43 protein-coding genes (1 of these 43 running past the window's edge) are annotated in these 57,671 nt (G+C 35.3%); 38 read left to right on the top strand and 5 right to left on the bottom strand.

Annotated elements, in window-relative coordinates; all coding sequences use genetic code 11:
- From J5J05_RS01570 to J5J05_RS01560, 3 genes are all read left to right on the top strand, one after another.
- Positions 1 to 715: the 3' portion of a PTS sugar transporter subunit IIC gene (locus tag J5J05_RS01570; RefSeq protein WP_208558933.1), read on the top strand. Its footprint begins 623 nt before the window's first position; only the last 715 of its 1,338 coding nucleotides appear in the window; the start codon falls outside the window, past its left edge; it ends in the stop codon at positions 713 to 715.
- Between the two features lie 18 nt (positions 716 to 733).
- Entirely contained in the window at positions 734 to 2,149 is a 1,416-nt protein-coding gene (locus J5J05_RS01565) for a glycoside hydrolase family 1 protein (RefSeq protein WP_208558932.1), read from the top strand.
- Positions 2,150 to 2,313: 164 nt separating this feature from the next.
- Entirely contained in the window at positions 2,314 to 2,628 is a 315-nt protein-coding gene (locus tag J5J05_RS01560; RefSeq protein WP_208558931.1) for an ArsR/SmtB family transcription factor, read from the top strand.
- A gap of 34 nt (positions 2,629 to 2,662) precedes the next feature.
- Here the strand turns inward: J5J05_RS01560 and J5J05_RS01555 are convergent, their stop codons facing one another.
- Positions 2,663 to 4,618, bottom strand: coding sequence for a heavy metal translocating P-type ATPase (locus J5J05_RS01555; RefSeq protein ID WP_208558930.1), 1,956 nt, complete (start codon positions 4,616 to 4,618; stop codon positions 2,663 to 2,665).
- A gap of 426 nt (positions 4,619 to 5,044) precedes the next feature.
- On the opposite strand from J5J05_RS01555, the gene J5J05_RS01550 reads away from it, so the two are divergent.
- The 10 genes from J5J05_RS01550 (at position 5,045) to J5J05_RS01505 (ending at position 17,246) form a co-directional block, all read left to right on the top strand.
- The gene (locus tag J5J05_RS01550) at positions 5,045 to 5,902 is read left to right on the top strand and encodes a PRD domain-containing protein (protein WP_208558929.1); all 858 of its coding nucleotides are present in this window, start codon (positions 5,045 to 5,047) and stop codon (positions 5,900 to 5,902) included.
- Between the two features lie 146 nt (positions 5,903 to 6,048).
- On the top strand, positions 6,049 to 7,953 hold the full coding sequence (locus J5J05_RS01545) for a beta-glucoside-specific PTS transporter subunit IIABC (protein ID WP_208558928.1): 1,905 nt from the start codon (positions 6,049 to 6,051) through the stop codon (positions 7,951 to 7,953).
- A 19-nt stretch (positions 7,954 to 7,972) separates the two neighbouring features.
- A complete protein-coding gene (locus J5J05_RS01540) occupies positions 7,973 to 9,406 on the top strand; it encodes a glycoside hydrolase family 1 protein (RefSeq protein ID WP_208558927.1) in 1,434 nt (477 codons plus the stop codon).
- A 257-nt stretch (positions 9,407 to 9,663) separates the two neighbouring features.
- Positions 9,664 to 10,344, top strand: coding sequence for a nucleotidyltransferase family protein (locus tag J5J05_RS01535; RefSeq protein WP_208558926.1), 681 nt, complete (start codon positions 9,664 to 9,666; stop codon positions 10,342 to 10,344).
- Positions 10,344 to 11,093 carry a Panacea domain-containing protein gene (locus J5J05_RS01530; protein ID WP_208558925.1) on the top strand — a complete coding sequence of 250 codons (750 nt, stop codon included), beginning with the start codon at positions 10,344 to 10,346 and terminating at the stop codon, positions 11,091 to 11,093. The genes J5J05_RS01535 and J5J05_RS01530 overlap by 1 nt, the downstream gene beginning before the upstream one ends.
- Before the next feature lie 362 nt (positions 11,094 to 11,455).
- Positions 11,456 to 12,526, top strand: coding sequence for an extracellular solute-binding protein (locus J5J05_RS01525; protein WP_208558924.1), 1,071 nt, complete (start codon positions 11,456 to 11,458; stop codon positions 12,524 to 12,526).
- An 80-nt stretch (positions 12,527 to 12,606) separates the two neighbouring features.
- A complete protein-coding gene (locus tag J5J05_RS01520; protein ID WP_208558923.1) occupies positions 12,607 to 13,629 on the top strand; it encodes an ABC transporter ATP-binding protein in 1,023 nt (340 codons plus the stop codon).
- Between the two features lies 1 nt (position 13,630).
- Positions 13,631 to 15,424, top strand: coding sequence for an ABC transporter permease (locus tag J5J05_RS01515; RefSeq protein WP_208558922.1), 1,794 nt, complete (start codon positions 13,631 to 13,633; stop codon positions 15,422 to 15,424).
- Positions 15,424 to 16,254, top strand: coding sequence for a glycerophosphodiester phosphodiesterase family protein (locus tag J5J05_RS01510; protein ID WP_208558921.1), 831 nt, complete (start codon positions 15,424 to 15,426; stop codon positions 16,252 to 16,254). The genes J5J05_RS01515 and J5J05_RS01510 overlap by 1 nt, the downstream gene beginning before the upstream one ends.
- Before the next feature lie 8 nt (positions 16,255 to 16,262).
- The gene (locus J5J05_RS01505; RefSeq protein ID WP_208558920.1) at positions 16,263 to 17,246 is read left to right on the top strand and encodes a YdcF family protein; all 984 of its coding nucleotides are present in this window, start codon (positions 16,263 to 16,265) and stop codon (positions 17,244 to 17,246) included.
- Between the two features lie 136 nt (positions 17,247 to 17,382).
- Here the strand turns inward: J5J05_RS01505 and J5J05_RS01500 are convergent, their stop codons facing one another.
- From J5J05_RS01500 to galE, 4 genes are all read right to left on the bottom strand, one after another.
- Positions 17,383 to 19,287: a beta-glucoside-specific PTS transporter subunit IIABC gene (locus tag J5J05_RS01500; protein WP_208558919.1), complete on the bottom strand. Its 1,905-nt coding sequence runs from the start codon at positions 19,285 to 19,287 to the stop codon at positions 17,383 to 17,385.
- A 97-nt stretch (positions 19,288 to 19,384) separates the two neighbouring features.
- The gene (gene licT, locus J5J05_RS01495; RefSeq protein ID WP_208558918.1) at positions 19,385 to 20,221 is read right to left on the bottom strand and encodes a BglG family transcription antiterminator LicT; all 837 of its coding nucleotides are present in this window, start codon (positions 20,219 to 20,221) and stop codon (positions 19,385 to 19,387) included.
- Positions 20,222 to 20,510: 289 nt separating this feature from the next.
- Positions 20,511 to 20,969, bottom strand: a complete 459-nt coding sequence (locus J5J05_RS01490; RefSeq protein ID WP_208558917.1) for a hypothetical protein — start codon at positions 20,967 to 20,969, stop codon at positions 20,511 to 20,513.
- 136 nt (positions 20,970 to 21,105) lie between these two features.
- Positions 21,106 to 22,119 carry a UDP-glucose 4-epimerase GalE gene (galE, locus tag J5J05_RS01485; RefSeq protein ID WP_208558916.1) on the bottom strand — a complete coding sequence of 338 codons (1,014 nt, stop codon included), beginning with the start codon at positions 22,117 to 22,119 and terminating at the stop codon, positions 21,106 to 21,108.
- Positions 22,120 to 22,355: 236 nt separating this feature from the next.
- Here galE and J5J05_RS01480 point away from each other — a divergent pair, with 236 nt between their 5' ends.
- The 25 genes from J5J05_RS01480 (at position 22,356) to J5J05_RS01360 (ending at position 57,423) form a co-directional block, all read left to right on the top strand.
- Positions 22,356 to 22,745, top strand: coding sequence for an AbrB/MazE/SpoVT family DNA-binding domain-containing protein (locus J5J05_RS01480; RefSeq protein WP_208558915.1), 390 nt, complete (start codon positions 22,356 to 22,358; stop codon positions 22,743 to 22,745).
- 2 nt (positions 22,746 to 22,747) lie between these two features.
- Positions 22,748 to 23,155 (top strand): type II toxin-antitoxin system death-on-curing family toxin, encoded by a 408-nt coding sequence (locus tag J5J05_RS01475; RefSeq protein ID WP_208558914.1) that lies wholly within the window; start codon positions 22,748 to 22,750, stop codon positions 23,153 to 23,155.
- A 218-nt stretch (positions 23,156 to 23,373) separates the two neighbouring features.
- Complete coding sequence (locus J5J05_RS01470; RefSeq protein WP_208558913.1) at positions 23,374 to 26,883, top strand: chitobiase/beta-hexosaminidase C-terminal domain-containing protein; 3,510 nt, start codon at positions 23,374 to 23,376, stop codon at positions 26,881 to 26,883.
- Positions 26,884 to 27,057: 174 nt separating this feature from the next.
- A complete protein-coding gene (locus J5J05_RS01465) occupies positions 27,058 to 28,113 on the top strand; it encodes a glycosyltransferase family 2 protein (RefSeq protein WP_208558912.1) in 1,056 nt (351 codons plus the stop codon).
- Between the two features lie 32 nt (positions 28,114 to 28,145).
- Positions 28,146 to 29,585, top strand: coding sequence for a lipopolysaccharide biosynthesis protein (locus J5J05_RS01460; RefSeq protein ID WP_208558911.1), 1,440 nt, complete (start codon positions 28,146 to 28,148; stop codon positions 29,583 to 29,585).
- Between the two features lie 31 nt (positions 29,586 to 29,616).
- A complete protein-coding gene (locus tag J5J05_RS01455) occupies positions 29,617 to 30,543 on the top strand; it encodes a glycosyltransferase family 2 protein (RefSeq protein ID WP_208558910.1) in 927 nt (308 codons plus the stop codon).
- A gap of 164 nt (positions 30,544 to 30,707) precedes the next feature.
- On the top strand, positions 30,708 to 31,823 hold the full coding sequence (gene wecB / locus J5J05_RS01450) for a non-hydrolyzing UDP-N-acetylglucosamine 2-epimerase (RefSeq protein WP_208558907.1): 1,116 nt from the start codon (positions 30,708 to 30,710) through the stop codon (positions 31,821 to 31,823).
- Positions 31,824 to 31,840: 17 nt separating this feature from the next.
- Positions 31,841 to 33,220, top strand: a complete 1,380-nt coding sequence (locus J5J05_RS01445; protein WP_208558905.1) for a sugar transferase — start codon at positions 31,841 to 31,843, stop codon at positions 33,218 to 33,220.
- Between the two features lie 36 nt (positions 33,221 to 33,256).
- Positions 33,257 to 34,426, top strand: a complete 1,170-nt coding sequence (locus J5J05_RS01440; RefSeq protein ID WP_208558903.1) for a hypothetical protein — start codon at positions 33,257 to 33,259, stop codon at positions 34,424 to 34,426.
- Positions 34,427 to 34,443: 17 nt separating this feature from the next.
- Positions 34,444 to 35,562 (top strand): polysaccharide pyruvyl transferase family protein, encoded by a 1,119-nt coding sequence (locus tag J5J05_RS01435; RefSeq protein WP_208558901.1) that lies wholly within the window; start codon positions 34,444 to 34,446, stop codon positions 35,560 to 35,562.
- Between the two features lie 37 nt (positions 35,563 to 35,599).
- A complete protein-coding gene (locus J5J05_RS01430) occupies positions 35,600 to 36,613 on the top strand; it encodes a glycosyltransferase family 2 protein (protein ID WP_208558899.1) in 1,014 nt (337 codons plus the stop codon).
- A 64-nt stretch (positions 36,614 to 36,677) separates the two neighbouring features.
- Positions 36,678 to 38,309 carry a cytidylyltransferase domain-containing protein gene (locus J5J05_RS01425; protein ID WP_208558897.1) on the top strand — a complete coding sequence of 544 codons (1,632 nt, stop codon included), beginning with the start codon at positions 36,678 to 36,680 and terminating at the stop codon, positions 38,307 to 38,309.
- Positions 38,310 to 38,324: 15 nt separating this feature from the next.
- The gene (locus J5J05_RS01420; RefSeq protein WP_208558896.1) at positions 38,325 to 39,386 is read left to right on the top strand and encodes an N-acetylneuraminate synthase family protein; all 1,062 of its coding nucleotides are present in this window, start codon (positions 38,325 to 38,327) and stop codon (positions 39,384 to 39,386) included.
- A gap of 101 nt (positions 39,387 to 39,487) precedes the next feature.
- Entirely contained in the window at positions 39,488 to 40,525 is a 1,038-nt protein-coding gene (locus J5J05_RS01415; protein WP_208558891.1) for a glycosyltransferase family 2 protein, read from the top strand.
- A gap of 35 nt (positions 40,526 to 40,560) precedes the next feature.
- Positions 40,561 to 41,511 carry a glycosyltransferase family 2 protein gene (locus J5J05_RS01410; RefSeq protein ID WP_208558889.1) on the top strand — a complete coding sequence of 317 codons (951 nt, stop codon included), beginning with the start codon at positions 40,561 to 40,563 and terminating at the stop codon, positions 41,509 to 41,511.
- 10 nt (positions 41,512 to 41,521) lie between these two features.
- A complete protein-coding gene (locus J5J05_RS01405; RefSeq protein ID WP_244244561.1) occupies positions 41,522 to 42,481 on the top strand; it encodes a beta-1,6-N-acetylglucosaminyltransferase in 960 nt (319 codons plus the stop codon).
- A 1-nt stretch (position 42,482) separates the two neighbouring features.
- Positions 42,483 to 43,991 carry an O-antigen ligase family protein gene (locus J5J05_RS01400; RefSeq protein ID WP_208558887.1) on the top strand — a complete coding sequence of 503 codons (1,509 nt, stop codon included), beginning with the start codon at positions 42,483 to 42,485 and terminating at the stop codon, positions 43,989 to 43,991.
- Complete coding sequence (locus J5J05_RS01395) at positions 43,988 to 45,061, top strand: polysialyltransferase family glycosyltransferase (RefSeq protein ID WP_208558885.1); 1,074 nt, start codon at positions 43,988 to 43,990, stop codon at positions 45,059 to 45,061. Before J5J05_RS01400 ends, J5J05_RS01395 begins: the two co-directional genes overlap by 4 nt.
- Positions 45,062 to 45,266: 205 nt before the next feature.
- Positions 45,267 to 48,206: a GW dipeptide domain-containing protein gene (locus tag J5J05_RS01390; RefSeq protein WP_208558884.1), complete on the top strand. Its 2,940-nt coding sequence runs from the start codon at positions 45,267 to 45,269 to the stop codon at positions 48,204 to 48,206.
- Positions 48,207 to 48,219: 13 nt separating this feature from the next.
- On the top strand, positions 48,220 to 51,036 hold the full coding sequence (locus J5J05_RS01385) for a GW dipeptide domain-containing protein (RefSeq protein WP_208558882.1): 2,817 nt from the start codon (positions 48,220 to 48,222) through the stop codon (positions 51,034 to 51,036).
- Positions 51,037 to 51,235: 199 nt separating this feature from the next.
- On the top strand, positions 51,236 to 52,249 hold the full coding sequence (locus tag J5J05_RS01380; protein ID WP_208558881.1) for a nitroreductase family protein: 1,014 nt from the start codon (positions 51,236 to 51,238) through the stop codon (positions 52,247 to 52,249).
- A 73-nt stretch (positions 52,250 to 52,322) separates the two neighbouring features.
- The gene (locus tag J5J05_RS01375; protein WP_208558880.1) at positions 52,323 to 53,849 is read left to right on the top strand and encodes a lipopolysaccharide biosynthesis protein; all 1,527 of its coding nucleotides are present in this window, start codon (positions 52,323 to 52,325) and stop codon (positions 53,847 to 53,849) included.
- A gap of 1 nt (position 53,850) precedes the next feature.
- Positions 53,851 to 54,834 (top strand): glycosyltransferase family 2 protein, encoded by a 984-nt coding sequence (locus J5J05_RS01370; RefSeq protein ID WP_208558878.1) that lies wholly within the window; start codon positions 53,851 to 53,853, stop codon positions 54,832 to 54,834.
- A 390-nt stretch (positions 54,835 to 55,224) separates the two neighbouring features.
- The gene (locus tag J5J05_RS01365; RefSeq protein WP_208558875.1) at positions 55,225 to 56,196 is read left to right on the top strand and encodes an LCP family glycopolymer transferase; all 972 of its coding nucleotides are present in this window, start codon (positions 55,225 to 55,227) and stop codon (positions 56,194 to 56,196) included.
- A gap of 57 nt (positions 56,197 to 56,253) precedes the next feature.
- Entirely contained in the window at positions 56,254 to 57,423 is a 1,170-nt protein-coding gene (locus J5J05_RS01360; RefSeq protein WP_208558874.1) for a nucleotide sugar dehydrogenase, read from the top strand.
- Positions 57,424 to 57,671 lie beyond the last annotated feature (248 nt).

The raw sequence follows: 57,671 nt of genomic DNA, 5'->3' as shown, positions 1-57,671 counted from the left end.
CAATGCGACTACAGGTAGACATATTTACGATATTATCTATAATCTCGTTCAAGCACCACTTGAAAATATTGTTCAAGGTCTACCAGGACTACTTGTATTGATGCTAGTTTCTCAATTGTTTTGGGTGATCGGGATTCATGGAAATCAGATTATTAAACCCATTAGAGAACCAATTTTACTGGCAGCTATTGCAGAAAACACACAAGCCTTTGAAGCGGGAAAAACGATTCCGAATATCATCAACATGCCGTTTTGGGATATTTATATGACAGTAGGCGGATCTGGGTTGACGCTCGGTCTACTTATTGCGATTTTTATTGGGAGTAAACGAGAAGACTTCCGTTCGATTGGAAAGCTGTCTTTTGCCCCGGGTATCTTTAATGTAAATGAACCTGTTATCTTCGGTTTACCGATTGTTTTGAACCCGATTATTGCGATTCCATTTGTGCTTACACCGCTAGTTACTGGAACGATCGCTTACTTCCTGACCTCGATTGGTTTTGCAGGAAAAGCAGTCGTAATGATTCCATGGACGATGCCACCATTACTTAGTGCGTGGATCGCAACAGCTGGAGACTGGGGAGCCGTTGTAACCCAACTGATCTGTATCGTGGTCTCCGTCTTGATTTACTTACCATTTATTAAAGTCTCAAATAAAGAAATAAAAGTAGAAGAGATTGAAAAAGAAGAATTTGGTGAAGAAACAGTTCAGTAAAAATAGAGGAGTGTTTACATGATTCAACAAATACCGAAAGATTTTATACTAGGTGCAGGCTCATCAGCATGGCAGACTGAAGGTTGGAAAGGAAAAAAAGAGGGACAAGATTCTTATCTGGATGCTTGGTATAAAGAAGAATATTTTGTTTGGCACGAAGGATACGGTCCCGCTGTCGCAACTAATTTCATGGAGAAATACCAAGAAGATATTGATCATATGCAAAAAATCGGTTTGACTCATTACCGTACGAGTATCAACTGGTCAAGATTTTTCACTGATTACGAGTCGTTAACGGTCGATGAAGACTATGCTAAACATATTAGTGATATGATTGATGCACTGCTCAAAGCGGGTGTCGAACCGATGTTATGTCTGGAACATTATGAATTACCGGCCTATCTTCAAGAAACCTATGATGGCTGGAGTTCAAAGAAAGTGGTCGAATTGTTTGCGGGTTATGCAGAGATCGCTTTTGAACGATATGCAGATCGCGTGAAAAACTGGTTCGTATTCAATGAACCAGTCGTGGTCCAAACCAGAGTTTACTTGGATGCTATCAGATGGCCACATGAACAAAACACCAAGAAGTGGATGCAGTGGAACCATCATAAAGTATTGGCCACAGCTAAAGCCGTAGCGGTCTATAAAAAAGGGAATTATGATGGCCGGATCGGAACCATATTAAATCCAGAAGTCACTTATGCTCGTTCCTCTTCAAAAGCTGATCAAAAAGCCGCGCATATTTTTGATTTATTCTTCAACCGTGTGTTTTTGGATCCAGCAGTGAAAGGGGTCTATCCACAAGAACTGATCGATTTATTGAAACAACACGATATTCTATTTGATCATGATAAAGAAGAACTTGCAATCATCAAACAGAATACGGTCGATTATTTAGGAATCAATCTTTATTTCCCAAAACGTGTTCAAGCACCGAAATATGCTTGGAACAAAGACACACCTTTTCATCCAGAACAGTATTATGATTCGTTTGAATTACCTGGTCGTCGTATGAACAAATCAAGAGGATGGGAGATCTATCCGAAATTGATGTATGATATGGCACTGCGTATCAAAAACGAGTATAATAATATTCCTTGGTTGATCACAGAAAATGGTATGGGGATCGAGCAAGAAGAACGATTCATGGATGACAAAGGAATCGTACAGGATGATTACCGGATTGCGTTTTTAGGAGAACACCTATCTTGGCTATTGAAAGCCGTTGAAGCAGGGGCAAACTGCGAAGGATATATGTTGTGGGCATTCACGGACTGCGTTTCACCAATGAATGCTTTCAAAAATCGTTATGGATTGGTTCGTATCGATAATGAAAACCAACAAGCCCGTTCCTTGAAACAATCTGGATACTGGTATAAAGGACTCATCGAAAAACGTGAATTGACATCATCTGAACCCGTGTGGAAGTAAAGTGAACAACCGTACGATTTGGTTTTTTAGCCCAATCGTACGGTTTTCTTATACCTCGTTATAGTCAGACCTTGTGCATTCGAATTCAGTAATAGTATAATGAATCCAAGAGAATGATCAGTGTCAATGCCTTCAAAAAGTTTGGCACTGAAAGGAGAATGTACATGGTAGACGGCCACAACGTCGATATCGATAGAGCGATGCTACAACCAGTTAGTCAGTTTTTTAAGACGATCAGTGATCCTACGCGTCTATCGATTCTATTTTTACTACAAAAAAAAGAAATGAATGTAGGAGAGATTGCTGCTTCACTGGACATGCACCAGTCTGCCATCTCTCATCAGTTGAGTACTTTGAAAAAGAACCGATTAGTCAAGCCAAGGCGTGAAGGGAAAACCATTTATTACCGTTTAGATGATGATCATGTCTTTAAAATATTAGAACAAGTTATGACACATACTCGAGAAAATACAGATTAAAAAAGCCATCGAATGCCTATTCGATGGCTTTTTGTCAGTTTGTTTTAAGCGGGAGAAGAAGACGCAGACCGTTTAAGATAACGATGATCGTACTGCCCTCGTGAGCAAGCACACCGATACCGATGTCGACTTGTCCGAGGAGGTTCAATGTTATCAATAAGACTACTACGAACATGGAAAAGCAGATATTCTGCCAAACCACTCGGTTTAATTTTCTAGAGAGTCTATGTGCATATTGGAAACGAGTCAAATCATTTTGCATGATCACGGCATCGGCCACATCAATGGCAATATCAGTACCATCACCCATCGCAAACCCAATATCTGCATTGACCAATGCGGGGGCATCGTTGATACCATCACCGATCATGACGGTTTCGCCATGTTCTTTTTGCAAGTCCTGAATAATCTGAGATTTATTTTCAGGTAAAACATTGCCAACCACTTCATCGATCGATAAAAGATCTGCGACGGCTTTGCCCGTTTGTTCAGCATCACCAGTGATCATTGCAGTATGAATACCTTGTGCTTTCAGATAATCAATAACGCTTGGGACATTATCATGTGGAAGATCCATCATTGCAATCAAACCCACGACTTGATCATTTTTGCTGAAATAAACAACTGTTTTACCAGCTTTTGCCAGTGCTTCAGTTTGTGATGCGAGCGTGTCTGGAATGTGAGTAAACAAAGCAGGCTTCCCAATGCGATAGGCTTTTCCTCCAATCTGTGCAGTTAGCCCTTTTCCAATCTCATTTTGCACGGTAATATCTTGAGTAGATACTGAAATCTCTGATTCAAAAGCGTCTAATATCGCTGTAGCAAGTGGGTGGTTAGCTTCTTTTTCCATACTGACAATGCATTGTTTCCATTCAGCTGTTCGATTTTCTTCTATAAAGTAGGTATCAGTCACGACGGGTTTGCCTTTTGTTAACGTACCCGTTTTATCAAAAGCGACAGCTTTTACTTTTGTCAGATTAGAAAGGAAAGAACCACCCTTAAATAAAACACCACGCTTAGCTAAATTCGAAATACCAGATAAAGTTGCCGGAACAGCACTCGCTGCGAGTGCACAGGGTGAAGCTGAAACCAGCATGATCATTCCCCTGTAAAAGCTCTCTTCGTAATCCCAACTTGAAAGAAAGGGCATGACTAAAATGAATATTGGTACGGCGATCATCACAGAAACCACATAGATCGGTTCGATCCGCTTGATGGTAGTGGCAGTCTTAGAAAGATTGGACTGAGATTGATCAACGAGTGCAATAATTTTTGCGAAAACAGTATCTTCACTATTTTTAGTAACGGTCATAGTAAAAGCAGCATCACCGTTAACGGTACTCCCGAATATTTCATCCCCAACGGTTTTCTCACGCGGCATGCTTTCTCCATTGATAGCCGATTCGTCAATATAAACAGAACCAGAAGTGATCTCGCCATCCGTCGGTATTTGATCTCCTGGTAAAACGCGCAACTGATCACCAATTTCAAGATCCGACACAGAAACGATCTCCGTCTCGCCATTATCTTTTAGTCGTCTCGCTTCAGTTGGATTCATCTGCAAGAGATTCGTGATCTCACGTTTACTTTTTCCTTCAGCATATTCTTCCAGAAAATGAGCGCCAGCGAAAATCAGAATGAGTAAAGCGCCTTCGTCAAACGCCCCAATGATAGAAGACCCCAAAGCCGCTAAAGCCATCAGAATATGAACGTTAGGATGAAATCTTTTACGCGTGATCGATTCTTTGAACGTATCAACCACACCCTCAGTGATCACATGATAGCCAGAAATCAACATCGTGAGCATAAACAAACTATTTGAAACGACAGTACCGAACGAGGTGACAAGCGCAACCAGATAAATAATAAGACCAATGACGTACAAAATGACGGGCACATGTCCATGATGAGAGGCATCATTTTCATGGTGTGGGTTGCTTTTAGTAACGGGTCTTTTAGGGTAAATAGTACTGGATTGTGGATTATGCATCATGATCATCCTTTGAGTTGAATTTAAAACATTTCTAAGCGGCCATTTACAAATGAATGACCGCTCATATGTATACGTTGATTATACTTGAATACTCATTCATTTGTCAAAAGATACTCTAAAAAGTAGATGGAATGTCGTTAGGGATTAAAGGAGCAATAGAATACTCAAGAAATAGTGATTAGACCAATTACAAATAAAAAAAATTGAACGATTTAGTTTGAATAGGATAAAAATACTACGAAATTGAGTGAAATAAGTCAAAGGAGGTTTACAGCTGTTTTATCTCGTGTTATATTTATTCAAGTGAGTTAAATTGAAGGATTGTTACTGATTCGATCAGGCATTACCTAAATCTGAAATCACCGGTAGTTACCGCTGTATTCAATTTGGGTTATTTTTTTGTTCTAAATGAGGGGGATACCTGTGGAATTCTTGAAAAAATTCAATAATAATGTTGCATTAGTTCTCGACTCAACAGGCATCGAGTGGATCGTTATCGGTAAAGGGATCGGATTTAATGCTGTTAAAGGCGAGCCGGTCGACAAAACGATGATTGATAGACGCTTTATTGCTGAGCCTACTCATGGTCAAATCGATTTACTGCAAACGATTGCGAGTATGGATCCTGAAATCATTGACGTCGTATCTGACGTGACAAAAGAAGCTGAAACTTACTTAGGCATTACCTTTAGTACAAGAAATTATATTACATTAGCAGACCACTTGAACTATGCATTGAAACGAACGCAAGAAGGTGTAGAATACACTGAGAACTTGCGCTGGGAAGTTAAGAAGCTTTATCCTAAAGAATATGAGGCTGCCTTAAAGGCGATTGAAACGATCAATAAACGACTCTCGATTACGTTACCAAAAAGCGAAGAGACCTTTATTACGTATCACTTTGTGAATGCACAAAATGATGAAGGAAAAATAGAGAACACGGTCAAAATGACGAAACTCATCAACCGAATTTTGGAAGTGGTGAAGTATCATTTTCAAATCGAATTAGATGAAGAATCGCTGAATTATGTTCGCTTTCTGACGCATTTGCGCTACTTTATCATCAGACAAACCCACGGAGAACCGGTGCATCATGAAGGAATCGATCAAACGGTTCTTGAAGCAGTCAAAGCAAAATACTTAAAAGCATACGAAGCTGCTGAAAAAATCTCAACACTATTAAACAAACAAGAAGATTGGTCCCTTTCATCAGATGAAATGCTTTATCTGACGCTCCATATATTTAGAGTAACGAATAGAATTCATCAAGAGAACACATAAGGATTGTCACTGATTCGATCAGGCATTACCAAATGTTTTCTTATCTACAGGCTTATTTCCTGTACATAAGAAAATATTTGGTATTTTTTTTACCATTATTTTATTGATCCCACTTTAAGGGGAAAACAATTTGTAGGAGGAAACAAATGAGTTCAAATAAAGAAATCGCTCAAAAAGTTCTCGAACTTACTGGCGGAAAAGAAAATGTCAACAACGCTTGGCATTGTGTTACACGTCTACGTTTTAACTTGAACGATAAAGATCAAGTGAAATTAGATGAAATCAAAGATGTAGAAGGCGTGATGGGCGTACAATTTTCTGGAGACCAATTTCAGGTCATCGTAGGAAACCGTGTATCAGATGTCTATGAAGAATTAGAAAAAGAATTAGGTGATACTTCATCAAACGAGCCAACAGAAGCAAACAACAATGAAAGTATTGTATCTAAATTGATGGATGTTGTTTCTGGGATTTTCTCACCGATCTTACCAGCGCTTGCCGGTACAGGATTATTAAAAGGATTTTTAGCCTTATTCGTAGCAATTGGTTTAATGTCAGATACAAGTGATATCTACCAAATTTTATTCTTGATTTCAGATATCGTCTTCTATTTCTTGCCATTCTTACTAGCTGTATCTGCAGCGAAAAAATTCAAAACAAGCGAGTTTTTAGCTCTAACAGTTGCAGGGGGATTGATGTATCCAACCATCTTAAATGCTGCTGGAACAGATGCAACACCATTAAGTTTATTTGGTATCATTGATCTTCCATACATCGATTACAGCTCATCGGTAGTACCGATTATCTTAGGGGTTTGGTTACTTTCATACTTGGACAGATGGGTACGTTCATGGATGCCAAATGTGATCTCAATGATGTTCAGCCCATTAGTGTCACTTGTTATTACTATTCCGATCACGCTAGTAGTTCTTGGACCGCTTGGAACATATGTAGGTAACGCCTTATCAGGTGGTGTAAACTGGCTATTTATGAATACTGGGCCATTCGCGGGTCTGCTTCTTGGTGGAACGATGTCACTGATTATCATGACCGGTATGCATTATGCCTTTTTACCATTAGTAGTAGATAACTTAGCTAGATTAGGCTTCGACACGACGATTATCCCTGTAATGTTCATGGCGAATATGGGCCAATCTGGCGCTGCATTAGCAGTTGCGCTTAAATCAAAAGATAAAAACATGAAGCAGTTAGCTCTTTCATCAGGAATCTCAGCATTATTCGGTGTAACAGAACCTGCAATGTACGGCGTTAACTTGAAACTGAAAAAACCATTTTACGCAGCAATGGCCGGTGGGGGACTTGCAGGAGCATTTGTTGTCTTTATGAGTGTTCGTGCATATGGTACAGGCGTACCTGGTTTACCTATGATTCCTGTATTTATTGATTCACAAGACGCATGGAATCTAGTTTATCTAATCATCGGGATATTAATCGCATTCATTACAGCTTTCGTGATTACATTTATTCTAGGGTTCGAAGAAACGATTACGGCACCTGTTAAATCTGCAACAGTAGAGAATAAACCAGAAGTTAAAGCTGAAACAGTCGTAGAAGCGAACAACGAAAACAAAAAGCCATCTGACGTTTTCGCAACGGTCACTGGTGAAATCGTTCCACTAAAAGACGTTCCAGATGAAACCTTTTCACAGGAAATTATGGGTAAAGGTATTGCAATCAAACCAACTAACAACCAATTTGTCGCACCCATAGCTGGTGAAATTACGGTCTTTCCAAATTCATACCACGCAATCGGTATCAAATCTGACGACGGCGTAGAAGTACTCATCCATATCGGTATCGATACAGTTGAGTTGAAAGGAAAGCACTTTTCGCCTAAAATGGGAGTAGGAGATCGCGTTGAAGTTGGTGATGTATTGGTTGTAGCAGATGTTCTAGCGATTGAAGAAGCTGGTTACAACACTGCAACAATGGTGATCATCACAAATACATTCGACTATCTAGATGTTGTTTCAGTAAACAGCGAAGGAAAAATCTTCGAAAAAGAACAACTACTTTCAGTTATATCATAATTTGGAGAGGACGAAGTGCATGAGTTTTAACACAGATAAAATCACTGGATTCAAAGAAGGATTCCTTTGGGGTGGCGCAGCAGCGGCAAACCAATTTGAAGGAGCTTTCGACAAAGATGGTAAAGGACTATCCGTGCAGGATGTCACACCTAACGGCGGATTTGGCGAGATTACAGATGGCCCAACAGAAGACAATATGAAACTTGTTGGTATAGACTTCTACAACCGCTACAAAGAAGATATTAAATTATTCGCGGAAATGGGATTCAAAACATTCCGTACGTCTATCGCTTGGACACGTATTTTTCCAAATGGAGATGAAAGCGAACCAAACGAAGCAGGTCTGAAATTTTATGATGACTTATTTGATGAGTTAAATAAATATGGTATTGAACCACTGATCACTTTATCACACTACGAAACACCGTTACATTTATCAAAAGAGTATGATGGCTGGGTCAACCGTAAAATGATCGGTTTCTACGAAAACTATGTTCGTACCGTCTTCAACCGCTATAAAGGTAAAGTGAAATACTGGTTAACATTCAATGAAATCAACTCAGTATTACACGCACCATTTATGAGTGGTGGTATTTCAACACCGCCTGAAGAACTGTCAGAACAAGATTTGTTTCAAGCGGTTCACCATGAACTAGTGGCGAGTGCATTGGCTACAAAAATCGGACACGAAATCATGCCAGATGCTGAAATCGGCTGTATGGTGCTTGCGATGCCAACTTATCCGTTGACACCCAACCCTGATGACGTGATTACCGTTATGGAAACAGAAAGAAAGAATTACTTCTTCTCTGATGTTCACGTTCGTGGCGAGTATCCTGGATATATGAAACGCTATTTCGCTGAGAACAATATTGAATTGAATGTAACAGCAGAAGACGAAGAATTACTAAAAAATACTGTTGATTTCATCTCATTCAGTTACTACATGAGCTCGACAGATACAGCGGACGAAAGCAAAAAAGTAAAAGGTGAAGGAAACATCCTTGGCGGCGTCCACAACCCGTATCTAGAAGCTTCAGAGTGGGGCTGGCAAATCGATCCTAAAGGTCTTCGTATCGTATTGAACGACTTCTGGGATAGATACCAATTACCGTTATTCATCGTTGAAAATGGCCTTGGCGCGAAAGACGAACTGATTACTGACGAAAATGGCAACAAAACTGTCATTGATGACTACCGCATCAAATACTTGAACGATCACTTAGTTCAAGTCAAAGAAGCAGTCAAAGATGGCGTTGACGTTATGGGTTATACAACATGGGGCTGTATCGACCTTGTTAGTGCATCTACTGCACAACTAGCTAAACGTTACGGATTCATCTACGTGGATCGTCACGATGACGGTTCAGGCTCACTAGACCGCTACAAAAAGAAAAGTTTCAACTGGTACAAAGAAGTTATCGAAACAAACGGTGAAAGCTTAAAAGCATAACCGAGTCGTAATAAGAAGACTGCGTACACAAAGCCCAAGCTAAGTGTACGCGGTCTTTTTGCGTCTAACGGATAAGGATCGGTTTGGAAGCAGGGGACAAGTAAAAAGAATCTATCAAGAATAGAGAGAATTTTAATAAGGACTAAAAGTACTTCTCAAATTAATGAATTCAATATAGTAGAAAACTTAAAGTTAGCTTAGTACTACTGCATACCCTGTGTTATTATATGTATACTAGAAAAAAGGGAATGAAATAGATGCCATTATTCGATGAAAAAGTACTACAAGAGTTGGTTAAAGCAATAAATGATCATCATCTCGAAATTTCATCTAGTTGGGTCGATTCAACAGAACTAAAGGTATTAAATTTAAAAAAGAATCGTATTGATCATATTGTAGATGAAGAGCTGAGGCTTATAGATGTAGAGTTTCTTAAGATGATAGATGACTATCATCATTTTCTCAATATTCAAACTATTGATATTGAATATGAATTTGATTTTAAGGACTTTGATGTTAGAACGAGAATCAAACAGAAAGATTCTATAGTTAATAAATTGATTCACTACGGAAAAAAGACTAGTAAAGAGGGTGTTGGTGTTATACCAATCAACAAATGTATGAATGATATTTTTGGTATCAGAATTATATTTGAAAATATCGATCATAATGATGCTTCTTTTACTGACAATATTAAAAAGCTGTGTGAGAAATACAATTTGAGAAAAGTTATAAAAACTGAAGACGAATATCTTGCGACCCATCTTTATTTTAAAAACGAGAAAAATATCTTTTTCCCCTGGGAATTACAAATTTGGTCTAAAGAGGACAGTATTCGTAATGAAGCGTCACATAAAAAGCATAAGATAAAAAGACAGTATACAAAATGGCCTGATATGTACAAAAACGATAGTAATCCTGAAAGGAGAGAAATATAATGACATTTCATTATATAGCCATAGCAAGTGACTTTGTAAACGGAAAAAGAATTGCTTGGCACTATTCTTCAGAAGACAGATTAGACAAAGAAAAAATTCGATTATTTATGAAGAAAGCAGAAATACAAGGTAGTACATTTTTCGGTGTGCATAAGTTAACGACAAATAGTGAGGAGTGGAAATCAGTTGTAGAGAAAGATTCGTTCTTTGAAGATGTTTTAGCTACAGAGAATGAAGATGAGTTATTTAGATTATTAGAGGAAGATAAAGAAATTCATGCAATGGACGTGGCTACATTTATTTTAGCATTAAAATCTATGTCACATTTGAAATTGCAAAAATTGCTGTACTTGGTGTATGCTGATTATCTTAGTCGTTATCATGAACCTCTTTTCAAAGATGACATTGTCACATATAAATATGGTCCTGTAGTAGAGAAAGTTTATCAATTATTCAAAAAATATGGTGCTGAGAAAATAAACGATAGCGAAAAATACGCTTTTTGGGTAAAAGATACAGTAGTACCGCCATTACTCATGAAACTCTCCAATTCAAATAAAGGAGAGAAAGCAATCGAATCTATTTTAAATACAATCAGACATTACGAAAATTATACTGCTAATCAACTAGTCACATTAACGCATTCAAAAGACAGCCCTTGGAGTAAAACATATAATATGGACAATGTAAATGCTGTAATAATAGACGAAACAATTCTTCAATATCATGTCAACGAATCAAATACGTAGAAATTCAAAAAAATAGAACCGCGTATACAAAGCTCAGGCCAAGTGTACGCGGTCTTTTTGCGTCTAGCGGATAGGGTTCGGTATGGAAGTAGTGGACAATTAAAAAGAACATCATACAAATCTTTAAAATCAAACTAAATGGAGAGCTTGTAATTACCTATAGCTTGCCAATGCCTTTCTAATAGACTTGAAAAGTAGTATTTTTAACCATTCTTACAACTGAAAAACGAAAATCATTATACTAATTCGTCTGATCATTTACATAAACGCTACAGTTCTTTACATAAAGTGAACATCAAAATTAGTAATATTCTGTTACGATAAATGAAGCAAGGATTTGAGATGAAAAGGAGAATGAATAAGTGAATAAGAAATGGTTACTAACCTTAATGTCAACAACATCCGTATTAATGCTAGCTGCTTGTGCTTCTGAAGGAGAAGCCGATTCAGCAACTGCACCAGAAAGTGATAGTGAAAGTATACTCGTCTATTCGAACTCTTTAGCTGATGGAAGACAAGAATGGCTTGACGAGAAAGCAACAGAAGCTGGCTTTGACATGCAATATGTAGAAGCAGGCGGCGGAGAAATCTTCAACCGATTACTCGCAGAATCGAGTGCACCCCAAGCTGATGTGACCTTCGGAATGGACGAAGCCATGTTCTTCCAGTTGAATAACGAAGATTTATTGGTACAATACGAACCAAGTTGGACGAACGAGATACCAGCAGAAGCAAATATTGGCGACCAATACTTCCATCCATTAGTGGAACAAAGAATCTTCATGATGTACAATCCTGAATTCATTGAAGGTGACGATATTCCTGAAAATTGGCAAGACCTTTCTAAGAATGAAGCATTACAAGATAAATATCGAATACCTGAAAACCTGACAAGTGGGACAAATCAGAAGTCGATCCTAAGTATCCTTCTCCAATATGTAGACGAAAGTGGAGACCTCGGCATCGCACAAGAAGGCTGGGACGAAGTGGAAGCATTCCTAGCAAATGGATATGCGACACCTGAAAGCGAAGATCAACTTCAGAACTTTTCTGATGGAACGGTACCGGTCACATTTTATTTTTCAGGTGGCTTAGGTAACGCAGAAGAAGAATATGACTTTACTGGCGTACCTGTGAATCCAGACCAAGGTGTTGTAACAATGCGCGAACAAATTGGCATCCTAAACAAAGGAGACGACCACGACTACTCAAAAGCTGAAGAATTTGTTGACTGGTTCGGGAGTGCAGAGATGCAAGCCGCATTCGTAGATGAATTTGGTGGACAACCAGTAAATGAAGTGGCCTTCGAAAGTGCTTCAGACAGAATCACAGAAATCGCTGAAACAACTACACCAATGGATATCGACTGGAACTTTGTACAAGAGAACTTGAACAGTTGGATGGAAAAAGTCGAATTAGAATTAATGCCATAACAAAAGATAGTAGGGAGGTAAAAAGCGGAATAGCTTCTATTTCGCTTTTTATCCATTTTAAGGGATGAGGAGACAGCAACATGATTGAAATCAGTAACTTGCAAGTGAAATATGACAACTTCATCGCAGTAGATGATGTGCATTTTAAAGTAGAAGAAGGTGAGTTTTTCACCTTACTAGGACCCTCAGGTTGTGGGAAAACGACCACTCTTAGAACCATTGCTGGATTCATCCAACCTTCAGAAGGCAGTATCGCTATTAGAGGAAAGAATATCCTCAAAGTACCCGTTGAAAAAAGAGATTTAGGAATGATTTTCCAGTCATACGCATTATTCCCGACCATGAGTGTTTACGAAAACATCGCTTATGGTCTTAAAATAGACAAGCAATCAAAGAGCCAAATTGACGAGCGGGTACAAGAATTAGCGACCCTCGTAGAGTTGAATACGGCGCAATTACAAAAAAACGTCTCAGATCTTTCTGGTGGACAACAACAGCGAGTAGCCATCGCAAGAGCTTTGGCAAAAAAACCGAAAGTCGTCCTTTTCGATGAGCCTTTATCTAATTTGGATGCCAAACTTAGAAAACAATTGCGAGCTGAACTGAAGCGCATCCAACGTGAAACTGGAATGACGGCTATCTACGTTACCCATGATCAAGACGAAGCCTTGGAGATTTCCGACCATATTGCGATATTTAACAATGGTAAAATTGATCAGATCGGGACCCCAAGAGAAATATACGATCAATCTTCTACTGAATTTGTCTGCAAATTTATCGGTGATGCTAATTACTTGGAAGCCACTTTAATTGATCATATCAACAGATATCTAGGAACGAAACGGTTCACCGTAGGTAAAAGACATTATATTCGTGAGGAAAAAATTAAGCTTTGGTCATCGAACACAGAAAAGATGATACCGATGGAAGTACAGATTATAGATGAGTTCTTTTACGGAACCTTTACGACTTATGTTTGTAAATACCAAGACACGACAATGAGAATCATCGTTAAAGAGGATGGAAACATGAAGGTTGAGCCTGGAATGAAAAGAACCGTATATATCGATCCTGAAGATATTTTAGAATACGAGGTGAGCTAAGATGAAAGCTACGGTGAGTATACCGAAAAAAGAATGGAATAAAGAGACAACATTTTTTTCGAAAATACCATTCTACTTATTTTGCTTATTCATTTTATGGTTTGTCGTGACCTTTTTGTTGTTTCCTAATATCAATGTATTGAGAGATATCTTTTGGGTAGACGGCCAATTAAGTCTTTCCGCTTTTCAAAGACTGTCTAGTTCAAGTAGAGCTATTCAATCGATCATCAATTCTTTTTTACTCGCTTTTGTGCTCGTGATTACAGTGAATCTTGTTGGGACATTCATCGTCCTTGTGACAGAATATTTCGAGGTTAAAGGATCTAACTTTTTGAGGATAGGCTTCATGTCGACTTTTGTCTTCAGCGGAATGGTCTTAAATAATGGCTATCTATACGTTTATGGGCAAAATGGTATCATTACCAAAGTGCTGACTAGTCTATTCCCCAATTTAACACCTGGATGGTTCACTGGTTTTCCAGCAGTCTTATTTGTCATGACCTTTGCTTGTACCACGAATCATATGCTGTTTTTAAGAAATGGCGTAAAAGGATTAGATAACAATACAATTGAAGCTGCCAAAAATCTTGGGAGTAGCCAGTGGCAAGTGCTCAAAGACATTGTTTTTCCAACGCTATTTCCCATCATGATCACTTTAGTGATTATGTCTTTTCAAATGGGCCTTGGTGCTATGGCAGCACCCATCATGGTAGGCGGTAAATTCGAAACCATTTCTCCGATGATTTTGAATTTTACGCAAAGACCACAATCAAGAGATATCGCAGCATTACTTTCTTTGATTCTTGGGGCAGCACAAGTTGTCCTATTAGTCGTCATGACAAGAAATGAAAAAAAAGGAAACTATATGTCCATTTCTAAAACAAAGACACGTGTCACTAAACAAAAGATCGGCAATCCGATCGCTAACACGCTTGTTCACGCAATTGCTTATCTTCTTTGTTTTATTTACTTACTTCCTTTAGTATTAGTCATCTTATTTTCGTTCATGAACCTGCAAGGCATATCACGTTCCGTTTTATCACTTGAATACTTCACATTAGAAAACTATCAACAAATACTCTTCAACCGTAATAGCTATGGACCGCTGATGACAAGTATTGGATACGCTGGACTTGCGGCTGTATTCGCTGTTTTATTCATGATCCTCATTGCAAGAATCGTGATGAAAAACAAGAAAAAGAAAATCGCAGAAATCACTGAATATTTCTTTTATATTCCTTGGCTGTTGCCATCTCTCATGATTGCGCTAGGTTTGATTTTATCTTATGGGGCACCGTCACCGTTGCTGTTTGGAAACAGCGTGATCGGCAGTCTATGGATTCTACCATTAACGTATATGATCATGATGTTGCCGGCGACTCTTAGGTATATTAAAGGCGCCTATTACTCGTTTGATGAAAACTTAGAAGATGCTTCACGCATACTAGGATCTTCATCCATTAGAACCTTTTTAAAGATAATCTTGCCAGCACTTTTACCGACAGCATTAGCACTTGTTGCTTTGAACTTCAATAATTTCCTAGCTGATTATGACTTGTCCGCATTCTTGTATCATCCGGCATACCCAACAATCGGTATCGCGATCCGCTCAAATGCAGATTCTGCCAATAATCTGAATGCCGCAGCGATCAACCTTGTGTATTCTGTTATTTTAATGATCGTTGGCGGTGTCATGTTCTACCTGATCTACGGAAGAGGATCAAAAGTAGGAGAAAGACGTAAGAAAGTAGTCAAAGAAAAAGGGATATTAGAAAAACCGAAGGGGGAGAATTGATGAAAGATCATTCTTTTCTAAAAGCGAATCGTTCCCAACCCTTTCTCATCATGGCACACAGAGGGTTCTGGGGAGGCAATATTATTGAAAATTCCATCGAATCAAGTCAGTTGGCTTACAAAGCTGGGGCTGATATCGTCGAAGTAGATGTTTGCCGTTCTGCTGATGGCGTGTACTATCTCTTTCACAACCACGCTGAACAAATGTTATTGTCGCGGAGTGAACCATTTGAACAACTAACATCAACAGAAATCGATCAAATTAGTGTAAATAATAGCTTAGGTGTGGAATCTGGATACAAACTCAATAAATTAACAGCATTCTTAGACTGGTTACCCGAAAACAAACTCGTTAATTTAGACAGGTCATGGGGTTATTGGGATGATCCAATATTCTTTGAGATTTTAAAGCAATCAGGAAAACAAAAACAGATCGTCTTGAAATCACCCGTTCAAATGGCTTATCTAAACCAACTCGCTCAGCAAAATGACCAATGGTACTATATACCAATTGTGAAAGATCGAAAAGAGATTGAACTGGTGCAATCTTATGAAGAAATTGATATGATCGGTATAGAGCTTATTGTTACCAATTTAGATTCGAATTTGCTAGAAGAAACATATATTCAAGCATTGCATGACCAGCATCTTTTAATTGTAGCGAATGCGGAAAACCTCGGTGCGCGATTTAATTTGTTCGGTGGACTGACAGATGATCATGGCTTACTAGATGATGGTATTTGGAGAAAATTTCTATCACTCGGCATTGATATCATTCAAACTGATTGGCCGAATTTTCTATCTGATTTCCGCAAACAAATTCGAAAGTAGGTAAATGTATGTACAGTGAACAATTCCAATTAAAACCGTATAATGGTGCAACGGATCCCGCGAAGCTCATCCCAAGAATGGGCGATAGTTACACTCACATCGATCCCTTTAAAACGAGTATTGACCTGATCAATCAATGGAAGGTCCACGAAGGCTTCGAGGAGCTAGATCGTCAAGCCAATAACCAGAGATTACGTATGCAATCGGCCTTACTTAAAGGTGAAGTACTGGCGGTACTGGAATTCAATGAAGGAGCATTGGACTATTTCGAAAGTGTATTAGAAGAAGAGGAAACATCACTTTATGCTTTGTACATGACGCTCGTACAACTTTATCTATTGAATGCACCAAAACAAAAAATCGACTATTACTGCAATCAATTAAGTAAAAAAGCACCAATTTTATTTGACCAATTAGCAGAAAAGCTTCAGTTCATCGAACAGACCTATACGGCATTTGATCTATCAGATAATACGCAATCCTTAGATATGATTTGTGTGTTTGGATTGTTATTACATGAAGATGGCACGATACCCATGCAGCTTGAAAATCGACTACTAAAAACAAACGAACTAGCAAAGCGCAACCCAAAAGCACCCATTTTACTAAGTGGTGCTGCCGTTCACAACAAACATGAGGAAGCTGAGCGAATGAAAGCCTATTTAGTCGATACCGGCATAGAAGCAGCAAGAATAACAGCTTGTAACTATGCAAAAGATACAGTCGGTAACGTCATTGAATTTATGGCACACATCAATAAGGGACCATACCAATCGATTGGTGCAGTCAGTTCGATAGAACATATCCCAAGAGCTTGGATGGCACTTGTTAGTAAACTCCAGCAGTATCACTACCCAGCTAATGTTTACCGTTATGCGAAAGTAGAAAATCCAGTTGAGGTCGTAAAAGAAAGAGAACGTAAGCTAGCCTATCATACTGTCCTTCGAGCATCGGGACTATTTACTAAAGAAGAAATTGATCAGTTCAAGTAAAATAAGACAAACAAATTCATACCTATTTAATTTGAGCGTTAACTGAGTTTGAGAGATAGGCTGTAAAAGAGAAAAGTCAAAAATCCATCGATTCTCTCTTTAGAGGAGAAAATCGATGGTTTTTATTTTTTGTGAATTAAACGATCGCTCGGATCAATTGATCTCCAGGTTCAACCGTTGTATTTGATAAATTCAAAATATCATCATAGTCTGCAGAATTCGTTACGATAATAGGCGTTACAATATCAAAGCCTTTACTTGAAACAAAGTCTAGATCAACTGATAATAGTGGGTCACCAATAGACACTCTTTGATTTTGTTTTACTTTATAGTCATAACCTTCACCGGCTAATTGAACTGTATCGATGCCGACATGAATCAGCAATTCTAGTCCGGAATCAGTCGTTAACCCAATCGCATGCTTGGAATCAAATAACGCCGTAACTGTTCCGTCAATAGGTGAGACAACTTGGCCATCAGAAGGGATAATCGCAATACCTTTACCTAAAATTTCCTGTGAGAACATGCCATCATCTATTTGTGCTAAATCTATGGCTTTTCCTTTCATTGGAGAAACGATAACAGTGTTTGTTACTTGAGTGTTTTCAGCACCTAAAGTACCATCACTAGGATCTGTTACATCTTGTTTGTTATCTACTAATGGATCTGTAGCAGTAGTAGGATCTTTATATAGGATATAAGAAGTGATAAACGCAATCACAATTGAAATAGCTGCACCGATACAAGCATTGATGAAATAACTTAATGTATCATCACCAATATAACTTGGTAAAGTTAGCAAACCTGGAGAACCACCAGTGAAGTTTTGAACTCTAGTAATCCCCATGTATAATCCACCAATACCGCCACCTAGCATAGCGCTGTATAACGGTGTTTTAAAGCGTAAGTTAACACCGTATAAAGCTGGTTCAGTAATGCCGAATAAACCAGTTAAACCAGCTGAAGAAGCCAGTTGTTTGATTGTAGAGTCTTTAGACTTGAATCCAACGGCCATCGCGGAAGCACCTTGTCCAACGTTAGATGCCAACATACCGGGATAAATAACGGTATCGAAGCCGTTTGTCAGACGATTGTTGATGCCAATCGGAACTAGTCCATAATGTGTACCAGTTGCAATGAGTAACGGTGTGAAGGTACCGATTACTGTAGGAACTAACCAAGGCGCCAATCCTTCTAGCCACTCAATCCCTGCTGAAATGATTTCACTAATGAAATGACCAAGCGGTCCAATAGCAGCTAAAGCAACAACACCAACGACAAAAATCGTCATTAACGGTTTACTGAAGAATTTAATTGCACTAGGCGATACTTTATCAGCAATTGGTTCAACAAAAGACATAAACCAAACAGATAAAATAATAGGAATAACTGAAGAAGAATAAGATACAGCTGAAATCGGAAGACCAAATAGGCTAATATTCCCTCCAGTTTCAGATACAGAAGCAACCATGCTAGTGAAGTCCGGATGCAGCAAAATTCCTCCCAACATAACCGCTAAATAAGGATTAGTCTTAAATTTACGTGCTGATGACATTGCTAATAACATTGGTAAAAAGTAAAAAGCAGAATTTCCCATAAAACTTAAAATCTGGTAGTTCTGACTTTCATTGTCAATCAGATTGAATACAACTAATAAAGAAAGTACGGCTTGAAGCATCCCGGCTGCTGTAATTGCAGGTAAAATCGGTGTGAATATGCCTGTGATTGTACCGATTACTTTTGAAATAACGGATTGATCTTGTTCTTCTTCAGAATCTGTATCATCTGAATCTAATGCAGGAATTTCGTTAGCGATATTACGGTAAACAGTCCCCACATCGCTTCCGATAATAATTTGGTATTGTCCGCCTTTTGAAACGACACCCATAATGCCGGATGTACTTTTTAAGGTATCTGTATTTGCTATTGACTCATCTTTTAATGTAAATCGTAAGCGAGTTGCGCAATGAACTAAGCTGTTGATATTCTTTTCTCCACCGACATTTTCAATAATTTGGTGAGCTAGTTGTTTATAATCCATTTAAATTCTCCTTTTTTTGAAAATAAAAAACCCAAACAATACCACCTATGAATAGATGATATTACTCAGGTTTAGCCTAATTTAATAGTGACAATCCTTATTTATTTGTGATCCTGCGAATGTGAATCGTCAAGTAGATCATTTCATCTTCTTTTAGATCACGGCCGAATTCTTTCATAATATAATGTCTAATTTTAAGTGCACATTCATACTCACTTTGATAACGTTCCTTCAACATGAACAGAAACCCAGTGTCTTTATCTGATTCTAGTTCAACACCACTATAGAGTCTTTGAACAAAAAACTTTAGATGGGTAAGGAAACGCTCGTAGTTTAATGAAAATTCATCTAAATCAACATTAAAGTGATATTTGATGATTGTCATGATTCGCTGAATGATTTTAGTCATATCAGAGATTTGACTCACTTGAGACATATCAAGTTCAGCATTTACGATATGAAGCGCAATGAAGCCAGCTTCATCTTCAGGTAATTGAATACCTAGTTTTTGTTCAATGATCGAGAGTGCTTCTTTTCCGATAAGATATTCATGATTGTAAAAACGTTTAATTTCCCAAAGTAGTGCATTTTTGATGGGTAAATCAGATTGATATCGTTCAATCGCATAGTCGATATGGTCAGTGAGGGTGAGATAAATATTCTCACTTAACTTTTTACCTAAAGAGACTCGAGCATAACTAATGATTTCGTTAGCTACTTGAAGATGTTCAAGTTTTACTTTTGAGAGTAATTGCTCTAATTTATTGGCAGGCAAGTTTGAAGCGATCTTGTATATTTTCTCAATCTTTTCTTCATCAATCGTTTCACCAATTGATTTTTTAAAGCCAAGACCTCTACCAACCACCATCACTTCTTGAGAAGCATCGTTGACTGATTGAACAATATTATTATTAATCACTTTTTTGATTTTCATAGGCGTCTATCCTTCAGACGTATTAGTTAACTAATAGATTTGCACATAAGTTATAGCCTGATTGAACAGTAACAATACTTAAATGCTGTTTTAATTGAAACATACCAAAAGATTCCTGTCAATAAAAAAATTAACGCTTTCATTTCGAAAAGAAACTTATAATGATAGCTTGTCATCAATAAATGACATCTAAAAAACAATACAATTCAAAAAAGAAAATAATCTACTTAAATATTGTGAGAAAAATTGAAATTATTGTTTTTTAATAACTTGAACAAAGCAGATATTTTTACTTTAGCAATCCCATAAAATTTTGTTCTTTCAAAATTTTATAATTCGTACTATAAACTGTCTCGCCAAGAGAGAAAAATTTCTTGTTTTCGTAGCTAATATAAAAATAATAAGTTTTTTCTTCGTACATAAACTTGAAATAATGGTTTCTGAAATATTTATTCAGTTCGAAACCTTTAATGCCAGTATAGTCAATTCTAATGACTTGTTGATTCATTGACTCTGTAGGAACGTCAGATTTTAGCAAAACTAACTGATTTTTTGCAAAGACTAGATAGTAAAAACTTAGTGCAAAGCGATCATTAAAAAGGCCCAAACCGATAGGATCATGAAAAAAAGGACGTAATCCTTTTTCAACCCTGATATAATTATGATTAACAAAAATATTCATTTTTCTTAGTTTTTTTTCTAACTGTTGAGATTCTTGTTCGATAGTATTAAACATACTTTTTTTCAACACTCCCAACTCCAGTAACATATGACAGATTAAAAATCATTTGCAAATTAATAAATGTCTTCACTTTAATCTAACAATAGAATTGCATATTTTCAAATAAAAAAGGACGAAGCTAAAAGCTTCGTCCTTTTGCGTTTTATGCATACCCATTAGGGTTATTTTTCTGCCAGTTCCATGAATCGCGACACATATCTTGAAGACCTAGTTCTGCAGTCCAATTCAGTTTCTCATGTGCCTTAGTAGAATCAGCGTAACTTGTACCAATATCTCCTGGGCGACGATCAACGATTTCGTAAGAAACTTCAACATCGTTTGCTTCTTCAAATGCTTTAACCACATCCAAAACGGAATAGCCAACGCCAGTACCGAGATTATAGGCTTCAACACCACCAATAGATTCTAGTACACTTTCAACAGCGCGTATGTGACCCTTTGCAAGGTCTTTTACGTGGATATAATCTCTTACTCCAGTACCGTCTTCTGTATCATAGTCATCTCCAAAGACCGCTAATTTTTCACGCTTACCAACAGCGACTTGTGTGATGTAAGGCATTAAATTATTAGGAATATCATTTGGATCTTCACCAATACGACCAGATTCGTGTGCACCGATCGGATTGAAGTAACGAAGTAAAGCGGCACTCCATGAAGGATCAGCGGCTACTTGGTCTTGAATGAATTGCTCAATGAACAATTTAGTCGTCCCATACGGATTCGTTGTCGACAAGGGCATGTCTTCAGTAAATGGTGCTTGGTTGTTCATGCCATAAACTGTCGCACTTGAAGAGAAGACCAGTTTTTTTACGTCATACTCATTCATAAGCTCCATTAAAACAATTGAGCTCATTAAGTTGTTGTGGTAGTACTTTAATGGTTCTGCAACAGATTCCCCAACAGCTTTATATCCAGCAAAGTGGATGACTGCTTCGAGATTATGTTGTTCAAACACCATTGATAAAGCTTCTTTATCTGCAACGTCAATTTCATGGAAAACGAAGTCTTTTCCAGAAAGTTCTTTGATGCGATTCAATACTTCCGGTTTTGAGTTAGAGAAGTCATCTACAATAACAACCTCATGATTTTCATTTAATAACTCAATAACAGTATGAGATCCTATGTATCCCGCACCGCCTGTAACTAATATAGCCATAGTATCGCTCCTTTGATTATTGTAAATTTTCAAGTACAAGGTATGTTGTAACCCTTTTTATGTTCAATTTATTTTACCACAAGAGAGCAGACGCTGCATTTTAAAAATTTCTATTGAGAAAGACTGTATATACTGTATACTGTATATACAGTCTTTCTCAATAGCTAGAATAAAAATAATAACTAAAAAATGAGAATAAAAACAAATTGACAGTAATAATTATAGGAGAGATGAAAATGAATAAATATCAAGCGAACCATAAAGAGACAACGGAGAATGTGAAAAGCTCGAAAGGAGGAAAGATCAAGCGCTCTTACCAATATGCTCGAGCTAGAAGCAATAAACGATCTAGTAAAGTTATCGATACTTTTAAATTGAGAAAGACTGGAAATAGCGTTGTGATTTCAGTTCCGGAAGATGTATTAAATGCATTGAGTGCCAAGCCTGGAGATGATATTCAGTTTATCACAGTAAATATTGATAAAGAAAATAGAAGTGAAGAGACTGTTTTGTTGTCGAAAGTTAATGAAAGCAATAGTCCAAAAGCTGATGAAGGTCTAGATTCTATCTTAGATGATTACTTTGATAAATATGATAGTGTTATGAAATCACTGGTCGATAAGTAAAAATGCACTATATTAAGGAAAATGAACTTGTTTACATCGATAGAAAGATTATTGAGCGCTATTCTCCTGCGGAAATAATTGGTGTAAAAGAGAAAAATGCGCTAGTTGCAGTAATCGAAAATCCTAAAAAAATTATTTTTGATAGGGAAATTTATCCCACTATATACGATAAGGGTGCGATACTATTAATTGGTATTGCTTGTAAACAGTTATTTCATAATGGGAATAAAAGAACTTCGTTAGCAGCTACTGAAGTGTTTTTTCAGCGAAATGGATATGCGTCTAATTGGCAAAATCAAGAATATATCGATTTCATTATGTCAGTCGTCGAGAAAAACGAAGATATTAATATTTCTTTCGATGAACTGAAAAGATTTGTAGTAGGAAATTTGACTATGAATTACAAATAGCAATTTTAAAAGGTATATGCCGAATCGGCATATACCTTTTAAATTCAAAACAATATCGATATTATTATTGTTATAGTTCGCTTTTAAGTTATATTTATCTCGAATTACAGATTTTGTTTACATTTGATTTACAAATTTACGAAAGATACACTAAACTTTCTGTTTGAGGTTTGTTACAATGTAAAAGCACCTGAATGAAACCAAAAGGAGAGAAAAAGATGATAAGAAAATGGATTCAAACAGTTTTAAGTGCCTCGTTGATTGTAACGACCTTACCCGTGTCAGTTGTAACAGCAGCTTCTATAGCACCAGCAGAGGAAGAAACAGAACAGTCAGTTAACGAACATACATATGCGGAGAGCTTGATTTTCTCAGCGTACGTAGAAGGCTCTAGTAATAATAAAGCATTTGAAATCTATAATGGAACAGGTCAAGCGGTGGATTTAGATGGCTATCAAGTAGAGCTTTATCCAAACGGAGCAGTTAACCCAAATAGTACATACCCTCTCAATGGAATCCTTGAACACGGCGATACGCTCGTAATTGTAAATCCAAGAGCATCGGAAGCATTACTTGGATATGCAGACGAAACGCATGGAGGAATCACGGCTTACAATGGTGATGATGCACTCGTTTTGCGAGATAATGGTCAAATCGTTGATGTCTTCGGTCAAGTAGGCGAACGTATTGACTGGGGGAAAGACGTTACCCTTGTTCGTAATCCAGATATTCTAAAAGGAGACACCATCGCTACAGATGTATTCGACCCGTCAGTAGAATGGACCACGTACCCAACGGATACATTTGATTATCTTGGATCACATGTTATGACGGGCGTGCCAATAGATACAACGCCTGAAGAGCCAGGAGAAACAGTGCCAGAAGTACCTGAAAATCCTGAAGAACCAGAAGAAACTCCAGAAGTTGCCTTGATGAGTATCGCTGAGGCTCGTGAAAAAGGATTGAACAGCCAAGTAAAAGTTAGCGGAACAGTAACAGCTAGACTGAGTAACACGGTTCATTTAGAGGATGAGACTGGCGCACTAGCCATTTATCCTGCGAGCGCTATCCAAGCAGGAGTTGGTCAGAAAGTAACTGTTTCGGGTACTTTGGGTCAATATAACAACCTGGTCCAATTACAAACTGTTGAGGTACACGATGTAGAAGATGGAACAGAATTACAGCCAGCAACCATCTCAGGAGCAGATATCCAAGCAAATGAATCCAAACTTGTTTCTTTTAAGGATGTAGAAATATTATCTGTTGATGGTTCATTCGCAACCGCAACTAACTACAAAGTAAAAGCTGATGGACAAGAATTCATACTGAGAGATGAACAAAACACTTTAGATATTCAAGTTGGTAGCACCTATGAATCTATAGCCGGTATTGTGCAAGTCTATAATCAAACATGGCAAGTGATTCCGAGAAGCGAACAAGATTTACTGCTCGATTCTTCTATAGCGGTAGCACCTCAAGCAAGTATTCAATCTGGAACCGTTGCAAGCGGGACGCCTGTGGAATTGACTTCTGAAACGGCAGATGCTGAAATCTATTACACGACTGACGGGACAGAACCGACAGTAGAAGACACACGCTATACTGAACCCATCACACTTGAAGAAAGCTTGACACTAAAAGCAATCTCAATAAAAGAGGGACTTGAAGCAAGTACAGTAGCTAGTTTTGAATACATCGTCTACGATGCAGAAACAGGCATCAAGATTCATGATATTCAAGGACCAGGTCATGTTTCACCAATGGATGGAACGAATGTATCTAATGTAGAAGGTATCGTAACGTACACATATGAGATTCGCGGTGCTATGTACATGCACATTCAAACACCAGATAATCTCGTAGACAATGACCCAAACACATCAGAGGCAGTTGTAGTTTATCTAGGCGGCAAAAACTTTGCACCAGCAGTAGAAATCGGAGATCTCGTTGCTGTAACAGGTCAAGTCAGCGAATACTATATTGATGGATTCGATGAAAAAGCAACCACAGACTTATCCGTCACACAAATCAATGCACGAAATGATCGTGGTGGATCCGTCACGACTTTAGAGCAAGGCATGGAATTACCTGAAGCGCTTCTCGTTGATTCCGTTCCCGACGAAGTAATCTCTCCAGAAGGATTTGAGCTATTTGATCCAGAAAAATATGCCATCGATTTCTGGGAATCAATCGAAGCCATGCGTGTTATGGTAGAAGATGTCCGCGCTGTATCACCGCAGGAACATGGAGATGTGGTGACCGTATTGGACTCAGTAGAAGCCGAAACCGTTAACGGTGGTATTCTATTAAAAGAAGATGACCTGAACGCACAGCGAATCGGATTTAGACCACAACCGAATACTCAAGCAAGAGATTTCAATGTATTGACAGGTGATCGTTTCGAGGGATCACTGACGGGGGTAGTGATGTATGACTACGGTAACTATAAAATTTATACAGACCTTGCAGATATGCGGGCGATTCATCAGCCAGCAAATCATCAACCGCAAACAACGTTTATTGAACCAAAAGAAAATCACTTGACTGTTGCTTCTTACAATTTGGAAAACTTTGCGGCAGCGACTAAACAAACATCCAATGAAAAAGCAAATCGCTTGGCAAATGCGATTGGTAATGTCATGAAGAGCCCAGATATTGTAGGGGTCACGGAAGTGCAAGACAACGACGGCCCGGATGCGGGAGGTCCAGCAGCTGACCAATCGTATCAGCGACTCGTAGATACGATATTCGAAGTCTCTGGTACGCGCTATGAGTATATAAATATTGATCCGTTGATGAACCAAGATGGTGGACAACCAAATGCGAATATTCAAGTAGGATTCTTATACAATCCTGAACGTGTCTCATTCGTTGATTCGATTGAAAAAGGAGATGCAACATCATCCGTTGGCTATGCAGATGGAAACTTAACTTTGAACCCAGGAAGAATTGATCCCACGAATAGTGCATTAAATAGTTCACGAAAACCTTTGGCAGCACAATTTGAATTCAATGGTGAACAAGTTATCACCATCATTAACCATTGGAACTCAAAACGAGGAGATGATGCGACCTTTGGTCAAAATCATCCCATTCAATATAGAAGTGAAGATCAAAGAACACAAATCGCTGAAGCAGTGGCAGGATTTGTAGAAACCGTTAAAACAGCAAATCCAGATGCTAATATTGTTTCGATGGGTGATTTCAATGATTTCCAATGGACAAAAGCGTTGGAGATTCATGAAGGAGACTATATGACCAATATGGTCAATGCTGTACCAGAAGAAGAGAGATATTCTTACGTCTACCAAGGAAGCTCTCAAGTATTGGATCATATCTTAGTATCCAATCAACTGGTTGATCGTACGGAAATCGATATGTTGAAAATCAATGCAGATTTCACTGACGAATCAGGACGAGCAAGTGATCATGATCCAGTCATGGTGCAAATCGACTTCTCTGCTACAGCAGATCCAACAGATCCTACCTTGCCAGAAGAACCATCTGATAATCCAGATGAAGGTACACCAGGTGACGAACCGGGCGATGGGGAAGAACAAGAGGATGATTCAGAAGAGGAAGAAGAACCAGCAAAAGAAAAAGACTCATTTATCGAACATGTGATTAAGAAAACCAATAAAGTGATTAAACAAGTCGTGAAGACAGTCAACAAAACACTCAACGCCATCCAAAATATCTTTAAAAAAGGTATATTTGGTTGGCTATAGTAAGAAAACGGTAAAATTAAATAACCTAGAAGTAGTTAGCTGCTTTCTAGGTTATTTTTATACATAATATTTTATAAAAAATTGATAATAGTTTCGATAGGCTGTGTTATAATAAATAGAATTGCTATAAAATAGAAGTGAATTTCTAAATAAAAAGATTCTAGGAGAGATCTTATGTTCGATGTATCCATTATTATGCCAGTTTTTAATGTCTCAGCTCATTTGCCGAGGGCTATTCAGTCTGCTTTGAATCAGACGAAAATGGACTTCGAATTGATTCTCGTTAACGACGGTTCTACAGATAACTCAGGGGAGATTTGTGATCAGTTTGCTGAAGAGGAACCCCTCATCATTCAAGTGATCCATCAAGAGAATCAAGGATCGGGTAAAGCCAGAAATGCCGGACTTAGAATCGCTAGAGGTAAATACATTTATTTTGCTGATCCAGATGATTACTTCAAGCCGACACTTCTAGCAGAAAACTACCGAATGGCTGAAACCAGAGATGCTGAAGTTGTCGTATTCGGATATACAAAAGAAGTGGAAGGGAACCCTCGTGAGCGTGAAATCTTGTTGCCAAGGCAGCCGCATTTCCAATCACAAAAAGGATTCCGTGACCACTTTCGAAACTATTATCATTTCACACCTTATGCCTTATGGAATAAACTATATAAGCGTTCTTATTTAAAAAAACATAATATTCGATTTACGGATCAAAAACTAGGGCAAGACGCTTTGTTCAATCTGAATGTTTATAGAGAAATCGCACATGTAGCAATCAACCGCAAAGAGTACTATCACTATGTCACACATGATGGATCAGCGGTCAACCGATACAGAGAAGATCGATTTGTGATGGAATTAAATATTGCGCTTCAGTTCAAAAGTCTGATTGAACATTGGGGAAGAGAACAAGCTTTCAATGATTTATTGAAACAAGAATTCTGGCATCCCGTTTATCTTGAATTGGCAAACCTTACACATCCTGATTGTCCAATGACAGAAGAGGAAAAAGTCGAGTGGCTTAGTGTGATCTGTGAAGATGAAAATATTCAACACTATGTCGTGAATCAGGACTTAAAAGAATCCAACCCATTTAGATATCTTTTGCATCAGAGAATTCAAAAGGGACAGTACTTACCAGCCCTTAAGTTGATGGAAAGAAGAAATGCATCTGCTACGAGATATAACAGTGCATTTAAAAAAATCAAGAAATTTTTTTTAACATAAGATATAAATAAAGTAAGAGTAGGAGTTTCATTATGTTCGAGCAATTTAAAAAAGGGATTTTTTATACCTCAATTGGAAAATATGCAGTTGTAGTCATCCAGTTTATTGTACAAATATTCTTAGGTAGACTATTGATCTCTGAAGAACTAGGAATAGTAGCCACTGTGAATATCTTTCTTGTTTTCTTTCAATTGCTAGCTGACTTTGGTTTAGGACCGGCTATTATACAGAACAAGACTTTAAAGCGGACGGAAATACATTCTATTTTCACTTTCAGTATCTATTTAGCATTATTACTAAGTGTGATTTTCCTATTTTTAGGTAGACCATTAGCCGCCTTTTACAACAACGATGCATTTGTTTCGATTAGTGTCATACTCGCAATCTGCGTATTCTTCTATGGTGCATTAGTAGTACCACAATCCCTACTACTCAGAGAGCAAGATTTCAAAACCGTAAACCTGGTGACGATTATTGGCTCACTGATATTTGGAGTTGTATCGGTTGTTTTGGCGTTCCTAGGCTTTAGCTATTATTCTTTGATTATAGGAAATACAGCAAGAGCAGCAACGATTTTTATTATTTTTTATTTTAAAACACAATCTGCTTTTACAGTTAAATTTGAGTGGGCACCCCTTAAAAAAATCTATGCATTCTCAAAAAACCAATTTCTATTTAATTTCATCAATTACTTTTCAAGGAACTTAGATAATCTATTGATTGGCCGCGTCATTTCGCAAAGTGCCTTAGGCTATTATGATCGAGCTTATCAGATCTCGCTTTATCCTAACCAAATACTAACGAGCTTAGTGACATCTGTTATTCATCCCATTATGTCTGAGTACGAGAAAGAGACAGAGCGAATCAAAGCAGTATATTTGAAGTTAGCCAATATATTGGCTATTGTAGGAATGCCCTTATCAGTTTTGATTTTTTTCGCTGCTAATGATATCGTGCTCGTATTTGGTCAAAACTGGGCGCCTAGTGCACCGACACTTCAAATCCTTGGTCTTTCTGTATGGATACAAATGCTTCTTTCTTCAACAGGAGGCGTCTTCCAATCAGGTAATCGGACTGATTTATTACTTTTATCAGGAATATTATCAACTACCCTGAATGTAGCTGGTATTATTACTGGGATTTTATTTGGAAGAATTGAATACGTAGCGGCTTTCTTAGTATTCGCCTTTTTCTGTAATTTTATCCAAGCGAATTATTTATTGATGGTCAAATTATTCCAATCTTCAATGTTAGAATATGGCGCAGTGTTAGTTAAGCCTGTCTTGATGGCTATTATGCAAGTGATTGTATATCTACTTTTACCACCGCTAAATTACTTTTGGCTAGTGAATCTTTTAATCAAAGGTAGCTTATTTTTGATTGTATGGCTTGTCGGATTGCTCATTACTGGTGAATTTAAACGGTTAAAAGCGGAATTGATCAGTGCAAAAAGTTTAGAAAAAATGCCCTAACGGTAAGTCAGTATAAAAAGGAGCATGTAATTTGGACAAACCTTTAGTATCAGTTATTATCCCCACCTATAATGTAGAGAGATATATTGAAGAGTGTATGGATACTGTACTGGCTCAAACTTATGAGTCGCTAGAAGTCATTGTGATTGATGATGGCTCAACAGATGCAACCCCGTACTTATTAAAGCAATACGAAAAAAATGTATCATTGACACTCAACAAACAAAACAAAGGACAAGGCGCGATCAGGAATCAAGGCATCGAACAGGCCACAGGAGATTATCTTTTGTTCGTTGATTCAGATGATTGGATTGAAAAAAACACTATAGAAACGCTTGTCTTCAAAGCACAACAAACCGAAGCAGATCTTGTGAGATTTAACGGTCAATCCTTTTTTGATGGAGCAGAGCAATATGAAAAAAGTGTAGATTACAATTTTTCCTCAGTTCTTGAAGAGCATGTCGTTTATGAAGGGGAGACGCTTTTAGATAAAAACCTAAAGGCTTATTCCGCTTCACCATGCTTATACATGGTGAAAAAGGCATTACTGGATGCAAAACATATCCGGTTTCCAGAAGGTGTTTTGCATGAAGACGAGTACTTTACAACGAAGGTATTTATTTCATCAAAAACAATGATATATGTAGATAAGATTTTTTATCATCGTAGATATAGAGTAGCTTCTACGATGACAGAAAGTACGCCGCATCATAAAATCAAATCTTTTGAGTCTTATCTGGAGATTTTTCGTCTACTTGAAACGGACTATCAATCGGATCGATATACTTCTATTCAAAAAGTCTTTCTTAAAAGACAAATGCTTTCAATCTATAATGGTTTACAACAAAGTCAGGTTGAACCAATGATGAAGAGGCGATTAAAAACAATTAATTCTATCACCATTAAAGATAAGATGAGAATCAAGCTTTCTATTTTGAGACAAAAATTAAAGAAATGACCTCTAAAGGACATGCAGTTAACGAAAACTTCATACCTTTTCAGGTTTTTTTTATGGTAAAATACAACTTGAATGTTTAAAAGTCAATAAAATGAAATCTTTTAGCGATCGTCTAAGTAATCAAAGAAGATCGCGATAATTAACGTAAAAGGACGTTTTACTTAATGATGAAAAAGAAAATTGGTGTCGTATTCGGTACAAGACCCGAAGCGATAAAAATGGCACCTGTGATCAAGGAGCTTGAAAAATATCCGGATCAGTATGAGATACTTGTAATCGTTACAGCACAACATCGCGAAATGCTCGACCAAGTATTACATGTGTTTGATATTCATCCAACTTATGATCTTAACGTTATGCGACCTAAACAATCTTTGTCTGATATTACAGTTAATGTTATGAAAGGTCTTGAAGAAATTTTCATGGATGAAAAGCCTGATATGGTGCTTGTACATGGGGATACAACAACAAGTTTTGCTGCTGCCTTAGCAGCTTACTACCAACAGATCCCTATTGGTCATGTGGAAGCTGGCTTACGTACCTATGATAAATATTTTCCGTTTCCAGAAGAAGCAAATCGTCAATTGATTGATAATCTAGCTGATTTATTTTTTGTACCTACTGAGTTGACGAAATCAAACCTGTTGAATGAAAATAAGTTAGAGTCAGAGATTGTCGTTACGGGTAATACGGCTATTGATGCAATTCAATACACAAAGCAGTTAAGTGTGAAACACGAATTGTTGAATACAATTCAAGCCTACGATAAAACAATTTTATTAACGATGCATCGAAGAGAGAATCATGGAGAACCGATGAAACAAGTCTTTAAGGCAATCAAACGGATTGTAGATGAGCATGAAGATGTTGTAGTCGTCATGCCTGTTCATTTGAGTCCTGTAGTTCAAGAACTTGCGAAAGATATGTTATCTGGTAATGAACGAATACTGTTGTCAGATCCACTCGAAGTAGATGTTTTCCATAAAGTACTATCCAAGTCTTATATTGTACTGACAGACTCTGGAGGCTTGCAAGAGGAAGCACCAGCTTTTGATATACCAGTCTTAGTTTTAAGAGACAAAACAGAACGCCCGGAAGGTCTTACTGCAGGTACGTTAAAAGTCATCGGTACTGATGAAGAGAAAGTGTATCAATCAATTGAGCAATTGCTGAATAGTCAGGTAATATACGATAAGATGTCCAGAGCTAATAATCCATATGGTGATGGAATAGCGAGCGTGACAATTGTAGAAAGAATTCAAAAATATTTTATTAAATAGTAGTAGGAGGTTCACTCATGGCCCAGGCAAGTGGTTTTGATCGAACAAAAAAAATAGCTATAGGGATAGTAGATATGATTATTTATCATTTTGCAATCGTGTTATCTTTTCTTATCCGTTATAGTTGGGAACTACCGCAAAGGAACTACGAGGCATATCAAAAAGCTGATTTATATATACTGATCGTATTCGTACTTTTGAATATTTTGTTTGGTATATATATCCTTTATAACAAGCGGAAAACAGACTTTTTATACTTAACTATCATTGTTCAGTTGTTGATGTCTGTAATGATTATGGCAATGACTTTTGTAGGAAGATGGTTTGCGTTTCCAAGAACAATCATTCTAATCAGTTTTATAACTAGTACAATATTGTTGTTTTTGTGGAGAGTTTTCATTTTCAAACTGTATGAAAGAATTGACGGGACAAAGAAAGTTATGGTCGTAGGATCAGAAAAAAATTGTCAAAAAGCCATCCATAACTTTGAAAGGTCAAAAAACAAAAGACATGTCATAACTAAAGCAGTTGTAAATGATTTTTACCGTAACGTTAAAAAACACATGGGATCTGTAGATATTGTTTATATGGCAGGACATGTTGAAGAAGAAGAAAAAGTAAAGATTTACGATATGTTGATTAGAAATCAGACAAAACTATTTTTAAATACTAGTTTTGAAAATATGGTTTTAGTCAATCCAAACATGATGAGCATTGAAGATGAAAGTATTATTGAAGTATCTAATTTTCAAATTCCACCGGAAGATGATTTAATCAAACGTATGGTTGACTTAGTGGTCTCTTTAATATTAACTGTGATTGCTTCTCCAATAATGCTAGCTACAGCAATCGTAATTAAAGCGACATCTAAAGGTCCAGTATTTTACAAACAAATCAGAATTACAAAAGACCAAAAAGAATTCAATATACTTAAATTCCGTACAATGAGTGCTACGGCTGAAAAGGATTCGGGCCCAGTTCTCGCTAGTGCAAATGATGCTCGTGTCACAACCGTTGGAAAGTACCTGAGATCTCTAAGGATTGATGAGTTACCTCAACTATTGAATGTGCTAAAAGGTGATATGGCATTGGTTGGTCCAAGACCAGAGCGACCTTTCTTTGTAGACCAGTTCAATAAAGAAAATCCATATTATTATTTAAGACATAATGTTCGGGCGGGCATTACTGGATATGCTCAAGTATACGGTAAATATGCAACCGACTTTAACAGTAAATTAAACTTCGACTTAGTATATATAAAAAAATATTCTTTTATACTGGACATTAAAATACTTCTTCAAACAATTAAAATCCTATTCGACAAAGTCTCTTCTCAGGGTGTAGAAGAAGAAGTCGTTATCGGAGACATACCTGATTCAGTTGAACTGATTAAATAAAATTGTCTACTATGTATTTAGTATAGGAGTGAAAGTATGCACTATTCGGTTCGACCTTCAAGAAACTTAGGCACGATTGATATGGTACTACTATCCGTTATCGCATCTATATTTGTATTTAGCGATTGGATAGTAGGGGCATTTTCTCTAACAGAACTATTGATTTTTCCCACTTTACTTTTTATGGTTATAGCTAGGAAAATCCACTTAGATAAAATATCAGTTAAATGGATGTCACTTCCAATAGGTTTTGTGGCAATTCATACGATGATTAGCTATTTTATAAATGAAAATTTCGATTTGAAAGTTGGGGCATACGGTTTAATTAAATTTTCATTTTATATCTTTGTAATAACTGTTTTTATTAATTATATTAAAGAGAATCATTTACAGAAGAGTTTTCTTACTATTAACAATATCGTTGCGATTATTATCGGTCTAATTGGTATTTATATTACTATAGCTATCTATTCTGATGGAGTGCTTCCTTATGAATTCTTTTGGAAATTTACTCGCTATGATGGATATTTGTTTTCAGTAGATACATTTTATGTAAGAACATTAAGTATCTTTTACGAACCTGCTCATATGGGGTATTACTTGAATACAATATTAGCCATTAACCTCTTCAATAAGTTTGGCTACAAACTAAATTATTTCTTTAACTTTTTAATCGTTGTGTTTATATTGACTACTTTTTCTTATAGTGCAATTGCAGTAATGGGTATACTATTAGTAGTTGCATTTATAAAAAAAGTTGATTTCAGAAACATCAAACTTGATTGGAAGTTACTAATTCCTGTTGTAGTTTTGCTAATTATTTATTTTATTTTTCAAGAAACGATTCATACCACTATCATTGACAGAACAGTTTTGATTTTGCAGGGTAAAGAGCCTTCGGTGAATGAAAGACTTAAAGATAGTTGGAAATATATAAGTGAAAGTAATATATTTTTAGGTAATGGTATAGGACATACCCCAGTTGTTTGGCATAACTTCGCTTATATGATTTCTGAATTTGGAGTTATAGGAATTGTATTGTTCTCAGGTTTTTCAATCTTTTTAACAATTAAAAATGTACCGTTAGGGCTGTTTTTCATAGCAATGAACTTTTCTAAAGGTGGTTATTTATCACCTGCATTTTGGTTCTTAGTAATGATGATTTTGTTGTACGATACATTAGTTGATAGGGAAAATATAAATTAAGATTTTGAGGAGATAAGATGAAAAAAAAAGTTGGTATTCTAACAATAACTGATTACGGAAATTACGGAAACAGATTACAAAATTACGCAACACAAGAAATATTAATAGGTAAAGGTTTTGAAGTTGTCACGGTAAAGAGTAAAGTAGGAAATCAGATTGAAAAATCGCTAAAAGAAAAATTAAAAGAATTTAAAATAGGTGATATTTCGCGTATTGTAAAAAATAGAATGAACAATAAAAAAAATGCTGATATTAAAAATGAAAGATATTCTAAATTTGTTAAATTCAGTAAGGAAAATATTAAAGAAACTAACTATACCTTGACGGATGAAGCAATACCTGATGATATTAATGAGCAGTTTGATTACTTCGTTACGGGAAGCGATCAAGTTTGGAATCCGAATTATAGAAAAGGTTCTGGTATTGATTTTTTGACGTTTGCTTCTAAAGAAAAACGAATAGCACTTTCTCCAAGTTTCGGTATTTCAATGATTCCTTCTGAATATAAAGATAGATATAAAAAAATGATTAAAGAAATGGCACACCTTTCTGTTAGAGAGGAAGCTGGTGCAAAAATTATAAAAGATCTCACGAATCGTGAAGCGGAAGTTCTTGTTGATCCCACGCTGGTTTTAGAAGAAACTAAATGGAAAAAACTTTCTGAAAAACCATCTGCTATGACTGAAAAAAAATATCTGCTTACTTATTTTTTAGGACCAATAGCAGATAAAACACAAGCATTTTTAAATAAAGTCGCTTCTGAAAAGAAATTAGAGATTATCTATTTGCATGATTTAAAGAGGTCTCCTAAATATTATTCAGTGGATCCGTCAGAGTTTTTGTACATGATTGATCATGCAGAATTGTTCTGTACTGATTCATTTCATGGATCGATATTCTCGATTGTTTTTAGGACACCATTTGTAGTGTGCGATAGAATTGAGAATAGCGAGTTGAAGATGAGTTCTAGAATTGATACTTTGCTAAAGAAATTTAGCTTAAGCGAAAGACACGAATCACTAAGCTTGGGATTACCGGTCGAAGAAGTATTGAAACTAAATACAAGTCACATTGAAGAAGTTTTGAATAATGAAAGAGAACATTACATCAATTATTTAAATAAAGCGCTAGTATAAAAGTAATGTTATAGATTTAATTGAGAGTTGGAAAATCATGAAATTAAGTGTCGTTGTTCCAGTATATAATTTAGAATCATACATTGATCAATGTATTGATAGTTTACTAAATCAGACATATTCTGATTACGAGCTTATTTTAATTAATGACGGCTCAACCGATAATAGTCTTGAAATATGTAACCAGTACGCTCAAAAAGATAGTAGAATAAGAGTAGTTGATAAAAAGAATGAAGGAATTTCACTTACTAGAAATAGAGGTATTCAAGAAGCGTCATGCGAATATATCTTTTTTTTAGATGGTGACGATTGGATTCATCAAGAAACATTGAAAAGTTATTACGATATCATAAAGCAAGACCAGACAATAGATTTGGTGTTTGGAAGGATGTCCATGTTTTTTGACGGCGATGATCAATTAAAACCTGACGAGTTTATTGTAGAAAATGAATTGGTTTACCAAAAAGATGGCAAATCATCTTTTATGGCAATTGTAGATAAAATCGGATTTATGCGTCTAGGTGTAAGAGGACTATTCAGACGCCAGTTTTTAATTGAAAATGATATATATTTTAAACCTAATATGTATAGTGAAGATGTTGAATGGATGATGAACTGTGTATTACATGCAAAGAATTGTGCCAGCAACGTAAACCCTTACTATAATTACAGAGGAAGACGTAAGGGGTCTCTTGTAAATACGCCCTCTATAAATAAAGCGTTAGATGTCTATAGAATATATGCTTGGTGGGTAGGTAAAGCCGAAGAAGAAAAAGATAAGATATTTAAACAATACTTTTTCAACGAAATAGCAGAAAGATACATCAATACCTTTATAGAATTTTCTTACCAGTTTGTACCTAGCAATATAGATATGGGCTCTTTTCATAAAGAGGTTAACAAAAATAAGAAAGTTATCAGAAGAAGCAACCGTAAGACTACATTGCATAAAGGGTTACCTTTGGTACTATTTGGTTCTAGAATAACAGCTAAGCTATATTACAATATAAAAAAACAGAAAAACAAAAATGCGGATCCTAGCTATTTCTAAAATTATGGATAACCTAGAAAATGACTTTTAGTAAATAGAATCGACGAAAAAGGAGAACGATAAAATGAACATACTTGCTGTAATCCCTGCAAGAGGGGGTTCAAAAGGTATTCCTAGAAAAAACGTACGATTTTTAGCAGGTACTCCATTAATTGGATATGCCATAAATAATGCCTTGGATAGTAGTTATTCAATTGACGTTTGTGTTTCTACGGACGATGTGGAGATTGAAAGAGTTGCTTTAAATTATGGTGCAGATGTAGTTAATAGAACTGAATCACTCTCAAGTGACGCAATTACACTCGATCCAGTAATATACGATGCTTTCAAAAAAATGAGTGAGTTGAAGAATAAAAACTACGATTACGTAGTTACACTTCAAGCAACATCACCATTATTAACGGTAGAAGTATTGGATAAAGCATTAAAAGAGTGTATTGAGAATGATTACGATACAATGCTAAGTGCTGTCAACCAAGCACACCTTTATTGGGAAATGAATGAGAAAGGCAAATTCGTGCCAGGATATGCTGAGCGATTAAATCGTCAATATCTCCCCAAAAGATTTGTAGAAACAGGTGCATTTTTGATTACGAAAGCGCAGTGTATGAGGCCGGATGCTAGGATTGGAACGAATGTGTCTGTTTTCGAAGTTCCGTCATGGCAATCAATCGATATAGATACTGCGGAAGATTGGTGGATAGCAGAAAAACAGTTAACTAAAAAAACTGTGATCATAAGGGTAGAAGGTCATTCTAAAATCGGACTTGGTCATGTATATAGAGGATTATCTTTAGCGTACAACTTAATTGATCATGACGTAAGTTTTGTTGTAAGTAAGTATTCAGATTTAGGAATAGATAAGATAAAGAATAGTCATTTCAAGTATGATATTATAGAAGATGACTTTGATATGGGTAAAATCGTACAAGCCAGAAAAGCTGATATCGTAATCAATGATATGCTCAATACAGAGTTGGATTACATAAACTATCTCAAAGGACTGGGTGTTAAAGTAATCAATTTTGAAGATTTGGGTGACGGTGCAGATAAAGCTGATGCTGTAATAAATGATTTATACGCTCCACAAAAATCAGGCGACCATATTTACTGGGGCAGTGATTACTATATTATTCGAGATGAATTTCTTTTAAGCGAACCAAGCAAATTTGAAAATGATGTCAAAAATATACTTGTTATATTTGGAGGCGTTGATCCTAGTAATCTGACGTTTAAAGTTTTTCATGCTATTGAAAAAAGTAAGGGGCTTAGCAATATAAAGATTACTATAATTGTTGGACCAGGATATCCACATTTTAAGGAATTGGAAAAATTAGCAAAAAAATCCACTTTAAACATTCAGATTATTCAAGATGTTAAAGTGATGAGTGAACACATGAAAGTTGCAGACTTGGCTATTTCTTCACAAGGTAGAACGATGTTAGAGCTTGCAGCGATGGCTGTCCCTACGATACTATTAGCTCAAAATATGAGAGAACTGAAGCACGAATTTGGTTATTTAAATAATGGTTTTATTAATTTAGGTCTTGGCGAGGCTATTGAAGAAGATACAATTAAAGGTACCATTGAATGGTTGACGAAATCTCATCAGATAAGAAATCAAATGCACAATCAGATGCAACAAAGTAATTTAAGAAGTGGCTTAAATCGTGTTATGAAAATTATATTTGACTAAAAGGGGAGCATACTAATGAGTATATTTAAAACAATTGAAGAACAAGGATATTATGTTATAGGTGAAATTGGTGTAAATTATTATGATATCGCAAAAAAAGAGAATATTTCACCCATGGAAGCTGCTAAGTTGATGATTGATAAAGCTAAGGAGTCGGGTATGGATGCGATTAAATTCCAGACATACAAAGCGGGTACGATCGCTTCTAAGTTTTCACCTTCTTATTGGGATACTTCTGAAGAGTCAACCACCTCACAATATGAATTGTTTAAAAAATTCGACTCTTTTGGTTATGAAGAATACAAAGAGCTTTCAGATTATAGCAAACAATTAGATATCGAATTTTTCAGTACTGCCTTTGATTTTGAATCTGCCGATTATCTTAATGAACTAATGGACATTTATAAGATTTCTTCTTCAGATCTTACGAACTTACCGTTTATTGAACATCAAGCAAAAAAAGGTAAACCAGTTTTAATTTCAGCTGGAGCATCTACTATTGAAGAAATTAGAGCAGCTATTGAAACAATCAAAAAAACAGGCAATAACGATATCGTATTGTTACACTGTGTTTTAGAATACCCTACACCATATGATCACGCAAATTTAGAAGTTATTGAACTTTTAAAAGAAGAATTTCCTGAATGCGTTATTGGCTATTCAGATCATACTAAACCGGACGAATTCATGGACGTTGTGAAAACTGCCGTTGCATTGGGTGCACCTGTTATTGAAAAACACTATACACTAGATAAAACATTACCTGGAAACGATCATTACCATGCAATGGACCCTGAAGATATGAAAATGCTAAAACGTGCCCTTGAATTTCAAATGAAAATTAGAGGGAATAAAGAGCTGAATCTAGATACACAAAATGCCGCAAGAAAGAATGCGCGTAGATCTATTGTTGCAGATACTGATATTCCGGCGGGCACTGAAATTACAAGAGAAATGATTACTTTTAAACGTCCTGGACATGGTATATCTCCTTCAGAGATTGATAAAGTCATCGGTAAAACAGCAAAAAACAAAATAGAAGAAGATAGTATTTTAGAATACGATTTACTAGATTAAAGTTAACGCATCTCAAGCGACGAAGCATTTGATAGTTATTGAATGTGAGATCTAATGAGATGCTTTTTCTTTGATGAATAAAACGAAAGTGAGAGTACCTCATGAAGAGACCGTTTTTCACATTAGTTATGCCCGTTTATAATGCTCAGAATAAAATAATAGATACACTGACTTCAATTGCTTCTCAAACTTTTAAAGACTTTGAGGTTATACTGATCAATGATGGTTCTACTGACTCTAGCAGAGAAATGATTGAAACATTTATTGCAGATAAAAACCAATTTAAATTAATCAATATAGATAATAGTGGACCAGGTTCTGCAAGAAATTATGGGATCAAACAGGCAAATGGAACTTATATGATCTTCGTAGATGCTGACGACAAATTGGTTATTACAGCACTTGAAGATAGGTACGCTTATATTGCTGACTCAAAGACTGATTTATTAATATCCTCATACGTAATGAAAGTATTAGATGAAGGAGAAGTTGTTAATGAAAAAGTTACTGAGGCAGTAGATAGAACTTATCTAAAGCAAAGTGATTTCAAGGATGACTTGTTTAATCTTATGGAAAAGCAATTACTATATGTCGTTTGGAACAAAGTATACAAAGTAGATATAATAAAAAAAAATAATATTTCTTTCCCGCCTTATAGAAGTTGCGAAGACCGCTTATTTAACTTAGCCTATTTTGATAGCGTACAGACAGTAAAGCTAGTAAAAGAAATATTGTATGAATATTATTTTGATGGAAGAGATGGGCTAACGAATAAACATTTTCCTAATAAATTTCAGACCTTCGTTGAGTTCTATGAGAAATGTCTCGAAATTTCACCAAAAGATAATAGAGGATTTAGTGCACTATTCTTAAAGGGTGTAATGTCCAGTATTATTCCGATACATTCAGTTAGTACACTTACTTTTAGGGAAAAGCGCAATTACATTAAAAGTATTCTCCACAACGATAGAGTTTTACAAGCTTCTGAAGATAGTTTGGACAATTCACTAATGAGAAAAGTATTGAAAAATGTGTTCAAAATAAAATCAGTAATTCTAATGTATTTGACTTCTTGGATACTGTATAAGATCAGTAATACATCTCCTAGATTCATTGAAAAAATTAAAGGTAACTTTTAATCAATTAACAAAATGAATAGAGAAATGGTGATAAAATGATTAGTGTAATAATGCCAGTGTATAACGTAGAAAATTCTCTTCGAAGAGCAGTAGAAAGTGTTTTAAATCAGTCCTATAAAAAACTGGAGCTTATTTTAGTTGATGATGGATCCACGGATACTAGTGGAGAAATTTGTGAGGAACTAGCAAAAGAAGATGATAGAATCATTGTTATCCATAAATCAAATGGAGGATTATCTTCAGCGAGAAATGCAGGGTTAGAACAAGCTTCTATGGACTTTGTTTCATTTATTGATAGCGATGATTATTTCGAAATAAACCTTTTTGAAAAGTTTTTTGAAATGAAACAAATGGATACAGATATTTTCGTATTTAATGTGAGAAGAATCAGTGATAAAAAGATACGTAAACTAGACAGTGTTGAGGAAGTTGTTTTGGATAAAGAACAAGCAATTAGCTATTTATTCAATTATAAAGGGATAGACTTTTATGCTTGGAATAAAATTTATAGAAAATCTTTATTTTCAAATATTCGCTACCCAGAAGGTCATTTATACGAGGATATTGTTCCTTCATTTAGACTAGTTTTAGCTGCACAGAAGATACAATTTACAACATACACTGGGTATAACTATATGCAAAATGCTTCGAGTATTGTTAATGCAGATTTTAATCCTATGCAATATGATAATGTTGACCAGCGTATAATCTTACTTGAATTGGTAAAAAAACAATTACCAAAATTAGAATCTTTAGCATACGAAAAGTTGATTGATGGATTTCTTTCTACAGGATATAAGTTATCTATATCAAGTGGCTCAAAACATACAAAAGAGTATTACAATATTTTAAAGAATGATATAAAAAAGTACAACAGTAAACAATTGTTACAAAATGTTTCATCTGCAAAAAAAATTGCATTGAAACTTTTACAAAAGAATTTATTCTTATATGGTAAAATGTACAAGATTTATTTAGGTAAGTAAGGGGTAAATAATGATTAAAATTGCATACTTAATACTAGCTCATAACGATCCTGAGAACTTGAAAAGACTTATAGAAAGACTCAACAAGCATCAAGCTCATTTTTTTGTGCATATTGATCGGAAGACTGATATAGAAAAATTTGAAAAATATCTAATTAGATATGAGAATGTTCAATTCGTTGAACCAAGATACAATATATACTGGGGCGGATTTTCTATTATTCGTGCAGAAATTGCATTAGCTAGGACAGCTCTGGCAGATCAAAAAAGTTTTGATCGATATGTACTACTTTCGGGTGCTGATTATCCGATAAAGTCAGTGGATGATATCTATGATTATTTTGAACAAAATAAAGAAATCGAATTTATAAGAGGTATCAATCTTGAAAAGTTAGAAAATAAAGAATTATTTGGCAGCCATATTGATTACTGGCAAAAGCATGATTACCCGCTTATCCGCAAAACCAATACGTTCTTTTTCAAAGCATTTAGAGCATTGATCAATAAAATTTTGAGGAATTTTAAATTGTCCAATAGAATTCGACATGGTAAATTCGACTTGTATCATGGCTCGCAGTGGTGGGCATTAACCGATAATTGCTTGAGGGATTTGCTTGAGATATATGATCAAAATAAACAAGATTATAAAGTATTTGAAATTATGTTTGCACCAGATGAAAAGTTTTTCCATACACTTTTTTTTAATTCAACATATTCAAATCGAAATCAAATAGATGGACCAGATCAGCCTATACAGATGAATAAACGTGGAGAAGATACTTCTAAACAAACTTCTCAATTAGCTAATATTCACTTTCTGGATGCTTCAATGACAAAATGGTTCACAATTGAGGATTACTCACTACTTAAAAGTAGTGACAAATTGTTCGTTAGAAAAGTTTCTACGAATATGTCAGAAAGTTTGCTAGATAAAATAGACAAAGAAATTTTAAATAAAAGGACTGTTTAGAATGACAATTAAAAAAGTGATGGATAATTATTTATTTAACCCTATGATATACAGGTACGTTAACCTAGTGATTTTTATGGTTTACTTCATACCTAGTGCACTGAATATTGAGAATATACCGATGAAAATTTCTTTTGTATGGGGTCTGGGCGTAGTAGCTTATGATTTTGTTAGTAAAAGGAAAATGCTAAAACAACCTTATTGGATAATACTTGCTTTATTGAGTCTTTCTTACTTAATCTCTGTAATCACTAACTATCCCTATCAATTTCCTGATACCATTATTAATTGGGGTTACCTGATTATTTCCTTATTTATCTTTTATGTATTTGATACAAAAGAAAGTAAGCAAAGTATAGATAAGAAACTGAGAATTTTTAACGATATTTTTATTTATGCTACTTTATTACTTGGTTCGATTGCTATCGTACTTTTCATATTCAACATCTCCTATAGAGTACCAGCAGGCTTAGGAACATTTACGTTAAGACAAGGATTCATAGGTAGCAGATTGTTTGGTATTTATACGAGCCCAAATATTGGGTCGATGTTTGGCTATGTATCAGTCGTATTGATGTTAGTAAATAATCATTTTAAAAGAGGTACTTGGACTAAATTCCAAAATCTTTATGTGGTCAATGGAGTTGTACAATACATATTTTTTGTATTATCAAAATCCAGAGGTACCCAAATTACAATCTATGGTCTAGGGTTTATGCTCTTTTCAATAGCCGTTATATTGAAAATTAGTAAAAATAGAAAATTGGGTTCAGCTTTAAAAATTTGGGGTATTGGCATTGGTTTGTCATTGCTAGTATTTTTCTCTGTTAGTCGTACAGTGGAAGAGACTTTAAGTTATGTACCGTCTAGTGTTGATGTGGTTAAATATCAAGCTAGTAATTTATTTAACAATAAAGGTAAGAGTGATTCTAACGAAGAGGGAGATATAGATAGCGAACTGAATGAGAAGACTACACCACCTACTTTTTCAAAAGTTGACTTAAGACCTGATGAAGGTGGAGAGCTTTCTTCCGGAAGATTTAGTATCTGGATGGCAGGCTTGCAATTAGTTAAACAGAAACCTTTATTTGGTGTTGCAGATACTGATATTTATAGAGGGGTAGAAACGACGAACCAAATTGATGAAAGTCGGTTATCTGAATTAGATATTTCTGAGTTACAAAGAGCTAGTGGAAATATGCATAATACCTACGTATCTGTACTTGCGAAGTCAGGTATCATTGGATTTACATTACTAACGGTATTCGTTGTATTAGTATTAAAAGATAATATTGTTTATTTGTTATCCAAAAATTTCAATATCCATAATCCAAATGATCAATTGTATCTTATTATCCTAGTGTTTTTGCTTTCACTATTCGTAAACGATGTTGTTGAGAATCATTTAATCATGAATAATAGAGATGTTATAGGTTTAGTCTTTTGGACATATTTAGGGTATTTAAATTTTATCAGATCTAAACTACCCAAAAATGAGGAATTAAAATGAATGCTTTCATAGCCTGGACACCATTGCACCTGATTAACATTGTCAATACTATTGTTAACTATTATGATGATATAGAGAACGATTTATATATCTATAATGAATTCGAAGGTGCAGAAAAGCTATATGATAGAGCAATCAATATTGATATTTTTGAAAATGTTTATCTCATCAAACACAATCAAATTAATAAACCAATTATAAAAAATGCGAATTTACTATTTAATTTAAATGGTTACAAACTAACTAAATATTCATATGAGAATATATTTGTGCAGGGAGATAATTATTTTGCAAAATTACTCTATGCTTTTATTAAAAGTAAGAATAAACAAGTTGCTTTAAATTATATTGAAGATGGTATAGGGGCGTATGTTGAATCTAATATCTTTGATCTTAATGCAAAAAAAAATAAGCTTGTTAAAATAATTAATACTAAAAGTATCTACCGTGCTACATTTTGTAAATATTTTGTTTATGAACCTAGTTTAGTTCAAAGTAAAGAACAAAATAATTATGTGAAATTACCTAAATTGAAGTTGGGTACTAAAGCTTATGAAGTGATTTTATTTTTATTCGAAGACGAATTAAAAGATGCGAAGAACTCAAAGAATACAAATTTTATTTTTCTTGATCAACCTTTTCAGGCGGATGGTAGTAAAATTAATGAATATGAAGTTTTCAATATCGTAAAAAGTGCAATCAAAAAAGAAAGTGAATTAATTGTTAAACTTCATCCAAGATCTAGCAAAAATAAATACGGTGAAATTAGTGTTATCAATACAGACTTGCCTTGGGAACTTTATTGTCTTACGAATCAAGCTAATGAAGCTACAATTATCAGTATGGCTTCTTCAGCAGCTTTTACGCCTTCGATGATGTTCGATATGCCCATACCGGTAATATATTTAGCCGAGATAATTAAGACAGAATTCTTTAGTAATCATTTTGATGATTCTTCCAGTAGTTGGTTGGAAAACGCAATTAATTTGGGTGCGTTAATGAGTAGTCGATTGCCAGACGAAATCAAAGTTCCAAAAACAGTAAATGAATTTAAGAAACTTATAAAATGAGAGTATCCTGAGCCTCAAATGAGAGGTTTAGGATATTTTTTTCAATTAAACCGCATTCTAGATTAATAAAATACTAATGACTTGATGAGTTTTGTTATTTAAATTGTCACAATACCTATGTTGTAATCTTATTAATCTACGGTAAAATGTAATTAGATGCGAAAGGATCGTGTTGAACGCATACGTCATTGGGGAGAGATTGTTATTGAAAAAAAGTTTTAAATTTAGAAGTATTATTGTTACTAGTATCGTCGTACTATTAGTACCTTCGTATTTGTCTATAAGTCAAATCAACGTCGTAGCGCAGTCGGCTGATCAACAAGTCAAGTTTTCAGAAGATAACGATTCACTTGTTAGATTGGAACAATACATAATAACTACGGATATTGAGTCGGTAAAAATGAATGAATTGCCAGCTGAATCAGTAGATAGTATTTTTGGAATAGATGGAAAACTATTAAATGATATTTGGACATTTGAAATAACTTCTAAGGAGAATGGCGATTTTATTATCACTGATTCTTTTGGAAATACAGTAAAATATAAGATATCTGAAGATGAGCCTTTAGAGGTAGCATTCGAGCATGCAGATGATAATACGGCTTATAATTTTTACTTTGTATCTTCAGAAAATATTGATCGTTTAATATATGATACAACTCCTGTAGTTTCTGATATCCCTTCAATTAAAGAAGAAAATGTAACAGAACCCCCAAAAGAAATAATAGAAAATCAAGATAACAAGGAAGTAGAAGTTGTTGACGAAACAGAAGATAACGAAGCTGAAGTAGACTCTGAGTCTGCGTCCGAATTAACTTCGCATACTGAATCAATAGAATCAAAAAATAGTGTTGACACTGAAATTAATGAAATAGTTGACAAAGATATAAACCGAAATGAAATGAATTTCCAAGTTAGAACTTCAAGTGTTATTCAAAATGCTACTAGATATTATATCGTTAATGCCGGAGACACTTTGGTCAGTATTGCAAGTAAATTTGGTTTATCTTCACAGAATTTGAAAAATTGGAATAATCTAACGAATAATACAATCACCTCTGGTCAAGTTTTATCCATCAATGGTGTTAATATATACGATCGTATTGATGAAGAGAATAGAACTTTTTCTTCTAAGAATGAGTTCGTACAGTATATGTCTTCAAGAGCTAAGCCTATAGCTGAGGAAAAAGGTAAAGAACAATTATATGCCTCTATTATGATCGCTCAGGCATCACTTGAAAGTGACTATGGTACAAGTACTCTTGCTAAGAATGGAAATAATTTATTTGGTATGAAAGGCACGTACAACGGCTACTCAATAGTTAAAAGAACATGGGAACATATTAATGGTGTAAACACCTATGTTGATGCTGACTTTAAATTCTATCCTAATTTTGCTAGTTCCTTAAATGATAATGCCAATAAACTAAGAAACGGCGTTAGCTGGGACAGAAATTATTACAACGGTACTTGGGTCAGAAATACTCTTAGCTACAAGGATGCTACAAAATGGTTAACTGGAAGATACGCGACTGATCCTAATTATAATACTAAATTAAATACAATCATCAGTACGTATAATTTACTTCAATATGATCTTGATATAGTTAATGTGAATTACGAGGCTGAGATATTGCAGCGGTCTTTCTCTATAGATAGCTTACCATGGGGAAATTCAAATGGTGAAAATGTAGGAAATACCAGTAATCTATACGGGAAAAAAGTAAAAGTTACTAGAGAAAATCAAAATCGTACTTACGCATTTATTCAACTGGATGGTAGGGATTTGGGATGGGTAGACAAGCGTGCATTTGAATTAGTCTTATCAAAATCTGTTGATTACGAGGCGGTTATCATTAGCGGTAATCATTCGATAGATAGCTTGCCATGGGGAACAAAAGGTTATGTTAAACAATTTTCATCAAGTGATTTTACAAATGGACAAATACTTGAAGTGACTGAAGAGACAACAAACGGCGCTTATGCCAAACTATCCCAAAACGGCAGTGTTAAAGGATGGATTGACAAAAAAGCAATTCAAGCGTTTGATTCAGTAAAAGTAGCCTACAAAGCTAAGGTGAATTATGCTGGACATTCAATTGATTCTTTACCTTGGGGTACTAAAGGGTATAAAAATATCGCTAGTTCTTCCGATTATCTTGGTACTTCTTTTGATATAAAAAGAGAAGCAAAAAATGGTAATTACCTTTTATTAAGTTTGAACGGTAAAACATTAGGATGGGTTGATAAAAGAGCGATTGAATCTTTTGAAACAAATTCAATTATTTATTCAGATACAATAAAAAAAGGTAACTACTCTATTGATACAAGACCCTGGGGCTACAGCGGCTCTGAAAGAAAAGAGTCTAGTAATAAATACCTTGGTAGTAGTGTAGAAATTATTCGGGAAACTACTAATGGGGCATATGCATTTATCGCTCAAAATGGTCGAGAATTAGGCTGGATCGATAAACGTGCTTTCAATAGGAAACAAGTTAATTATCAATCTTATATGAGTAACCCTGATTTCTCTATTGATAGCCTTCCTTGGGGAGAAAAAGGATATAAGACTTTAGACAATTCCTCTAATTATATTAACCGAAAAGTCAAAGCTATTGCAGAGTCAAACAATGGTGCGTATGTTTTAGTCATTTTGGATGGTAAATCTCTTGGTTGGGTAGACAAGCGTGCAATTGAAACTTTTGAAACACAGGCTGTTACCTATAAAGAGACAATTAGAGAAAGTCGATATTCAATTGATTCAAAACCATGGGGATATAATGGGTATAAGAATATTAGTTCTAGTTCTATATTAATTGGTAAAGAAATAACTGTACTAAGAGAAACGAAAAATGGTGCTTATGCTTATATTGAACTTGATGGAAAAGGTGTCGGTTGGGTAGATAAAAGAGCCTTTGGTAGAGTTCCAGTTTCACCAAATCAGTACGCTGTGATCAAGAATGGTTATTCGATTGATTCTCTCCCATGGGGAGAGCGAGGATCAACAAAATTGGGAGATAGTTCAAGTTATGTAGGACAAACTGCTAGAATAGTGTTGAAGAGTAGCAATGGTGCATACGCATATGTGCTTTTAAATAATATAGAACTAGGTTGGATTGATATGAGAGCATTAAACACGAATTAAAAAGGAGAATACAATGAAACAAATTAATAAAGGTATGACAGTACTAAGTGTTGCAAGTATATTAGCCGTCAATATTGCTCAACCAATAGTAGTTAGCGCAAATAGTGACTTTTCAATCACGGATGTTGACGAAGAACAAACAGAACAAACAGCAGAAACAGCTGTTCTCAGTTTCTATGAGTGGCTAGAAAATGCTGAAGAAGTAGAATTAACAGGATTATTTGTTTCGAAGGATGAAACAAGAGATACGTATGATACTGTAACAGGCGAAATGAATGAAGTTTTACTGGATACTTATCAAGATAAAGAACTTTCGATTATAAAAAAAGCGCAAAATGAAGATAAGATTTTCTATTATACTGAAATTGAAGAAAATAAGTTAATGTGGCTAGCTGATGATGAAGTTGAATTAATTGATAAAGAAATAGCTGAGAACGAAGAAACTACAGAAGATAGCAATCTTGAAGTGGAACCTAATGAAGAAACTTCTGAAGTAGACGAATCTGTGGATGAAGAGAAAAATCTTGATGATACTGAAGATGCAAGCTCAGAAGAACAAGAAATGGAAGAAATACAAGATATTGAAGAAGCATCAATTGAAGAAAAGCAAGAACAGGCAATGACCAAAAGTTTACCAACTACTGATAAAAAAGCTGAGAGTGAAGCCAACCAAGTTAGAACACTTTCTTCTACAGTTAACAGTAGAAATATTAGATATCAAGCCGATATCAAAATAGCTGGGTATTCTATCGATACTGTGCCTTGGGGTTATGAAGGTTATAGAACAGTCGGAAACAGTGCTTCATATCTAAACAAAAGAGTCGATGTATTAAGTGAAACGATGAATGGCGCTTATGCTAGAATTGCTTTAAATGGTAAAGATCTTGGCTGGATAGATAAAAGAGCCTTTAATATGGTTGCTGTAGAACCGTATACAAGAACGGTAGTATTGTCAGGATATTCAATTGATTCAGCACCCTGGGGAAGTTCAGGATCGTACAAAATTTCTGATACGATTGATCAGATTTTTAACGAAATGACAATTGTTGGCGAGAGTAAGAATAGAGCGTATGTATACGTAGTAAGAAATGGTGTAGGAATCGGGTGGGTCGATAAGCGAGCGTTGGATACACCAAAGTCAATAGATAAAAAGGTAATTACTTCTGAAACACATTCAATTGATTCAGCACCTTGGGGACAATCTGGATATCGCCAATTAACAACTTCTAAAAGTAATTTATATCAAGAAGTTGATATTATGCTAAAAAGTTCTAATGGTGCCTACTCACTAATAAGCTCAAATGGGAAATATCTAGGCTGGATCGATAACAAAGCGCTGAACAATACGACCGAAAGAAAAACGTTATCAATTGTAAGAGGAAATCATAGTATCGATTCATTACCATGGGGAGATAAAGGGTATAAAACTATAGGTTCAACTTCACAATACCTTAATAAGCGTGTGGATATTATGGCAGAAAGCAATAACCGTGCATACGTATTGATTTCGTACAATGGAAAACAAGTAGGCTGGATAGATAAACGTGCATTAAGTATTAATGCGTCATCTTATCCAGCGGTTATAATTAATTCCGGATATACCATTGATACACTACCTTGGGGAACGCCAGGTTCGCAACGAGTCAGTTCTTCAAATAATTACATTTCAAAAACAGTAAAAGTAGTATCTGAAGCTAACAATGGGGCATATTTACTCGTTGTTGAGAATGGTAGAGAACTAGGTTGGGTAGATTATAGAGCAATGGCAAGGGCAGAAGACATGCTAGGAAGCCTTCCAGTAAACTATTCAACCACAATTGCTAAAACAGGTTACAGTATTGACACGTTACCATGGGGTACTGCGGGATATCAAAATGTTAATTCAACTAGTAAATTATTAGGAACAAAAGTTAAAGTAACTCATCATTATAGAAGCTACGCTTTGTTAGAAGTTAATGGTGTGAAATATGGCTGGGTAGATCAAAGAGCACTAGGCACATCTCCAAGTCCGCAGAGTGTTAGTGGGCAGCAAAATGTCTACTATAATGCTGTAATCCAAGGGAATTACTCTATTGATACTTTACCTTGGGGCATGAGTGGATACCAGCAACTATCCCATACAAGTTTAATTAGTGGAAGAACGGTTAAAGTTCACAATATAACCAAAGGTTATGCATATATAAGTTTAGATGGCACTGATTACGGTTGGGTGGATAGGAAAGCATTAGGAGTACCAACAGTCTATATTGATCCAGGTCATGGGGGGCGCTTTAGTGGGGCATCAGTTAGTGGCGTAAATGAAAAAACATTAAATCTATCTACTTCAAAAATTTTAAGAGGTATGTTAGAACGTAAAGGATACAATGTAGTCATGACTAGAACAACTGATGTAGCATTTGCATCAACTCTTTCACCAGATTTAATTGCTAGATCGAGAATGGCTAACAGTGGAAATGCTGCTATATTTATCAGTATTCATTATAATTCTTTAGGTGTGGGTAGTTCAGCGAGAGGGATTGAAACCTTTATCCAGAACTCTTCATATACGCAAAACAGAAACGATTTTGACATTAACGATCCACGCATAAATTCAAGTTTGAGATTAGCTGATACAGCTCATGCTAAACTAATTTCTTATACTGGTATGTATGATAGAGGTGTTAGAGCCCAAAGCCTTAATGTCTTGCGTAATACAGAAATGACTGCTGTTCTCTTTGAATTAGGATTTATGAGCAATTCAGCTGAACTAGCAAAAGTTAGAACAACACAATATCAAGAAACAGCTGCAAGAGCAATTACTGATGGAATAGACCAATATTTTTTAAGATAAGCGTAAAGGCCACAGCTTAAAACTGTGGTCTTTTTCTTATGACTTAATCAAAATAGGTTATCTGATTCAAGTGAAATATGTTACAATATACAATGTAATTCCCTGAGATTAATCTAAAAAACCACCTTAATTCTTTAAATAATATTAAGATATCATTGATAAAGTTAATATAAAATATAAATTGAGAGGATAAAATACAATGAGAACAAAAATCAAAAAAATGCTTCCCCAGAAAGCCATACATTCACTAAAAAGAATGAAAACGAAAAAACAGTTAAATGATTTGTATCAATATGATAAAAGGCGATTTGAAGATTCTGCGTATGGTATCCGAGAAGAACTTACTGAAAATAATTTAAGATCAAAAATAACTTTTCATTATCATGCTATAGAAAAAGGTCTTAGTAATGCTGATATCAGGTTAGGTTTTGGTAAAGCAGCATTTGAGCAATTGTTTTTTTCAATGGATAAATTTATTGAAATGGGCTATTCAACGGAAGATGAGAGATTTCAAACCGCTATAAGCGTTATACATAAATATGTTGATATGCATAAAAAATACAATCATGAAGTGAATTCGGTAGAAGACAAATTAAGACAATATAGTAAGTATCTTTTAAAAGATAATATGGACTTAGGTGGCTATCTTTCTTTTACTAAAGATAAATTACCTGAATTCTCTTCCTTAACTTTTGAATCATTGGCTAAAGAAAGATTTAGTGTTAGAGAATATAGCGAAGAGGAAGTCAATCAAGGTGATGTAATGGCAGCCATACAAATAGCAACTGAATCCCCCTCTGTCTGCAATCGTCAATCTTGGAAAGTCCATTACTTGAAAAATCAGCGATTGATCAATGATGTACTTGATCTACAAGGTGGATTTAGAGCAAATGGTAAAAACTTGAAAGATCTAATACTGGTTACTTGTGATACTCAATATATGAATGGCCCTCATGAAAGAAACCAAGCTTATATTGATGGCGGTTTGTTTGCAATGTCTTTGCTATATGGGTTAGAATCTAAAGGATTAGCAACCTGTACCTTAAACACTAACTTTACAATTGAAAAAGATCAAAAAATGAGAAAGCTCATAGGTCTAAGTGCTTCAGAGAACTTCATTGCATTTATAACGGTTGGAAATTATCCAAAAGAATTTAAGGTAGCAAAATCTCCCAAAGATCCGGCTACCATAATTACGAATGTTATAGTATAATACCTAGTGCTATTGTAGTTGAGATTATCAATTCTGCAGTAGCAAAAAAAGTGTAATAATGAAAAGGTGTAAAATGAGTAGAATAGAATTTGCAAAAAAGAATATCACATATGGTTATATTGGTACAGTCCTAAACTTGATACTGAAGTTTGTATCAAGAACAGTCTTTATATACGCACTTGGAGCTACCTATTTAGGGGTTAATGGATTATATACAAATATATTATCGGTATTATCTTTTGCGGAATTGGGTATTGGGACGGCTATGAACTATAGTCTATATAAACCAATAGCAGAAGGTGATAAAGAGAAAATAAAATCACTCATGAATCTTTACAAGACTGCCTATAGGTGGATTGCGGGTATCGTGGCAATTTTAGGATTGGCTATCATACCGTTCTTGCAGTTTGTAATAAAAGATCCTGGGAATATCTCAAATACGGAATTAGTCCTCTATTATTTGATTTTCTTATTCAATACTGTGACTAGTTATTTTGTTTCTTATAAGTACAGTTTGGCTAATGCTGAACAGAAGAATTATATTCAAACAAATATTCGCACAGTATCTACGGTTATGGTTGTCTTAACTCAAATAGTCGTGTTGCTTTTCTTGCAGAATTTTTTAATATATCTACTAGTTGGTGCTTTTATTGAACTCTTAGAAAAAGTTTATGCCAACTTTTATTTGAATAAGAAATATCCAATGTTGCTTGAAAAAAATGTAAGAGAACTTGAATCTCAAGAAGTAGAGCCCATCAAAACAAACATTAAAGCACTTATTTTTCATAAAATAGGCGAGATAAGTGTATATCAATCTGATAATATTGTTATTTCATCTTTTATCAATATTACAGTCGTAGGTTTAGTCTCAAACTATAATTTACTCATCTCTTCCGTTACACAGTTGATTAATATAATTTTTAATTCACTGATTTCAAGTTTCGGTAATTTAATTGCTACTGAAAGTATTGAGAAGCAGCTTAGACTTTTTAAAGTATACAGGTTTGTTGCTTTTTGGATATTTGGTTTTTCTTCCATTGCTTTTATCACCTTACTTTCTCCTTTTGTGGAACTTTGGATCGGTAGTGAAATGGTCATCAACCAAATGGTTATTTATTTGATTATCATAGATTTTTATGCAAGGGGACATCGTATAGTTGTAAACAACTTCAAAATAGCAGCAGGTGTCTTTGACGCTGATAAATACGTCGCAATCGTTCAAGCGGTAGTCAATCTGGTAATTTCAATTATTCTGGTGCAGTATATCGGTTTAGTAGGGATTTACGTAGGAACTGTCATTCAAGGGTTGATTGCAACAGGTATAAAACCATTTATCGTATACAAAAATGTATTTAATCAAAGCGTGAAAGAATATTACGTAGATTCTGCAGTTTATTTGATTATTATGGCTTTGACACTGCTTCTGATAGAAGTAATCAAGAGTCAGTTGTTATCAACAGTTAATTGGGTTAACTTTGTAAGCCTGGTAGTTGTGGTCACAGTGGTAGTTAATGCGATCTTCTTTATTCTGTTAAGAAAAAGATCTGAATTCAAGTATTTAAAAAATATTATCCTGAAAAAAGAAGGGGCAAGTAATTAATATGGTATGTTACGATCCGCTGGTTAGTATAATTACACCTTGTTATAATGGAGAGCAATTTATCCAAAAATTTTTAGATTCAGTATTGAGTCAAACTTACAATAACATTCAATTGATCATCATCGATGATGGATCAACTGATGGTACTGAAGAAGTAATAAAATCTAATGCGGATAGTTTTAAAGTTAAAGATATCGAGCTAAAATATGTATATCAAAAAAATCTGGGGCAAGCTGCAGCCATTAACAAAGGATTACAACAGGCGAAAGGTAAGTATTTGACTTGGCCCGATTCAGATGACTATTTTTCAAGCGATAGTATTGAAAAAAGAGTAGCATTACTCGAAAAAAATGAAAACTACGACATCGTACTAAACAAAACGCAGTTAGTTGATAGTGAACAGAACGTGTTAGAAGAATTGATTAGACCTACGGAAGTGAATAGAACGCTTTTTGACGATATGATTTTTGAAAAAAATGCGATTTTCCATGGAGGCTCTTATCTTGTAAGAAAAAACGCTTTAATGGACAAATTGAAGGATGGACAAATCATAGAATCACGTGCAGGACAAAACTGGCAATTGATATTGCCTATTGCCTATGGAAATAAAATCAAATACTTGGATGAACCACTATTCTTCGTTTATGTTAGAGAGGGTAGTCATTCTAGAGGTAAAAGAAGCTATACTTCTGAAATAAAAAAAGCTGAAAACCATGAAATGATATTAAATAATGTTATCGATACCTTGGAAGAAATGCCAGAAGAAGATAAAGTTCGCTATAAAAAGGATATTCATCTTAAATATCTCAGAAAAAAAATGAAACTATCTTCTGAATTTCGAAATAGAGCAGGAAGAAATGATTATTTGAATAGTTTAAAAGAAGTGGATTCTCTGACTTTTAAAGACTATATGATTTATTTAGAAGGTTCGAACAAACTAACGAGTTTATTCTTTAGGGTTTTTAGAAAACTTAGATATGGATAACTATCTTTTTTAATATTCACTTTATATCATCAGTCTTATTTTATATACGAGAAGCTACTCTTCATAAATGGAGAGTAGCTTCTCGTATAATTTTTTGTGGAAAATATGAAGAAACAATCCATTTATGAATGGACGTTAGATGAAAATAGTCATCCAACTTGACTGTAAAAAAAGAATTGGTAATAGAGTTAATTGTTAATAAAAAGCCTCTACTAAAAGATTAGTAGAAGCCAATTAATGATATAAATTGATTAATTATTGGTAAATAAATATACGGATATTCCTACGATTTTTAAAAAGTTCACAACTATCCTATTGTATGAAGCTATTTAACTGGTACAATGGTGTAGACTATTTTACATATCTAGTATAAAGAAAGAGGGAACATTTTTGGAAGAGCAAAATAGAGTTAGAAGAAAGCGAAAAGGCAAAAAGAAAAAATCATTGTGGAAAAAGGTTTTAATAGGATTTTTAGTGATTTTCGGAGTGCTAACAATATTGGGACTTTTTATTGGATGGAAAGTCTATAGTGATGTTCAGTCGTCAACCGAAGAGATGTACGCTCCTTCAGATCACGAACAAAAAAGAGAGAAGCCAGTAGTTGTTGATGACGGAAACGAACCTTTTTCTGTACTATTAATGGGTATTGACACTGGTGATATGGGAAGAGTTGACCAGGGACGCTCGGATACTATGATGGTTATGACAGTTAATCCAAATTCTGAAAAAACTACGTTAGTGAGTATTCCAAGAGATACTTATACAGAAATTGTCGGTCGTGGAACTATGGATAAAATCAATCATGCTTATGCTTTTGGTGGAACATCAATGGCCGTTAATACAGTACAAAATTTATTCGATATTCCAATTGACTATTACGTATCGGTTAATATGGAAGGTCTGCAACAAATCGTTGATGCTGTTGGTGGTATTGATATAACACCTCACTTAACCTTTGAACAAGATGGATATAGTTTTGTTGAGGGAAAACGAGTTCATATGAACGGAAACATGGCGCTTGAATATTCTAGAATGCGTAAACAAGATCCTAATGGTGATTATGGTCGGCAAGAAAGACAAAGAGAAGTCGTGCAACAAACTGTTACTAAAATGGCTTCGGTTGAATCCGTTATGAATTATAAAGATATCTTGAATACATTAAGTGCAAACATGCAAACGAATCTGTCTTTTGACGATATGGTTGATGCATTCACTAAGTACAATTCTGCTATAAATACAACCGAAGAAGAACAATTATCTGGGACTGGTAGAATACAAAATAAAGTATATTACGAGTTCATACCTGAAGAAGAAGTACAAAGAGTAAGTACTGTATTGAAGAATGAGTTGGAGATGAACTAATAGAGATAAATTAAATCTATTTTCTTGATACATTTTACAATAGAATGGAATGATAATATGAATATAACCATAGTGGGAATGGGATACGTTGGACTTTCTAATGCCGTGCTATTAGCGCAGAATAATCAGGTCAAAGCTCTTGAAATTATAGAAGAGAAAGTAGAAATGATTAATAATAAAGTATCTCCTATAATCGATAAAGAAATTGAAGAATATCTAGCAACCAAAGAATTAAACTTAGAAGCTACTTCTGACAAAAAAAATGCTTATGGTCATAACCCAGAATATGTCATCATAGCTGCACCAACCAATTACGATGATAAAAATAACTATTTTGATACTACTTTAGTGGAAGTCGTTATTGAAGATGCTTTGAAATTTGCACCAAACGCTATTATCATTGTGAAATCAACGATTCCAGTAGGCTACACATCTTCTGTCAGAGAAAAGTATGATACTGATAAAATTATATTTTCTCCTGAATTTCTTCGAGAAGGAAATGCACTTTATGATAACCTTTATCCAAGTAGAATTATTATTGGAGAAAAATCAGAGCGAGCACAAAAGTTCGCTGATCTTTTAGTTGAAGGTGCTATTAAGGAAGATATTTCAGTGTTGTTAATGGCATCAACAGAGGCAGAAGCCGTTAAACTTTTTGCAAATACTTATCTGGCGCTACGTGTTGCTTACTTCAATGAATTAGATACCTATGCGGAAGTACATTGCTTAGATACCAAATCAATCATTGATGGTGTTGGATTAGATCCACGTATTGGTGATCACTACAATAATCCTTCATTCGGTTATGGTGGTTACTGTTTGCCAAAAGATACTAAACAATTATTAGCGAATTACGATAAGGTCCCAAATAAAATTATTGGTGCGATCGTAGATGCTAATAGAACCCGAAAAGATTTTGTTGCAGAACAAATCCTAGCTAAAAATCCCAAAAAAGTTGGGATTTACAGATTGGTTATGAAAGCAGGTTCAGATAATTTCAGACAAAGTTCTATTCAAGGAATTATGAAGCGATTGAAGGCTAAAGGCGTTGAAGTAGTCGTGTATGAGCCGGTTTTAGAAGATGAACTATTTTATAACTCAAAAGTCAATAATAATTTAAGTAGTTTCAAAGAAGAATCAGATGTCATTGTTGCAAATCGTTTTACAGAAGATTTAGATGACGTTAAAGAAAAGATTTATACTAGAGATTTATATAATTTAGATTAATTAGATTTTATATTGATAAGGATCATATTTTTTTCAAAATAGCAAGTTAGAGAGTGAGATTTAAGTATGAAAGAAATTTAGTATTGATTTAGCTGTCAATCCCTAAAAGTTATAATAGATATTTTTTCATAAAAAAGACGTTAGTGAGAAATCACGGCTCTGTGTCAACTGGTGTTGGTAACATTAGTTACCCTTAAGAAGATCTATCGGTTTCATTCGATAGGTCTTCTTTTTTTAGGTTTCATTTT

The organism is Marinilactibacillus kalidii (genome assembly GCF_017599325.1).
GTDB lineage: Bacteria > Bacillota > Bacilli > Lactobacillales > Carnobacteriaceae_A > Marinilactibacillus > Marinilactibacillus kalidii.
Note: the sequence above shows the minus strand (reverse complement) of the source record. Positions and strands in the feature narration are given on the sequence as shown.

Bases quoted from the DNA above. Each gene is read 5' to 3' on its own strand.
- J5J05_RS01515 (WP_208558922.1), top strand. From the start codon at position 13,631: ATGAAAGCTACGGTGAGTATACCGAAAAAAGAATGGAATAAAGAGACA.
- J5J05_RS01565 (WP_208558932.1), top strand. From the start codon at position 734: ATGATTCAACAAATACCGAAAGATTTTATACTAGGTGCAGGCTCATCA.
- J5J05_RS01480 (WP_208558915.1), top strand. From the start codon at position 22,356: ATGAATAAATATCAAGCGAACCATAAAGAGACAACGGAGAATGTGAAA.
- J5J05_RS01540 (WP_208558927.1), top strand. From the start codon at position 7,973: ATGAGTTTTAACACAGATAAAATCACTGGATTCAAAGAAGGATTCCTT.
- J5J05_RS01500 (WP_208558919.1), bottom strand. From the start codon at position 19,287: ATGGATTATAAACAACTAGCTCACCAAATTATTGAAAATGTCGGTGGA.
- J5J05_RS01460 (WP_208558911.1), top strand. From the start codon at position 28,146: ATGTTCGAGCAATTTAAAAAAGGGATTTTTTATACCTCAATTGGAAAA.
- J5J05_RS01430 (WP_208558899.1), top strand. From the start codon at position 35,600: ATGAAATTAAGTGTCGTTGTTCCAGTATATAATTTAGAATCATACATT.
- J5J05_RS01380 (WP_208558881.1), top strand. From the start codon at position 51,236: ATGAGAACAAAAATCAAAAAAATGCTTCCCCAGAAAGCCATACATTCA.
- J5J05_RS01415 (WP_208558891.1), top strand. From the start codon at position 39,488: ATGAAGAGACCGTTTTTCACATTAGTTATGCCCGTTTATAATGCTCAG.
- J5J05_RS01505 (WP_208558920.1), top strand. From the start codon at position 16,263: ATGTACAGTGAACAATTCCAATTAAAACCGTATAATGGTGCAACGGAT.
- J5J05_RS01545 (WP_208558928.1), top strand. From the start codon at position 6,049: ATGAGTTCAAATAAAGAAATCGCTCAAAAAGTTCTCGAACTTACTGGC.
- licT (WP_208558918.1), bottom strand. From the start codon at position 20,221: ATGAAAATCAAAAAAGTGATTAATAATAATATTGTTCAATCAGTCAAC.
- J5J05_RS01435 (WP_208558901.1), top strand. From the start codon at position 34,444: ATGAAAAAAAAAGTTGGTATTCTAACAATAACTGATTACGGAAATTAC.
- J5J05_RS01370 (WP_208558878.1), top strand. From the start codon at position 53,851: ATGGTATGTTACGATCCGCTGGTTAGTATAATTACACCTTGTTATAAT.
- J5J05_RS01385 (WP_208558882.1), top strand. From the start codon at position 48,220: ATGAAACAAATTAATAAAGGTATGACAGTACTAAGTGTTGCAAGTATA.
- J5J05_RS01420 (WP_208558896.1), top strand. From the start codon at position 38,325: ATGAGTATATTTAAAACAATTGAAGAACAAGGATATTATGTTATAGGT.
- J5J05_RS01530 (WP_208558925.1), top strand. From the start codon at position 10,344: ATGACATTTCATTATATAGCCATAGCAAGTGACTTTGTAAACGGAAAA.
- J5J05_RS01395 (WP_208558885.1), top strand. From the start codon at position 43,988: ATGAATGCTTTCATAGCCTGGACACCATTGCACCTGATTAACATTGTC.
- J5J05_RS01400 (WP_208558887.1), top strand. From the start codon at position 42,483: ATGACAATTAAAAAAGTGATGGATAATTATTTATTTAACCCTATGATA.
- J5J05_RS01555 (WP_208558930.1), bottom strand. From the start codon at position 4,618: ATGCATAATCCACAATCCAGTACTATTTACCCTAAAAGACCCGTTACT.
- J5J05_RS01520 (WP_208558923.1), top strand. From the start codon at position 12,607: ATGATTGAAATCAGTAACTTGCAAGTGAAATATGACAACTTCATCGCA.
- J5J05_RS01445 (WP_208558905.1), top strand. From the start codon at position 31,841: ATGGCCCAGGCAAGTGGTTTTGATCGAACAAAAAAAATAGCTATAGGG.
- J5J05_RS01360 (WP_208558874.1), top strand. From the start codon at position 56,254: ATGAATATAACCATAGTGGGAATGGGATACGTTGGACTTTCTAATGCC.
- J5J05_RS01375 (WP_208558880.1), top strand. From the start codon at position 52,323: ATGAGTAGAATAGAATTTGCAAAAAAGAATATCACATATGGTTATATT.
- J5J05_RS01470 (WP_208558913.1), top strand. From the start codon at position 23,374: ATGATAAGAAAATGGATTCAAACAGTTTTAAGTGCCTCGTTGATTGTA.
- J5J05_RS01535 (WP_208558926.1), top strand. From the start codon at position 9,664: ATGCCATTATTCGATGAAAAAGTACTACAAGAGTTGGTTAAAGCAATA.
- J5J05_RS01405 (WP_244244561.1), top strand. From the start codon at position 41,522: ATGATTAAAATTGCATACTTAATACTAGCTCATAACGATCCTGAGAAC.
- J5J05_RS01560 (WP_208558931.1), top strand. From the start codon at position 2,314: ATGGTAGACGGCCACAACGTCGATATCGATAGAGCGATGCTACAACCA.
- J5J05_RS01465 (WP_208558912.1), top strand. From the start codon at position 27,058: ATGTTCGATGTATCCATTATTATGCCAGTTTTTAATGTCTCAGCTCAT.
- J5J05_RS01425 (WP_208558897.1), top strand. From the start codon at position 36,678: ATGAACATACTTGCTGTAATCCCTGCAAGAGGGGGTTCAAAAGGTATT.
- J5J05_RS01510 (WP_208558921.1), top strand. From the start codon at position 15,424: ATGAAAGATCATTCTTTTCTAAAAGCGAATCGTTCCCAACCCTTTCTC.
- J5J05_RS01475 (WP_208558914.1), top strand. From the start codon at position 22,748: ATGCACTATATTAAGGAAAATGAACTTGTTTACATCGATAGAAAGATT.
- wecB (WP_208558907.1), top strand. From the start codon at position 30,708: ATGATGAAAAAGAAAATTGGTGTCGTATTCGGTACAAGACCCGAAGCG.
- J5J05_RS01440 (WP_208558903.1), top strand. From the start codon at position 33,257: ATGCACTATTCGGTTCGACCTTCAAGAAACTTAGGCACGATTGATATG.
- J5J05_RS01410 (WP_208558889.1), top strand. From the start codon at position 40,561: ATGATTAGTGTAATAATGCCAGTGTATAACGTAGAAAATTCTCTTCGA.
- galE (WP_208558916.1), bottom strand. From the start codon at position 22,119: ATGGCTATATTAGTTACAGGCGGTGCGGGATACATAGGATCTCATACT.